The sequence below is a fragment of the Streptomyces caniscabiei genome (assembly GCF_014930365.1).
Classification (GTDB): Bacteria; Actinomycetota; Actinomycetes; order Streptomycetales; family Streptomycetaceae; genus Streptomyces; species Streptomyces caniscabiei.
In genome coordinates, this window is sequence record NZ_JABXWI010000003.1 from 1 (window position 1) to 57,671 (window position 57,671).

General features: G+C 71.2%; 41 protein-coding genes and 2 pseudogenes (1 of these 43 running past the window's edge). 21 read left to right on the plus strand and 22 right to left on the minus strand.

The window, feature by feature from the left end; translation table 11 throughout:
- On the minus strand, positions 1-960 hold a 960-nt coding region (locus HW837_RS08495), incomplete at its 3' end, for an ABC transporter substrate-binding protein (RefSeq protein ID WP_193380973.1).
- Positions 961-1,292: 332 nt separating this feature from the next.
- Between HW837_RS08495 and HW837_RS08500 the strand changes: the two genes are divergently transcribed.
- The 3 genes from HW837_RS08500 to HW837_RS08510 all read left to right on the plus strand — a co-directional run bounded on the left by HW837_RS08500 (position 1,293) and on the right by HW837_RS08510 (position 6,123).
- Positions 1,293-2,381: a LacI family DNA-binding transcriptional regulator gene (locus HW837_RS08500; protein ID WP_177262045.1), complete on the plus strand. Its 1,089-nt coding sequence runs from the start codon at positions 1,293-1,295 to the stop codon at positions 2,379-2,381.
- 281 nt (positions 2,382-2,662) lie between these two features.
- On the plus strand, positions 2,663-4,720 hold the full coding sequence (locus tag HW837_RS08505) for an RICIN domain-containing protein (RefSeq protein ID WP_193380974.1): 2,058 nt from the start codon (positions 2,663-2,665) through the stop codon (positions 4,718-4,720).
- 104 nt (positions 4,721-4,824) lie between these two features.
- Positions 4,825-6,123, plus strand: coding sequence for a sensor histidine kinase (locus tag HW837_RS08510; RefSeq protein WP_390623548.1), 1,299 nt, complete (start codon positions 4,825-4,827; stop codon positions 6,121-6,123).
- 187 nt (positions 6,124-6,310) lie between these two features.
- Here HW837_RS08510 and HW837_RS08515 read toward each other — a convergent pair whose 3' ends face one another.
- A complete protein-coding gene (locus HW837_RS08515; RefSeq protein WP_256255153.1) occupies positions 6,311-7,033 on the minus strand; it encodes an alpha/beta fold hydrolase in 723 nt (240 codons plus the stop codon).
- Positions 7,034-7,074: 41 nt separating this feature from the next.
- On the opposite strand from HW837_RS08515, the pseudogene HW837_RS50305 reads away from it, so the two are divergent.
- Positions 7,075-7,164, plus strand: a pseudogene (locus HW837_RS50305) (hypothetical protein); the annotation flags it as partial.
- A 219-nt stretch (positions 7,165-7,383) separates the two neighbouring features.
- On the opposite strand, the gene HW837_RS08520 reads toward HW837_RS50305, so the two are convergent.
- The 3 genes from HW837_RS08520 to HW837_RS08535 form a co-directional block, all read right to left on the minus strand.
- Entirely contained in the window at positions 7,384-9,897 is a 2,514-nt protein-coding gene (locus tag HW837_RS08520; RefSeq protein WP_193380975.1) for an ABC transporter permease, read from the minus strand.
- A gap of 102 nt (positions 9,898-9,999) precedes the next feature.
- Positions 10,000-10,773 (minus strand): ABC transporter ATP-binding protein, encoded by a 774-nt coding sequence (locus tag HW837_RS08525; RefSeq protein ID WP_045559908.1) that lies wholly within the window; start codon positions 10,771-10,773, stop codon positions 10,000-10,002.
- Between the two features lie 589 nt (positions 10,774-11,362).
- Positions 11,363-12,520, minus strand: a complete 1,158-nt coding sequence (locus HW837_RS08535) for an FAD-dependent monooxygenase (RefSeq protein ID WP_045559636.1) — start codon at positions 12,518-12,520, stop codon at positions 11,363-11,365.
- Between the two features lie 72 nt (positions 12,521-12,592).
- Between HW837_RS08535 and HW837_RS08540 the strand changes: the two genes are divergently transcribed.
- From HW837_RS08540 to HW837_RS08555, 5 genes and pseudogenes are all read left to right on the plus strand, one after another.
- A complete protein-coding gene (locus HW837_RS08540) occupies positions 12,593-13,159 on the plus strand; it encodes a TetR/AcrR family transcriptional regulator (protein WP_045559637.1) in 567 nt (188 codons plus the stop codon).
- Positions 13,160-14,320: 1,161 nt separating this feature from the next.
- A pseudogene (locus HW837_RS49945) lies at positions 14,321-14,419 on the plus strand (ABC transporter ATP-binding protein); the annotation flags it as partial.
- Positions 14,420-14,758: 339 nt separating this feature from the next.
- Positions 14,759-15,649, plus strand: coding sequence for a S1 family serine peptidase (locus HW837_RS08545; RefSeq protein WP_193380976.1), 891 nt, complete (start codon positions 14,759-14,761; stop codon positions 15,647-15,649).
- An 845-nt stretch (positions 15,650-16,494) separates the two neighbouring features.
- Positions 16,495-17,334, plus strand: a complete 840-nt coding sequence (locus HW837_RS08550) for a TIM barrel protein (protein ID WP_045559638.1) — start codon at positions 16,495-16,497, stop codon at positions 17,332-17,334.
- A 56-nt stretch (positions 17,335-17,390) separates the two neighbouring features.
- Entirely contained in the window at positions 17,391-18,281 is an 891-nt protein-coding gene (locus tag HW837_RS08555) for a 2-hydroxy-3-oxopropionate reductase (protein WP_193382336.1), read from the plus strand.
- A gap of 862 nt (positions 18,282-19,143) precedes the next feature.
- Here HW837_RS08555 and HW837_RS08560 read toward each other — a convergent pair.
- The 6 genes from HW837_RS08560 to HW837_RS08585 form a co-directional block, all read right to left on the minus strand.
- Complete coding sequence (locus HW837_RS08560) at positions 19,144-21,060, minus strand: anthranilate synthase family protein (RefSeq protein ID WP_045559640.1); 1,917 nt, start codon at positions 21,058-21,060, stop codon at positions 19,144-19,146.
- Positions 21,057-21,713 carry an isochorismatase family protein gene (locus HW837_RS08565; RefSeq protein ID WP_045559641.1) on the minus strand — a complete coding sequence of 219 codons (657 nt, stop codon included), beginning with the start codon at positions 21,711-21,713 and terminating at the stop codon, positions 21,057-21,059. Before HW837_RS08565 ends, HW837_RS08560 begins: the two co-directional genes overlap by 4 nt.
- Positions 21,714-21,790: 77 nt before the next feature.
- A complete protein-coding gene (locus HW837_RS08570) occupies positions 21,791-22,561 on the minus strand; it encodes a 2,3-dihydro-2,3-dihydroxybenzoate dehydrogenase (RefSeq protein WP_193380978.1) in 771 nt (256 codons plus the stop codon).
- A 51-nt stretch (positions 22,562-22,612) separates the two neighbouring features.
- Positions 22,613-23,872: a 3-deoxy-7-phosphoheptulonate synthase gene (locus tag HW837_RS08575; RefSeq protein WP_078853648.1), complete on the minus strand. Its 1,260-nt coding sequence runs from the start codon at positions 23,870-23,872 to the stop codon at positions 22,613-22,615.
- A gap of 35 nt (positions 23,873-23,907) precedes the next feature.
- Positions 23,908-25,518, minus strand: coding sequence for an FAD-dependent monooxygenase (locus HW837_RS08580; protein WP_193380979.1), 1,611 nt, complete (start codon positions 25,516-25,518; stop codon positions 23,908-23,910).
- Positions 25,519-25,614: 96 nt separating this feature from the next.
- Entirely contained in the window at positions 25,615-27,096 is a 1,482-nt protein-coding gene (locus HW837_RS08585; protein ID WP_052682957.1) for an MFS transporter, read from the minus strand.
- A 275-nt stretch (positions 27,097-27,371) separates the two neighbouring features.
- On the opposite strand from HW837_RS08585, the gene HW837_RS08590 reads away from it, so the two are divergent.
- Complete coding sequence (locus HW837_RS08590; RefSeq protein WP_045559643.1) at positions 27,372-27,854, plus strand: SRPBCC family protein; 483 nt, start codon at positions 27,372-27,374, stop codon at positions 27,852-27,854.
- Positions 27,855-27,935: 81 nt separating this feature from the next.
- Here the strand turns inward: HW837_RS08590 and HW837_RS08595 are convergent, their stop codons facing one another.
- A complete protein-coding gene (locus HW837_RS08595; protein ID WP_045559644.1) occupies positions 27,936-28,670 on the minus strand; it encodes an SDR family oxidoreductase in 735 nt (244 codons plus the stop codon).
- Between the two features lie 72 nt (positions 28,671-28,742).
- Positions 28,743-30,350, minus strand: coding sequence for an FAD-binding oxidoreductase (locus HW837_RS08600; RefSeq protein WP_045559912.1), 1,608 nt, complete (start codon positions 30,348-30,350; stop codon positions 28,743-28,745).
- 304 nt (positions 30,351-30,654) lie between these two features.
- On the opposite strand from HW837_RS08600, the gene HW837_RS08605 reads away from it, so the two are divergent.
- Positions 30,655-31,131 (plus strand): AtaL-like protein, encoded by a 477-nt coding sequence (locus HW837_RS08605; protein WP_052682959.1) that lies wholly within the window; start codon positions 30,655-30,657, stop codon positions 31,129-31,131.
- Between the two features lie 27 nt (positions 31,132-31,158).
- Here the strand turns inward: HW837_RS08605 and HW837_RS08610 are convergent, their stop codons facing one another.
- On the minus strand, positions 31,159-33,981 hold the full coding sequence (locus HW837_RS08610; RefSeq protein ID WP_193380980.1) for a helix-turn-helix transcriptional regulator: 2,823 nt from the start codon (positions 33,979-33,981) through the stop codon (positions 31,159-31,161).
- A 447-nt stretch (positions 33,982-34,428) separates the two neighbouring features.
- On the opposite strand from HW837_RS08610, the gene HW837_RS08615 reads away from it, so the two are divergent.
- Genes HW837_RS08615 through HW837_RS08635 form a run of 5 tightly spaced genes read left to right on the plus strand, consistent with a single transcriptional unit; the run spans position 34,429 to position 39,776 of the window.
- Positions 34,429-35,277: a 2-amino-3,7-dideoxy-D-threo-hept-6-ulosonate synthase gene (locus HW837_RS08615; RefSeq protein ID WP_193380981.1), complete on the plus strand. Its 849-nt coding sequence runs from the start codon at positions 34,429-34,431 to the stop codon at positions 35,275-35,277.
- A gap of 59 nt (positions 35,278-35,336) precedes the next feature.
- Positions 35,337-36,443: a 3-amino-4-hydroxybenzoic acid synthase gene (gene griH / locus HW837_RS08620; RefSeq protein WP_193380982.1), complete on the plus strand. Its 1,107-nt coding sequence runs from the start codon at positions 35,337-35,339 to the stop codon at positions 36,441-36,443.
- 8 nt (positions 36,444-36,451) lie between these two features.
- On the plus strand, positions 36,452-37,228 hold the full coding sequence (locus tag HW837_RS08625) for an amidohydrolase family protein (protein WP_193380983.1): 777 nt from the start codon (positions 36,452-36,454) through the stop codon (positions 37,226-37,228).
- Positions 37,229-37,233: 5 nt separating this feature from the next.
- Positions 37,234-38,538 (plus strand): phenylacetate--CoA ligase family protein, encoded by a 1,305-nt coding sequence (locus HW837_RS08630; protein WP_193380984.1) that lies wholly within the window; start codon positions 37,234-37,236, stop codon positions 38,536-38,538.
- 23 nt (positions 38,539-38,561) lie between these two features.
- Positions 38,562-39,776: an FAD-dependent monooxygenase gene (locus HW837_RS08635; protein WP_193380985.1), complete on the plus strand. Its 1,215-nt coding sequence runs from the start codon at positions 38,562-38,564 to the stop codon at positions 39,774-39,776.
- Positions 39,777-39,912: 136 nt separating this feature from the next.
- Here the strand turns inward: HW837_RS08635 and HW837_RS08640 are convergent, their stop codons facing one another.
- Positions 39,913-41,154 (minus strand): aspartate kinase, encoded by a 1,242-nt coding sequence (locus tag HW837_RS08640; RefSeq protein WP_313895510.1) that lies wholly within the window; start codon positions 41,152-41,154, stop codon positions 39,913-39,915.
- 148 nt (positions 41,155-41,302) lie between these two features.
- Positions 41,303-43,087 carry a glyoxylate carboligase gene (gene gcl, locus HW837_RS08645; protein WP_045559649.1) on the minus strand — a complete coding sequence of 595 codons (1,785 nt, stop codon included), beginning with the start codon at positions 43,085-43,087 and terminating at the stop codon, positions 41,303-41,305.
- 278 nt (positions 43,088-43,365) lie between these two features.
- Here gcl and HW837_RS08650 point away from each other — a divergent pair, with 278 nt between their 5' ends.
- On the plus strand, positions 43,366-44,070 hold the full coding sequence (locus tag HW837_RS08650; protein WP_193380986.1) for a hypothetical protein: 705 nt from the start codon (positions 43,366-43,368) through the stop codon (positions 44,068-44,070).
- 81 nt (positions 44,071-44,151) lie between these two features.
- Here HW837_RS08650 and HW837_RS08655 read toward each other — a convergent pair whose 3' ends face one another.
- Both HW837_RS08655 and HW837_RS08660 read right to left on the minus strand, forming a co-directional pair.
- On the minus strand, positions 44,152-45,735 hold the full coding sequence (locus HW837_RS08655) for an AMP-binding protein (RefSeq protein ID WP_093791201.1): 1,584 nt from the start codon (positions 45,733-45,735) through the stop codon (positions 44,152-44,154).
- Positions 45,732-47,411 (minus strand): AMP-binding protein, encoded by a 1,680-nt coding sequence (locus HW837_RS08660; RefSeq protein WP_045559652.1) that lies wholly within the window; start codon positions 47,409-47,411, stop codon positions 45,732-45,734. Before HW837_RS08660 ends, HW837_RS08655 begins: the two co-directional genes overlap by 4 nt.
- A 101-nt stretch (positions 47,412-47,512) precedes the next feature.
- On the opposite strand from HW837_RS08660, the gene HW837_RS08665 reads away from it, so the two are divergent.
- From HW837_RS08665 to HW837_RS08675, 3 genes are all read left to right on the plus strand, one after another.
- A complete protein-coding gene (locus tag HW837_RS08665; RefSeq protein ID WP_390623547.1) occupies positions 47,513-48,385 on the plus strand; it encodes a helix-turn-helix transcriptional regulator in 873 nt (290 codons plus the stop codon).
- A gap of 186 nt (positions 48,386-48,571) precedes the next feature.
- Entirely contained in the window at positions 48,572-51,424 is a 2,853-nt protein-coding gene (locus tag HW837_RS08670; RefSeq protein ID WP_193380987.1) for a helix-turn-helix transcriptional regulator, read from the plus strand.
- A 410-nt stretch (positions 51,425-51,834) separates the two neighbouring features.
- Positions 51,835-52,632 (plus strand): S1 family serine peptidase, encoded by a 798-nt coding sequence (locus HW837_RS08675; protein WP_045559654.1) that lies wholly within the window; start codon positions 51,835-51,837, stop codon positions 52,630-52,632.
- A 140-nt stretch (positions 52,633-52,772) separates the two neighbouring features.
- Here the strand turns inward: HW837_RS08675 and HW837_RS08680 are convergent, their stop codons facing one another.
- Positions 52,773-53,891, minus strand: coding sequence for a winged helix DNA-binding domain-containing protein (locus HW837_RS08680; RefSeq protein WP_193380988.1), 1,119 nt, complete (start codon positions 53,889-53,891; stop codon positions 52,773-52,775).
- Positions 53,892-54,289: 398 nt separating this feature from the next.
- Between HW837_RS08680 and HW837_RS08685 the strand changes: the two genes are divergently transcribed.
- The gene (locus HW837_RS08685; protein ID WP_193380989.1) at positions 54,290-55,474 is read left to right on the plus strand and encodes a magnesium and cobalt transport protein CorA; all 1,185 of its coding nucleotides are present in this window, start codon (positions 54,290-54,292) and stop codon (positions 55,472-55,474) included.
- Between the two features lie 12 nt (positions 55,475-55,486).
- Here the strand turns inward: HW837_RS08685 and HW837_RS08690 are convergent, their stop codons facing one another.
- The 3 genes in view from HW837_RS08690 to HW837_RS08700 are tightly spaced (at most 49 nt apart) and all read right to left on the minus strand, a layout consistent with a single transcriptional unit that may run on beyond the window.
- Positions 55,487-56,242: a class I SAM-dependent methyltransferase gene (locus HW837_RS08690; RefSeq protein ID WP_093791226.1), complete on the minus strand. Its 756-nt coding sequence runs from the start codon at positions 56,240-56,242 to the stop codon at positions 55,487-55,489.
- A gap of 49 nt (positions 56,243-56,291) precedes the next feature.
- Positions 56,292-57,491 (minus strand): aminotransferase class V-fold PLP-dependent enzyme, encoded by a 1,200-nt coding sequence (locus tag HW837_RS08695; RefSeq protein WP_196788996.1) that lies wholly within the window; start codon positions 57,489-57,491, stop codon positions 56,292-56,294.
- Between the two features lies 1 nt (position 57,492).
- Positions 57,493-57,671 carry the final stretch of a pyridoxal-phosphate dependent enzyme gene (locus HW837_RS08700; protein WP_193380991.1) on the minus strand. The gene runs 1,162 nt beyond the window's last position, so 179 of the gene's 1,341 nt are visible here — the last part of the coding sequence; the start codon falls outside the window, past its right edge; the stop codon is at positions 57,493-57,495.

Genomic DNA, 57,671 nt, shown 5'->3' on the forward strand with positions numbered 1-57,671 from the left:
GGTGGGGGCCTCGACGGTGTCCTGGCCGTACGCCGGGTCGATCTCCGGGAAGGCGAAGAAGTCGAGGTCGTCCAGGTCCGCCTTGTCGGTGAACTGCTGCGCCACGAAGGTGCCGAGGAGGTACATGCCCGCCTTCTTCGACACCAGCGACTGCGCCGCGTCCTGCCAGGTGCGGCCGACCGCGCCCTCCTGGTGGTAGGGCAGGATCTCGCTCCAGTGGTCGAAGACCTTGCGGACCTTGGCGTCGGTCCAGGACGCCTTGCCCGCCATCAGCTCGACGTGGAAGTCGTAGCCGTTGGTGCGGAAGTTGAGCTGGTCGAAGGTGCCGAGCGCCGGCCAGGCGTCCTTGTCGCCGAAGGCGATCGGGACCAGCCCGTCCTTCTTCATCCGCTTGCACAGCGCGACGAGTTCGTCCCAGGTGGTGGGCACCTCGTAGCCGTGCTTCCGGAAGACGCTCCTGCGGTAGAAGACCGCCCACGGATACGTGGTCAGCGGGACGAAGTAGTACTTGCCGTCCTCGCCCTTGCTGAGCTTGTGCATCGCCTCGGGGAAGTTGCCCCCGATGGTCTTCCACACGTCGTCGATCGGGGTGGCGAGGCCCTTGGCCGCGAAGAACTGCATGCGGTAGCCCGCGAACCAGTTGAACACGTCGTCAGGCGTGCCCTGCAGGTAGGTGTTGATCTGCTCCTGGAACGTGTTGTGGTCCTTGGTGTTGACGTCGACCGCGATCCCGGACTTCTTGGTGAAGGCTGCGTAGATCTCGGCGAACGCCTTCTTCGGCACCGCGTCGGACGCGTTCGAGCCGAGGGAGACGGCCTTCGCGTCACCCGGCGCCGAACTGTTCGCGCAGGCGCTCAGCAGGGGGATGGCACCACCCAGGACGGCGGCCCCGCCGATACCGCGGAGCACGGTACGACGGCCGGGGGCAGGCATGGATCGACCAGGGGAGAAACGGTGCATATCGGCTCCTGACAGGGCTGACGTCCCCAGCGTTGGCGCGCGGCCCCGGGGGATACAAGGAGAGACGGTCGGCAAAAAGCGACCAGGACTAAACACGATCGAACAGAGCCGATCGGCGACTGCGAGGAAGACTGAACGCTTCGGGGGGCGACTGTCAAGGCCCGCCGCCACGACGCCGATCGGCGGCTTCGCCCTGTAGGCCGGGGAAGGATTTCTTCCGCCCGACCTCTTGACGTGAGCCCCGGGACTGCATAGACATGACCGCGCGGTCTGACCGCGCGGTCATGCGGTTGACCTCACTCTATGCAGACACACGGCTTTCGGGAGACTTCATGGCGCCAGGTGTGGGACGGGACGCGGGTGTGCCTGCGCCACGCAGCGCGGATGTCGCTCTGCTGGCCGGCGTCTCGCGCAAGACGGTCTCCCGGGTCCTCAACGACGAGCCCTACGTCTCCGACGATGCCCGTCGTCGTGTCCGCGCGGCCGCCGAGGAACTCGGTTACCGGCTGAACCACGCGGCCAGGGCGCTCGCTTCCGGACGCACCCGCTCCATCGGAGTCGTCGCTCTGGGAACGGCCGGGTACGGCACCGCCTCCCTGCTCGTCCACATCGAGCAGGCCGTACGGGACGCGGGATACGCGCTCCGTGTGGTCAACACGCCGGACGGCGACCTGGAAGGCATCGCGGGCGCCGTGGAGTCGCTCCTCGAACAGGGCGTGGACGGTGTCGTCGTGTCCGAGCCCATCGTGGAGGGAGAGGTCTCCGTCCGTGTCGACGTGCCGGTCCTCTTCCTGGGGGCACCGCCGGCCTTCACCGCTACCCGCACGGTCACCGCGAGCGTGGGGTCGTACGCCCTGGCGCGGGCGGCCACCGAGCACCTGCTCGACCTGGGGCACGCGACCGTCCACCACCTCGCGGGACCGAGACAGTGGTACGCCACCAAGGACCGTATCGGGGGATGGCGGGCGGCGCTCGCGGCACGGGGCGCGCACGAACCGCCTCTGATCAACGGCGACTGGTCGCCCGAGTCCGGATATACGGCGGGTCGCGAGCTGGCCTCGGAGCGCTCCGTGACCGCGGTGTTCGCGGCGGGCGACGAGATGGCCGTCGGCCTCATCCACGCCCTACGGGAAGGAGGACGTCGTGTCCCGGAAGACGTCAGTGTCGTCGGGTTCGACGGCAATCCGGTCTTCGCCTACATCTCCCCGCCGCTGACCACCGTGCGTCAGCCCTTCGAGGCCGCGGCACGGGAGGGAGTCGGCCTGCTCGTCCACGCCATCGAGAAACCGGGAAGGAGACTACCGCCCGCGAGTGAGCCACCGGTCGAACTCGTCGTCCGCGGCTCGACCGCACCGCCACCGTCCCGCCGGGGCCAGGGCCTCTTCGCCCACCGCCTGACCAACTCTCCGAGCACCACCTGAAGCCCCATGAGACTCTTCTGAACACCCCCTGAGCCTCGGCCTACGCAGGACGCACGCCGCACGCACCGCGGCGGCCCGCGCACAACGGCCGTCATATCCCGCAGCCGTCCCACCCCAGGGCTACCGCGCAGCCGTCCCCGAACACGGATGCCGACCATGCCCTCAGCGCGAGGCCCGCTGTCCCCCGCCGGCCGACCCGCCCCTGAACCCCACCGCCCCCACTTGATCAGCCCGGGGCGGTGGGCCCGCAGAAAGACCTCATCCCGCCATCGGAGCCGCACATGTCCCCCGCTCGAACAGGCGCCAGACCCGGCGCCGCTCCGCGTTCCGCCCCCGCCACCCTTCTCTTCCTCCTGCTCTCGCTGGTCGTCGCCGCTGCCACACTGGTCCTGCCGGCCGCGGGCAGGGCGGACGCCCTCTCCCGCCCGGCGCAGACGCTCTACACCCCGCCGTCCGACGCGCTCTCCCCCGGCAGCTACTACCCGAGGGCGATGCGCCTGCAGCACAACGGCTCGGCCAACGGCACCCTGCTCGCCACATTCGAGCAGTACCGCGTCGACATGCCGGTCTTCCCGATCTACCGCTCCACCGACAACGGTGCGTCCTGGACCAAGATCTCCGAGGTCGCCGACACCCAGAACGGCTGGGGCATGCGCTGGCAGCCCGAGCTGTTCGAACTACCCAGGGCCATGGGTGACTTCCCGGCCGGCACCATCCTCGCCGCCGGTGACTCCGTGCCCTACGACCGGGGCGGCAGCAAGATCGACCTGTACGCCAGCACCGACCGCGGCCAGAGCTGGACCTTCGTCACCAACATCGCCACCGGCGGCAAGGCCACCGACACGAACGGCAACACGCCCGTGTGGGAGCCGTTCTTCCTGGTCTCCGGCGACAGGCTCATCGTCTACTACTCCGACCAGCGCGACCCCGACCACGGCCAGAAGATCGTCCACCAGGTCTCCACGGACATCCGCACCTGGGGCCCGGTCGTCGACGACGTGGCCATGCCCACCTACAGCCAGCGCCCCGGCATGCCGACCGTCGCGAAGATGCCCAACGGCAAATACATCATGACGTACGAGTACGGCGGCTCCGCCGCGGGCAACTTCGCCGTCCACTACAAGATCTCCGACGACCCGGAGGCCTTCGACTCCGTCACCGGCGTCCCGCTGCGCACCACCGACGGCCAGGTCCCCCAGGGCACGCCCTACATCACCTGGCTGCCCACCGGCGGCCCCAACGGAACCCTCGTCACCACCGCCCACAGCAGCGACGACCTGTTCGTCAACACCCAGAACGGCGCCGCGGACACCTGGACGCGGATGCCCTCCAACGTCGGCGGCGGCTACAGCCGCGGTCTGCTGCCCCTGGCCGACGGCCACAGCCTGATGGTGTTCAGCGCGGGCTTCGGCGGCGACAACAAGCGCAACCCGGTCACCTACAGCACGGTCGACTTCGGCGGCAGCATCTCCGACGGCGCCACCTACACCATGACCAACGCGAACAGCGCCCTGAACCTCACCATCGCGGGCGGCTCCACCACCAACGGCACCACCGCCACCCAGCAGAGCCCCACCACCTCCACCAACCAGCAGTGGCGCTTCGAGCAGCAGTCCTCCGGCTACTTCAAGATCTTCAACGTGGCCAGTGGCAAGGTCCTCGGCGTGCAGAACCAGTCGACCGCCAACGGCGCCGCCGTGCTGCAGTGGGACGACAACGGAACGCTCGACCACGAGTGGGCCGTCGCGCCCCACCCGTCCGGCGGATACAGCATCACCAACCGCATCAGCGGCAAGCTCCTCGAAATACCCAGCGCCTCCACCACCGTCGGCACCGGCGCCGTGCAATGGAGCGGCACCACCTGCGGCTGCCAGCGCTGGAACCTCGCCCAGACCGCCCTGCCGCCCCTGGGCACCGGCCAGTACGTCCTGGTGAACAAGAACAGCGGCAAGTACCTCGACATCCCGGCCGGCTCCACCACCGCCGGCACCGCCGTCGGCCAGTGGCAGAACACGTTCTGCGCCTGCCAGCTCTTCACCTTCCAATCCGCGGGCAGCGGTTCCTGGACCATCAAGAACGCCAAGAGCAACCTCAACCTCGACATCCAAGGCTCCTCCAGCGCCGCGGGCGCGGCCCTCGTCCAGAACACCGCCTCCGGCGCCGACTCACAGAAGTGGACCCTCACCGACGGGGGCGGCGGCTACTACAAACTCCGCAACGTGAACAGCACCCTCGTCGCCGGAGTCGCCCAGTCCTCCACCGCCAACGGGGCAGCCGTCGTCCAGTGGGGCACCGCCGGCCTCGACGACCAGCTCTGGAAGATCGTCCGCGTGAACTGACAGCTCCCACCGCGCCATGACCAGGTGCGGGAACCGCCGGCGAAGCGGTTCCCGCGCCTGACGTCTGTGCCGGCCGAAGCGTAGCCCCGACTCTCCTCTCTACAGTGGCCGACGTGAATCTCCTGCCTGCGACGGACGCCGTCCCCATGACGCGGACCCGTCGGCGGGGCTACCCGCGTGCGATGGGTGTCACCGTGCTGGTCCTACTGGCCGCCGCGGACGTGCTCATCGCCGTCGCCAACGGCAAGACCCCCTGGCCGGTGCTCCTGTTCCTGTCACTCGGCCTCGCGGCCGTCCTCTGGCCCTCCGCCCGGCGGCCCGCGTGGCTCACCCCCCAGTCGCGGGCCGCCGTATCAGCAGGCGCTTCCCTGGCCTTGACCGCCGTGGCCGCGACGGCCGAGCGCGTACGGACACTCGGCCCCGGTGAAGTGTCCGTGCTGCTCTGTCTGTTGTTGATCGCCGTCCGTACCTGCTCACCACGGTGGGCGCTGCTGTGCGCCGTCCTCACGAGCGGGGCAACCGTCGTGATGCCGCTGCGCTTCCACGATGTCATCGCCAAGGAAGACGCACTGCTGTTCGCGCTGCCGTTGGCGCTGCTGAGCGGCGTTTTCGCCGGCCTCGGCGGTTACCTGCGCACCCTGGACCACAAGCGCGGCGTCGCGGTCGCCGAGACCCGCCGCGCCGAACGCCTCGCCATGGCGGCCGACCTGCACGACTTCGTCGCCCACCATGTCACCGGCATCCTGGTCCAGACGCAGATGGCCCGCATGATGGCCGCCACCGAACCCGGCCGACTGGACCCGGTCCTGGCGGGAATCGAGCACGCCGCGACCCAAGCGCTCGACTCGATGCGCCTGACCGTCGGCATCCTGCGCGAGGACCCGGAGGAAACCGCACGGTTGCAGCCGGGCGAGAACCGCCCCGTGGGGGATCTGGCCGCCCTCGCGGAACTGGTCGACGGTTTCGGCGGCCCGACCGGCTCGAAGGCCGAACTGCGCCTGGACGCCTCAGTACCCCCGAATCCGCCCCACGAGGTGCAGGCTGCCGCCTACCGAGTCGTCCAGGAAGCCCTCACGAACGTACGGCGCCACGCCGCCGACGCCACCGAAGTCACCGTCACCCTCGCTCACGCCGACGACACCCTGCACGTGACGGTGCGCGACAACGGCCGCGGAAGCGCCCCGATGCCGCACGCCGCACGCGGCGGAGGCTACGGCATCGTCGGCCTCGCCGAACGGGTCACCGCGCTCGGCGGCACACTGCACACCGGCCCCCGCGAGGACCACGGCTGGGAGGTCGTGGCCCGCCTCCCCTCCGTGAGACGAGCGGACCTCGCCAGGGCCGGGCATCGCGAAGGGCACCACCGACTCCCGCAGTCCACCCACCCCCCTGCACCAGAGTGAGGTCCGACAGCCGGGGCGAGCAGGCGCTGCGTGCCGTCGGCGACCTCCTCGGCTCGCACGCCTCCCGCGATCGGGTACGGCCCGCTGATCACCGGCAGCGTCATGGCCGATCGAGCCCACCTCGGTGAACCGGGCACCATCGTCATCGAGGACCCCGGCGTCCGGGCCGTAGCGTGCTGTACCCCTCCTACCGGGTCCCTTGTCCAGCCGGCGCCCACTCCTCCCATAGACGCACTGTGCGCTCGACATGTTCCTCCTGCAGGTAATGCCCGGTGTCAGGCCAGTGTTCGACGCGGGAGCCAGGGGCATGCAGGGTGCGGCGTTCCCAGGTGGCTGCTTGCGCCGAGGTCCATACGGTGAGCGCGGCTGGGTGCGCAGACGCAGATACGCCCCCGCTGTGCGGGCGGACGCCGACCGCGCCGGAGTCGGTGTACATGCCCGCGTACGCCTGGGCGACGACGTCATCCGGGGTGCCGGGCATCGTGCGGACATGTGCCGTACGCAGTCCGGCCGGAGCGCCTGCCGGGAAGGCGCCGGCGATGAACTCGGCTGCGGCACGCGCCCCGCGTTCCCGGTACTCCGCGAGCCGGGCGGGAATCCTCTCCACTTCCGCCCCGTGCGCGCCGTGAGCCGGATCGAGGGCGATGACCGAGCGGACGAGCTCCGGATGCCGGACCGCGAGCAGGTTGACGACCTGGCCGCCCATGGAGTGGCCCACGGCGATCGCCGGCCCGGTACCCAGGTGCCGGAGCAGCGCGGCGAGGTCGTCGGCCATCTCCGTCGGCGTGTTGCCCTCGTCGGGGACGTCCGACCGGCCGTGCCCGCGCAGGTCGGGGACGATCACGCGGAACCGGTCGGCCGGCGCCTCGGCGTGCGCGGACCACTCCCGCCCGTCCCCCCAGCCGTGCACCAGGAGCAGCGGAACGCCGCGCCCTCCGGGCTGATGTTCCCGAGAGCGTCGAGCTGACGGCGGTGCCGTACTACGCCTGGGCCGACCGAGAGCCGGGCGCCATGCGGGTCTGGCTGCCGCTGACCGTCCGCGGGTGGGCGCCGGCGAGGTCGACTGCCGGTCGCCCACGGCATGGCCGGGCTGTCGTGGACGGCAAGTCGCGCGAGCCCACGTCGGCCCGCAGTCCGGCGCGCCCTACCGGAGCTGCCATGACCCGCGTCCGAACAGCGCCTGGCCGCTGCGTCCCTGCTCGCTGCACGAACGTACGGCCGTAGGCACAGTACCCACGGCCGTACGGTGTCCCGCTGGGACTACTCGGCCTTGATGGCGGTGAGCATGTTCAGCCTGGCCGCGCTGCGGGCCGGCCACATGGCGGCCAGCAGGCCGACCAGCGCCGCCAGCAACAGGAAGAGCCCGAACCGGTCCCATGGCAGCGCGAACGCGTATCCGGGGATCTCCGCCTTGGTGACCTCGCAGACCGCCCAGCCCAGGAAGGTTCCGACCGCGATGCCGACCGTCGCGCCGAAGAGGGAGATGACCACGGACTCCAGCTGGATCATCCGTGTCACGCCCCGCCGGTCGAGTCCGACGGCGCGCAGCATGCCGACCTCCCGCTGCCGCTCGAAGACCGACATCGCGAGGGTGTTCACCACCCCGAGCACCGCGATGACCAAGGAGATCGCCAGCAGTGCGTACAGCACGTTCAGCACGGTGTCGAAGGCTCCGCCGAACTCGTCGCGGATGGCCTGCCGGTCATCGATCTTGATCCCCGGGTACCGGGCGAGGGCGTCGGCGAGTGCCTTCTCGTTCGTGCTGCCATCCGCCTTGAGGTAGACCTTCGAGAGAGTCGTGGAGGCGGCGTTCGCATCGATCACGTCCGCGGAGACGACGACCGGCAGGACGACTTCGTTGGTCTCGAAGACGGCCCCGACGGTCAGCTTGCGGCTCCTGTCGGAGTCCCCGTACACCGCCGGCAGGGTGTCCCCCACCTTCCAGCCGTGGGCCCGCGCTTCGTCCTCGGCGACGGCGACCTGCCCCTTCGCGAGCGCGTCCTGCGAGCCTGAGACGACAGGCAGGCGGAGGGTCTTGTCGAAGTCCGCCGGGGTGACGGCGGAGACATCCTCCTGGATGCCGTCGAGCTGCATCCAGGACTGCTGTTCCTGCGACACCGTCGTGACGCCGGGGACCTTGCGCAGTGCGGCGGCAGCCGAGGTGTCCAGGCCCGCGCCGCTGTCCGTGACCATGTAGTCGGCCTTGACGATGTCCGTCGTCATCCTGTCCGTGGACTGGCCGACGGTGGTGGCGAGTACGGTCAGAGCGCTGACCAGTGTGAGGCCGATGGCCAGCGCGGAGGCGGTGGCGCCGGTACGGCGCGGGCTGCGTACGGCGTTCTGGCCGGCGAGCTTGCCGGAGACCCCGAAGCCGGCCCGCAGCAACGGCTGTACGACCGCGATCACGGGCCGGGACAGCAACGGGATCAGCACGAGGACACCCGTCACGGCGAGGAAGGCACCGAACCCGACGAGCGCCCTGCCCTCGGAACCGCCGGCCCCGGCACCGGCGACGACGGTCGCCGCGCCGAGCAGCGTGATGATGCCGCCGAGGAGGTTCCGTATCAGCAGGGACCTGGTGGTCGCGGGCAGGTGTGCGCTGCCGATCGCCGCGACGGGCGGGATCTTCGCGGCGCGGCGGGCCGGCAGCCAGGCGGCCACCATGGTGACCAGGACCCCGACGACGGCCGCGACCAGGACGGTCGTCGACGTGACGACCAGCGGCCCGTCCGGGTTCTTCGTGCCGAAGACCCCGACGGTGGAACGCGCCGCGGCGGCGATGGCGGCACCGAGTCCGAGCCCGGCGGCGGCGCCGACGGCGCCGACCACCATCGCTTCGATCAGGACGGACCGGGTGACCTGCCTGCGGGAGGCGCCGACCGCGCGCAGCAGAGCGAGTTCGCGGGTGCGCTGGGCGGCGAGCATGGTGAAGGTGTTGGCGATCAGGAAGACGCTGACGAAGAGCGCGACGGCGGCGAAGGCGAGCAGGATCGCGCTGAGCATCGACGCGTCACTCGCTCCTCCCTTGGCCCTTTCGTCGGCGAGTTGACGGCCCGTCCTGACGTCCGTGTCGTCCGGAAGCACCTTCCTCAGGGTGGCGGCGAGTTCGGTGCTGGACGTGCCCGGGGCGGCGGTGACGGTGGCGTACTCGTAGTAGCCGGGCTGGAGGAAGAGCCGCTGAGCGGTCGGCGTGTCGAACAGGGCGAGGCTGTCGCCCAGGGCCACCCAGGTGTCGTCGGTGGTGAAGATGCCGGAGAGTTCGTACGTCGTCGTCGGCCCCCTGAAGGCGACGCGCACCGTGTCGCCGACGTGGTAGCCGCCCTTCTCGGCGGTGTCCTTGTCGAGCGCGACCTGGCCGGGTTCGGTGGGCCCGCTGCCGTCGGTGAACACGTGGAGCGGGTCCTTTCCGTCCTTTCCGGGCGCGAAGTTGGCGCCCATGCCGGACGAGCCACCGCCGATGAGCGCGCCGTCCTTGTCGGTGACGCCGGCGATCCCGTCGACCCGTCCGGCGGCTCCGGCGACCCCGTCGAGCCGGGCGATCTCTTCCAGCGTCTTCCCGCTGAGGCCGGGGACCTTTTCGGATTGGCTGTAGGAGCGGACCTCGACGTCCATGTGGGCGTAGCTCTTGGCCGTCTGGTCTCGGTAGCCGCCGCTGAGGGTGTCGTTGAAGATCAGGGTGCCGGAGACGAACGCGACGCCGAGCATGACGGCGAGCACGGTCATCAGCAGTCTGGCCTTGTGTGCGAGGACATTGCGCAGGGCTGTGCGGAACATGGCGATGTCTGTCCTGGTGAGGTGAGGGGAGGACGGGGTCGATCAGGGGGTGCGTGTCGGTTCGTACGACTCGGTGCGGTCCCGCGGCTCGGCTTGAACGGCTCAGCTCGTACGGAACCTGGGGGTGTCGAAGGACTTCATGAGGTCGAGGACCCCGTCCGCGGTGGGCTCGTACATCTCGTCGACGATCCGCCCGTCGGCGAGGAAGACGACCCGGTCCGCGTAGGAGGCGGCAACCGGGTCATGGGTCACCATGACGACGGTCTGCCCCAACGTCCGTACGGAGTCACGCAGGAACCCAAGGACCTCGGCACCCGCACGCGAGTCCAGGTTTCCGGTCGGCTCGTCCCCGAAGACGATGTCCGGCTTGGACGCGAGCGCCCGGGCGACGGCGACACGCTGCTGCTGGCCGCCGGAGAGCTGGGCGGGGCGGTGGCTGAGCCGGCCCGAGAGGCCGACCATCTGGATGACCCTGTCCAGCCACTCCTTGTCCGGCGCCCGGCCGGCGATGTCCATCGGGAGCGTGATGTTCTCGAGCGCGGTGAGGGTCGGCAGCAGATTGAACGCCTGGAAGATGAAGCCGACCTTGTCCCGGCGGAGTCTGGTGAGCTGCCGGTCCGTCAGGGCTCCCAGTTCGATGTCCCCGACCCGGACGGAGCCGGAGGAGAAACTGTCCAGTCCTGCCACGCAGTGCATCAGCGTGGACTTGCCGGACCCGGAGGGCCCCATGATCGCGGTGAACCGGGACTGCCCGAAGTCGACACTGACCCGGTCGAGGGCGACCACCCGGGTGTCACCCTGTCCGTAGACCTTGGACAGGTCGGTGGCGCGGGCGGCGGCGGTGGGAGTGCGGGGAGTGGGTGGGGCGGTGGTCACGAGGTCGTGCTCCGATCGGGGGGCGCGGACAGCCCGGTGCGCGCGTACGGCCCGCACCGGGCTGAGGACTCCTTCATCGTCCGGTCCGCACCGTTCTCCGCGGATCAGCCGAAGTACCGACCACCTGAAGCTGATCGCGGAACGGGCCCGGTCATCCTCCGGTATGGCACTGCGTCAGCTCCGAGGATGACGTGCGGGAGAGACCACCCGAGAAAAGAGGGCTGAAAACCGCAAACCGCCAAGTGTCGGTCCCCGCGTCGTATCAGCCGTTCGGTCGATGCAGAGCCGGGCCGGAACGATTCGTCGGTCTGCGTGATCAGCGGCGTCGCCGTCTGGCGGCCGGCGCGGCAGCACATACATGGCGCCGACGAGGGCCGCTCGATCGGGTACCCGCATTCGTCCGGGGTGGCGGTGGCGACGCTCGGGCGGAGGTGGCGGCAGCGGGGCCACCCGCTGCCACAGGTCGTCAGGAAGAGGATCGGCACACGCCCCCGTACGACCTTGTCCAGTGGTCGCCGACAGTGAGCCCCGCAGCGCCGCTTGTCCCCGAAGGTATGTGGCGGTGAGCCGGTGCCGGGTGCACATCCGATCAGTTCAGGCGCGGTGGGATCCAGGCGTGGTGGCGAAGGATCATGCGCGTTGCCACGCGGGACGGTGTCAGCCGCATCGCCGTGTTCCGCAGGGCGACGGCCAGAGGGTTGGACAGCTGCTGCCCCATTTTCCCGGCCTGCCGCGCAGCGCGGGCGACGGCCTGGCTGCGCGGCCGACGCTCGGCGTCATAGCGGGCGAGCGCGGTCTCGACGGTGGACTCGGTGCTGAGCACGGCGGCCAGGGTGACAGCGTCCTCCAGCGCCTGGCAGGCGCCCTGTCCGAGGTTGGGGGTCATCGCGTGTGCCGCGTCACCGAGCAGCGCGATCCGACCGACCGTGTATGACAGGAGCGGTGCGCGGAGTTCGTTGACGTCGTGGTGCAGCACGGCGGCGGGCAGGGTCGCGTCGAGCAGCGCGGGAATCGGGTCGTGCCAGGAGTGGAAGCGTCGCCGCAGTTCGGCAAGGGGATCGGCGAACCGCGTCCCGGCAGGGAGATTGAGGACGGCGTGCCACTCGGCCCTCCCGTCCAAGAAGGCGATGTGACCGAACTCCGCGCCTGGACCCCAGGTCAGCTCGAAGTCGGTGCGCAGAGCGACCTCGCGCTCGGTGATGGCGCGCAGCACCGTCGAGCCGCTGTGGACCGGGCCGGGATGGTCCGGGAAGAGACGGCTGCGGACTTTGCTGCCCATGCCGTCGGCCGCCACCACCAGATCGGCGTCCAGAGCCGTGTCGCCGCAGCTGACTCGAACCGTCTCGGGGTCGATCTGCTCGACCGAGACCGCCTCCGAGCCCACCAGCAGTGATTCGGCGGGCAGGGAGTCGCGCAGCAGCCGGTGCAGGGTGGAGCGTGGGATGCCCGTGATCGGTGTGCCCACCGCCTTCTCCAGCGCCGAGCCGTCCATGCGGGCCAGCCAACTGCCCTGAGGCGTCCGGGTGCCGCCGCTGTACTGCCCTCGTGAGGCACCCCGTATCGCTTGGCCGACGCCGAGTTCGTCCAGTGCCCGAAGGCCGTTGGCGGCCAGCGATATGCCCGCCCCCGCGTCCTCAAGCGTGGACAGGCGCTCGACGACCGTCACGTCCCAGCCGATGTGGTGCAGGCCGATCGCGGCGGCCAGCCCACCGATGCCCCCACCGACCACCACTGCCCTGCCGCCCATGCCGACGCCCCGATCCTTCTACATCTGTAGAAGGAAAACCTATCGGAGGTTCTACAGGTGTAGAAAGGGGTCATGGCTTCGGATCGGCGCACCCTCCTCGCGGACGCGGCTCTCGACGTACTCGCCGACGAAGGGATCCGCGGCCTCACCCACCGCGCAGTCGACCGCAGAGCCGCCATGCCACCCGGCACCACCTCGGCCTACTTCCGCACCCGAACCGCGCTGCTCACCGCACTCGTCACCCGCCTGGTCCAACTCGACCAAGCGGAACTGCACACCACGGCCGAAGGGCTTTTGCCCCTGCGTACCGCCGAGGACCTGGTGAACGGTATGGCACTACTGATCCGGCAGCGGCTCACCGGCGAGGGCCGCCGCCGCTCGCTTGCCCGCTACGCCTGCGCCGTCGAGAGCGTGCGCGACCCGGAGTTGCGCGAGATCCTCGTGCCCCGCGAGAACGCCGGACACGAGGCCGTCCGACTGTTCCTAGGCGCACACGGCGTCACGGATGTCGAGAACCGTACGCACACTCTGCTGACCTGCGTCGACGGGCTGGTTTTCGACCGGCTGGTGAGCGGCGGCGAGGTACAGCGCGAAGCCCTCGAAGGCCTCGTCGCCGCCGCCCTGCGTGACGCCCCCTGAGCGGGACCGCCCTCCGCCGCCGGACCAGAAGGACGGCACCGATCGTCCCCCACAGTCCGCAACGGGTTGACGCCGCACCGCTCCTGGTACGGGGGGCAGCGTTCGGCGCCAGCGGCCCGAACCGTGGCCGCGCCCACATCGACGGTGTGCCATCGAAGACCACAGCGATCTCGATCCTCCTCTCGCCGTGTTCGCGTGCGGGGCCGTGCCCGCGGGATCCGACACGGCGGCGTTCAGCGACACGGGCGCCTTCAGCCAATCGACATGTGATGCCACGCGCAATCGCGCCCAGCTCACCCCACGGGCTTCATGCGAAAGGCAGGGCCGGGAACACTCTCGACGCCGTCCGCCTGCACGGCAGGGCCTTGTCCGCATGCGAAGCCGCGCCGCGAGAAGGTTGCGCGGACAGCCGAGAACGCGCTCGAAGTCACTGAAGCGGGACGAGCCGTACCAGACCTCGCGCAGGATGACGTCGACGGGGATGAGTACGCGCCGTCGCCCGGCTCGGCTGTGCATCGGCCGAAGGGCCGAGGCGATGGTGTGGTGCTAGTTGGTATGCGGCGCGTCTCGCCGCTGAGGACGGCAACACGCCCTAAAGTCCCGCACCCCAGGCGGTTTCCGAAAGGGCTCATCTCCGGAGCTGACGCAACTGCGCACCCGGGGCCGGCGGAACGGTCACTCGCCCCCAGGAGGTCGGGAACTCCAGCCTCCGGGGGGCAACTTGTCCGGGATGGCGCGCACAACGCCCTTCTCCCCCACCGCCGTCACGCACTGCGTGCGGTCGGCCCATACCGGCCGTTCCAGCCGTGCAGCGTACGAGTGGAGTCAGCGCAGCCGTGTACGCCAACTGTCGGCAGAAGCCGCTGGGGGCGAAACGTGGTGAACGAGCGACCTCGCCCGGACGGCGTCGATCCCGCCACAGCAGGGGCCGAACGGCTGCTGACGACAGGCGTCATCGGGACGCGTCGTCCTCGGGGCTGACGGAGCGGCATACCTGAGACGGATGAGACCAAGTGCGGGCATCAGCTTCAGGTAGTCGGCACTTCGGCTGATCCGCGGAGACCGCACCAGCCGGATGATGAGGAAGTCCCGCAAGCCATAGGCAAGTTCGAGCTCGGACGTGTGTGCCGTCCTCCCATGCCCTCGATCGGAGTAGATCTCGTGACCACCTCGCCGCCCGCTCCCGGCTCTCTTGCCGCGACCGCCCGCCCCGCCGATCTCTCCAAGGTCTACGGACAGGGCGACACCCGGGTGGTGGCGAGCCCACCGCGGACGGGGTCCGTACCGCGCACTTGTTGATGGACTCCGCTCATCCCCCGGCTGAACATGCTCACCACTGTCAGGACCGAGCAGAGCGGGTCGCCGACGACGGTCCCGCCCTGGCTCCGGCGACGACCGCCAGCTATCAGCTTTCCGCCCCACCGCGCGTGCGATGGGTCGCGGATGCGCCTTGCCCGCAGGCCGCTTCGCGGGCAGCCCCCAGGTGTCCTGCGCTCGGACCGAAGACAGCGACAGCAGAACTTCAGCTGGTTCGCAGTGAGTTGGATGGCGAGCGCGGGTCCACCGGGGTGGGTGATCTATTCGAAGACTGGAGATTCCATGCAACACAGCAACACCGTCGTCCACGGAACGGCGGCTCGGCGGAACGCCTCCGTCGCAGTCGCGGCCGGCACGGTACTCGGGCTCGTCGCCATGTCCGTCGGCACGGCCCATGCCGCGACCCCGACGGACCGCGGGCGCCCGGTCGTGCAGATCATCGGCGGAGACGAGAAGCCCGACGGCTCGCACCCGTTCACGGCGGCGCTGCTGATCAAGGGCAAGGGCAAGCCCCTCGACCGGCACTTCTGCGGCGGCAGCCTGCTCGATCCGGACGTCGTGATGACGGCCGCGCACTGCGTCGACGACGTGAAGCCCAAGCAGATAGAGACCGTCGTGGGCCGGACCGTGCTGTCGAACAGGAAGCAGGGCCATCTGCGCAACATCCGCTCGATCACCATCCACCCCCGCTACGACGGGGACTACGACGTCGCGTTCCTGGAACTGGACAAACCCGTCTACGGCATCGCCCCGGTCAACCTGCCGACCCAGGGCACGGACGCGCTCATCCGGCCGGGTGCCAAGGCCACGGTCGCCGGCTGGGGCAACACCGACACCGAGGTGCCGAACCATCCGGACCGGCTGCGCGCGGTGGACGTCCCGATCGTGTCGCACATCGAGTGCAAGGCGTCGTACTCGAACTACGACAAGAAGGTCCATGTGTGCGCGGGAGTGGAGGGGAAGGATTCCTGCCAGGGTGACAGCGGCGGGCCGCTCTTCCGCACGCTGAAGGGCCGCAAGGGCGTGTACCAGATAGGCGTCGTCTCGTACGGCGACGGCTGCGCGGCGCAGGGCGCTCCGGGCGTGTACACCTACACCGGCTCCGCCAAGCTGTGGGACACCCTGTGGAAGTCCGCCGAGGGCAAGCGGGTGAAGCGCCTGCTCAGCCGCTGATCCGGTGCCCGCGCGGAACGGCTGTTCCGCGCGGGTCCTGCGGCGCTCGCCCAACGCACCCGACTCCTGCCTGCAGCAGGTGCCCCTCCAGGCCGGGCGACCCTGTCCGCACCGCACGTTTTCTCAGTACTACGACGGTGCTTGTCCTGAGTGCTGGGCAGTTATCACGGGCTGTGTCGATGGCGATGCCTCGGTGGCCTCGCTGCGTGGCGAGGGCGCCGAGCCGGCGGGCGAGTGCGCGGTTGATCCAGCCGGTGGCGGAGACGGCGACGCGCGCGCCATGGGGTGGAACTCCCCGCCCGTCCGGTGGCGCCAGTGCACCACCGAGGCGCGGAAAGACCACATCGCCACCGACACGGCGAAGCCCGATGCGGGGAAACCCTGGCCGTGCGGGAACGGCCGGGTCGCTTCCCGGGCCGGGCGGCCTGCGGGTTGCTCGGGGGGCAGCGCGTCCCTGTCCTCGCCGTACAGGCGTTTGCGAGTGTGAGTTCCCCCCTCATCCGACGTGGGTTCTGCCCGTCGACAGCTCACGCGAGGACAGCACAGCAAGCCCCACAGGGCACATCCAGGGCACACATACCCGGAAAACGCTGCGAAGTGACGAGATCAGGTGAGGGGCGTTTCTGCAGGTCAGCACGGATCAGTGCGCATTCCCGCAGGTCAGAGCCGCGTCGCAGCACTCCACTCTCAATCGCACGGGCACAACCTAACGCCCGGCGCCGTTTTCCACCGAGCCCTCTTGACAAGCTCCGACCCCGGCGGCAGTCTTCCATTAAGCAGAAACCAAATTCCACTATACGGAAATAATATCCGGAGAGTGCACGGAAGGGAGCGTCCGAGGCCCCATGGGATTCGCGGAGCAGCGCTACACCGTCAACCTGTCGATCCTCTTCACGGAACTCCCGCTCCTGGAGCGCCCCGCGGCCGCCGCCGCGGCCGGCTTCACCGCGGTCGAGCTGTGGTGGCCCTGGGTCGACTCCCCCACTCCCCCTCGGTCCGAACTCGACGCCCTGCGGGCCTCGTTGGAGGACGCGGGAGTACGGCTGACCGGGCTGAACTTCTACTCGGGGGTGCTGCCGGGACCGGACCGGGGCGCGCTGTCGATCCCCGGTGAGGAGTCGGAGCGCTTCCGCGCCAACGTCGACGTGGTCGCCGAGTTCGCCGAGTCCGTCGGCTGCACGGCCCTCAACGCCCTGTACGGCAACCGCGTCGCCGGCGTGGACCCGGCCGAGCAGGACGCCCTGGCCCTGCACAACCTGGTCCTGGCCGCGCGGGCCGCCGACCGCATCGGCGCGGTCCTGCTGATCGAGGCCCTGAACAAGGTGGAGTCACCGGCCTACCCCCTGGTGTCGGCCCCGGCCGCCGTCGGCGTCGTCGACAAGGTCAACGAGGCCTCGGGCCTCGGCAACGCGCGCTTCCTGATGGACCTGTACCACCTGTCCATGAACGGCGAGGACCTGTCGCGGGTGGTCGCCGACCACACCGGCGGCACCGGGCACGTACAGATCGCCGACGACCCCGGCCGCGGGGCGCCCGGCACCGGGACCCTCCCGCTGGAGGACCTCCTCGACCAGTTGGGCAAGGCCGGCTACGAGGGCCTGGTCGGGCTGGAGTACAAGCCGGGCGACCGGCCGAGCGCCGAGGCCTTCGACTGGCTCCCCCGTCCGGCCCGCGCGGCCCGCTGAGGCCGCCGAGGCCCACCCCACCGCCGTAGCAGAGCAGTCAGAGAGGCACCCTCACCATGAGCAATCTCCCCAAGGTCGCGTGGATAGGCCTCGGCATCATGGGCTCCCCCATGTCCGAGAACCTGATCAAGGCGGGTTACGACGTCACCGGCCACACCCTGGAGCAGGACAAGCTCGACCGGCTGACCGCCGCCGGCGGGACCGCGGCGGCCTCTGTCGCCGAGGCCGTGCGCGACGCCGACGTCGTCATCACGATGGTGCCCGCCTCCCCGCAGGTCGAGGCCGTCGCGTACGGCCCCGACGGCATCCTGGCCCACGCCCGGCCCGGCACCCTGCTGATCGACATGTCGTCCATCACCCCGCAGACCTCCGTCGACCTGGCGAGGGCCGCGAAGGAGAAGGGCATCCGGGTGCTCGACGCCCCGGTCTCCGGGGGCGAGGCGGGCGCCGTCGAGGCCGTGCTGTCCATCATGGTCGGCGGGGAGGAGGCCGACTTCGACGAGGCCGAGCCGCTCTTCGAGGCGCTCGGCAGGACGATCGTGCTGTGCGGTCCGCACGGCGCGGGACAGACCGTGAAGGCCGCGAACCAGCTGATCGTCGCCGTGAACATCCAGGCGTGCGCCGAGGCCGTGGTCTTCCTGGAGAAGTCGGGCGTCGATCTGAAGGCGGCGCTCGACGTGCTGAACGGCGGGCTCGCCGGGTCGACCGTGCTGAGCCGCAAGAAGGGCAACTTCCTGAACCGGGACTTCCAGCCGGGCTTCCGCATCGACCTGCACCACAAGGACATGGGCATCGTCACCGACGCCGCCCGCACCGTGGGCGCCGCCCTGCCGGTCGGCACCGTGGTGGCCCAGCTGGTCGCCTCGCTGCGTGCCCAGGGCGACGGCGGCCTCGACCACTCGGCCCTGCTGCGGGGCGTGGAACGCCTCTCCGGCGCCCGGGTCTGAGGCGCCGGCTCACCGAACTTCCGGTCCGCGGTGGCGCCGACATCTGTCCTGTCGCGCCCAGGCGCCGCCGCGGGCCGGAACCGCCTTCGCGACCACCGCCGGGATCACCGTCCCGGGTACGCCGACTTCCTCAGGGACGTCGGCGGGCCCCTCTCGATGTTCGTACGACTCTCGACGGGGGGTGAAGCTCGGGCCGTCGCCGACGGGTGTGCCGTCCTCTCCACCCCGGCGATCGACTTCTTCCATCCTCTTCCATCCCCAATCGGCGTCCGGTCCCTGATGGTCACCCACCAGCCACCGGACGCACCGCCCGCGACCGTTTCCGACCGACCCGGATGAGGGGTGCGTCGGCGACCCGCGGGCAGGGCACGGACCGCGGCGGCCATGCGCGCCAGTGCGGTGGTGAAGGCCCCGGCCCGCGTCTCGACGTGAGGGACACGGAACCGGTGCCGCCGCGGCCGCCGCGGTCCGACCCGTCGACCCCGGTGATCACCCGGCCGCGCCCACGCCGGGACCCTGCCTACGCAAGGGTGCGTAGTCCGTCTACGGAACCCTCAAATCAACCTCTGAACCACTGCCCCGGGGCTTCAACTCCCCCTGTGCGCGGGAACATTCTCATCACCAGAGGCCCGCCGGCACGGGGGCGGCGGGCCTCTACGGGGGAAGCGTCCCCTACGAGGGAATCGGGCCTCCACCGGGGGAATCGGGGGAACGGGAGGCCACGAACGGCAGTGCGGCGAAGCGATTCCCGGTCCGTACGGGGTCGCGCTGCCGGGGGGGTGGGCCCAGCGCCCGCGGACGTCGGGGGTCGTCCGCGGGCGCTGGGCTTTTTCGCGCACGAACGGTCGTGCGGTGTCCCGGATCAGTCCGGCCGACCGGGGGCGCGGTCGTGCAGGAGGCGGGCCGTGGCCTCGCGCAGGATCCGTGGACCGTCCTGGGTGAGCAGGGACTCGGCGTGGAACTGCAAGGAGGAGAAGTGCGGTCCGCGCAGGGCGTGGATCTCTCCGGTCTCCGGTGAGCGACTGATCTCCAGCACACCGATCCCCGGGCAGTCGGCCTTGTCCTCGTCGCTCCGGGCGGCGAAGGCGTTGTAGAAGCCGACGCGTTCGCGGCTCCCGAAGAGGTCGATCTCCTTCTGCACACCCTGGTTGGGCACGTCGCGTCGCCGCAGCGGGAAGCCCAGCCGGGTCGCGAGGACCTGATGGCTGAGGCAGACGGACAGGAACGGCTGCCGGCTCTCCAGCAGCCGATCGGTCGCGGCGGCCAGGTGGGCGATCTTGGGGTGGTCCGTGTCGCGCGGATCGCCCGGCCCCGGTCCCATGACGACGAGGTCGTGGGCGTCGAGGCGGTACGGCTCGTCGTAGCGGCGGACGGTCACCTCCAGCCCCAGCGCCCGCAGTTGCTGGTCGAGCATGAAGGTGAAGGTGTCCTCGGCGTCGATGATCAACGCCCTGCGGCCGACGAGCGCGGAGTCCGGACGTTCGCGCTCGGTGGCATCGGCGAGCCAGAACCCCGCGATCGTGTCGTTGCGCCGGGCGAGCGCCGCGCTGATGTGGGGATGGGCGCCGAAGCCCGGCGAGCGGTCGCTCTCCAGGGCGGTGAGCAGCCCGGCGGCCTTGGCGCGGGTCTCCTCGACCTCGGACCGCGGGTCCGAGTGCCGTACCAGCGTGGCCCCCACGCCGATGCGCAACCGGCCGTCGCCGTCGATGTCGGCGGTACGGATGAGGATCGAGGAGTCGAGGGTGCGCTCGCCGGCGTCGTCGTGTCCGATCACGGCGACCGCTCCGCTGTAGTAGCCCCGTCCCCGCGGCTCATGACGGCTGATCACCCGGCAGGCGCTCTCCAGCGGACTGCCGGTGACGGTCGGCGCGAACATGGTCTCGCGGAGGATCTCGCGCACATCGCGCGAGGTGCGCCCCTCGACGAAGTACTCGGTGTGCGCCACCCGGGCCATTTCCTTCAGATACGGTCCGGTGACGCGGCAGCCGTCCGGGCAGATCCGGGCCATCATCTTCAGTTCCTCGTCGACGACCATGTACAGCTCGTCGGTCTCCTTGGGGTCGGCGAGGAACTCCATCACGTCCGGCAGCGTGGGGCCGCTCGCGGGATAGCGGTAGGTGCCGCTGATCGGGTTCATCACCGCGACACCGTCGTGCAGGCTGATGTGCCGTTCCGGGCTGGCACCGACCAGGGTCCGTTCCCCGGTGTGCACCAGGTACGTCCAGTAGGCGCCCTGCTCGCACTCCAGCAGCCGGCGGAAGAAGCACAGGGCGTGCGCGAGGGTGTAGTCCGTGATGTCCGCGACCAGCGAGCGGTGGATGACGAAGTTGGCGCCCTCGCCTTCGCCGATCTCGTCCCTGATCACGTCACGCACGATCTGGGCGTACGTGTCGTCGTCCACGTCGAAGTGCTTGCCGGTCACCTCGATCGGCACCTCCGCGATGCGGCGTACCGCATCGGCGACCGTCATCACGGCCTGGTCGGTGACCGTCATGGCCAGCAGGGGCTCCCCGTCGTCGGCGCAGGCGAAGCCGCGCTCCGCGATCTGCCGGTAGGGGAGCAGCGCCAGGACCTCGTGCGCCGCCCGCCCCGGACGCGCCGGCTGTGTGCGGAGGGGGAGTTCGGCCAGCGAGTCCAGCGTCGAGACCTCTCCGATCACCACCTCCAGCAGCCCCGGTCCCACTGTCTCGGGCCGGTGCAGCAGGGCGAAGGGAGGGGGCTGCGGAACCAGCACCCGGTCCAGCGGATCCTGCGGCGCGGTGCCTCGTGGCGATGTCACTGGGCCGTCACCACCGCGTCGAGCGAGGTGACGAGCGCCTCGGTGGTGAGGACCACCGCGCACCGCTCGGCCGCGTACTCCAGGGCGATCCGGTGGTGCCTCTCGGAGAAGTCGGCGACCGCGTCGGCGACCAGGAACGTCTCGATGTCGTGGCTGAACGCCTCGACGGCCGTCGCCAGCACTCCGACGTGCGCGTACACCCCGCACAGGATGAGCTGGTCACGCCCCGACTCCCGCATCCAGTCGAGCAGCCCGGAGCGGAAGAAGGCGCTGTATCTCCACTTGGTGAACATCCGGTCCGTCTCGGCCGGCGCCAGCTCGTCGACGATCTGACGGTCCTCGGGGGCCGGGCGCATCCCGGGGCCCCAGAAGTCCTTCAGCAGCCCTCGTTCCCGCTCGTCCATGCCTCCCGGTTGTGCCGTGTACGCCACCGGGACGCCGACGGCGGCACACCGCTCGCGCAGTCGTACGGCGTGGCCGACCAGCTCGTCGCGGAGCGCCCCGGCCGCGGGGAGGGGCTTGAGGAAGTAGCGCTGCATGTCGTGCACGAGGAGGACCGCACGGCCGGCGTCCGGCACCCAGGGCGCCGTGTTGCCGGGCAGGTCGCTCGCGGTGGGCAGGGGGTAGGAGTGGACAGGGGGTATGCCGGACATCAACGTCTCCCGTGTGATCGGGGTGTCCGGCCGCCCGGACTTGCCGGCACGGCCGGACAGAGCTGTGCGTGCGATGGTCAGACGCCGAGCGCCGCGCCTCCGTCGACGGTGAGGGCGTGCAGCGTGACGTGGGACGCCTGGTCCGAGAGGAGGAAGACGACCGCGTCCGCCACGGCGGACGGCTGGGCGATCCGCCCAAGCGGGATGCCCACGCGGAACGCCTCGGGGCGGCCCTCGACGGTGTGCCGGGGGCCGGACTCGTCCTGCCACATGGAGGTGAGCATCGGGGTGTCCGTGGAGCCCGGCGCGACCACGTTGCAGCGGATGCCGTGGCGGGCGACCTCCAGGCCCAGGCACTTGGTGAACATCGTCGCGGCGGCCTTGGACGCGCAGTAGGCGGCCATGTCCGTGCGGGGCGTGCCCGCCGCGTTGGAGGCGACGGTGACGATCGCTCCCCGGGTGCGATCGACCATCCGGTTGACCACCGCCCGGGACATGTGGAACACGCCCGTGGCGTTCACGGCGAAGGTGCTGAGCCAGTCCTCCTCGGTCAGCTTCCTGGCCTCGCCGAGCCGTAGCACTCCCGCCGCGTTGACGAGATAGTCCACCGGTCCCATCCGGTGCTCCACCGCCTCCACCAGTGCTTCGGCCGCCGCGGCGGAGGTCACGTCGGTGGGGAACCCCTCCACCGTGCATCCTTCCGCGGTCAGTCGCCCCACCGTCGCGTCGAGGGCGTCGGTGTCCCTGTCGACCGCCGCGATCCTGACGCCCCGCTCGCCCAGAGTCCGGACGACCGCTTCACCGATCCCACCTGCCGCACCGGTGACTATCGCTGTCCTGCCTTCCATCCCTACGAACCTCCCCGTTGACTGCCTCGTTCGCGGAACTCGACCCCTCGCTCATCCCCGCCACTCGGCGGCCACCGCGATGGCCTGCCGGGGGTTCAGCCTCGGGTCGCACAGACTCGTGTACTTGACGCCGACCTGGTCGAGCCGCGTGTGGTCGGACACGCACTCGGTGACCTCGTCGGGCGTGGTCTCCAGATGCATGCCGCCCAGGACGCCCCCGGCCGCGCGCACCGCCGACTGGAACTCCCTGACCTCGTGCAGGATCGACTCCATGAACCTGGTCTTGAGGCCGTCCGGCCCGTTGACGGTGTTGCCGTGCATCGGGTCGGTCAGCCAGATGACCGGGTGCCCCGCCCCGCGGACCGCCTCGACCAGCTGCGACAGTTTCGCTGTCACCGCCTCGGCGCCCATGCGCGCGATGAGCGTCAGGCGGCCCGGCTCGCGTGCCGGATCGAGGCGCTCGCACAGGGCCACCACCTCGTCGCGGGTCATCGTCGGCCCCACCTTGCAGGCGACGGGGTTCACCACGTCGGCCAGGAGCGCGACATGCGCGCCGTCCAGTTGGCGGGTCCGCTCGCCGATCCAGGGCCAGTGCGTGGAACCGAGCAGCAGCCGTCCGTCGTCCGTGCGCCGGAGCAGGGGGACCTCGTAGTCCAGTACGAGCGCCTCGTGGCTCGTCCACACCTGCGGCTCGACGGGCGGCTCGGGCGTCGGCCGGGAGCCGGGCGGCCGAGGTGCCTCGTCGCCGGCCCAGCCGAGGAACATCATCGCGTCACTGGCGGCCTGATAACACGTCAGCATCCGGGCGGGGTCGTGCCGCCTGGCGTGCGGGGCGGGCTGCGGGTCGTTCACCATGTGGCCGCGGTAGACCGGGAGTTCCATATCGCTCACCAGTTCGGTCGCACGGGAGCGCGGTTTGGCGAACTGCCCGGCGATCCTCCCCACGCGCAGCACCGGCTTGGACGAGACGGTCTTCATCACCCCCGCCAGCGCGTCGAGCACGCCCGCCTTGCGGGCCACGGACCCGGCCGTGCACTCCATCGGCACCTCGGCGCAGTCTCCGGCCTGGATCACATGGAGTTCTCCGGCCGCGACGCGCGCGAGCAGGCGACGGAACATGTCGGTGTCCTCGACCCGGACCAGCGCGGGTGAGGCGGCGAGTCGGCGTCTCACCCGTACGAGCAGCTCCCGATCCGCCCAGGCGGGCTGCTGCCGCGCCCGAGGCGGATCCGTGTCCCCGTGGGCGCCCTCGGCCGCGCGGACGTCCGTCCAGGCGGCCAGCGTGGCGGACCCGTCGGCGATCCCTGACATTCAACTTCCCCCGTTGATTGAGTCGTCCTTGTCGTTCAGCTGCCGGTGACCTGGTTCAGCAGCTCCTCCCACTTCCGGGCCGCCGGTGCCTCGTCACCGCGCCAGGCCACATGGTGGTCGGGCCGGACGAGCACCAGGTCGCGCTCCCACACGGCCCGTACGGCGGCGCTGTCCACGGTGAGCAGGTCGACCGGGAAGCCCCCGCGCCGTGCCTGCTCCGCCAGGTCCTTGCCCCGGTTCTCGCCGGACAGGTCGACCAGGGTGAACCCGGTACCGAGCCGGTCGAACAGTGGTGTGCCGTCCGTCAGCCGCACGTTCGGCGCGCGGCCACCGGGCCAGGTGGTCGGGACGATCGCCTGCCACTGCCAGTCGGGCTCCGGTCCGTCCTCGTGCCGCACGACCGGGGAGCCGGTGTAGCGGTAGCCGAAGTGGATGCCCATGTTGTCGATCTGGAAGCTCTCCTTGTCGAGGTACGCCGCCAGCTGCGGGCGTGTCGCCCCGGCGGCCGCCAGTTGCGGGAACCGCATCCACACGGCGAGCAGGTTGGCGCACATCTCGCGGTTGAACAGGGCGACGGGCCGGCGCTCGGCCTCGTAGGAGTCGAGGAGGCCAGGGCCGGCCCAGCCGTTCACCGTGGCGGCGAGCTTCCATCCGAGGTCGCAGGCGTCGCCGAGGCCGGTGTTCGCCCCGTGCCCGCCGGTCGGATAGAACTGGTGCGCGGAGTCCCCGGCGAGGAAGACCCTGCCGCTGCGGTAGGAGTCGGCGACGGCCAGCCGCCCGTACCAGTGGGCCACATTGAGCACCTCGTCGACCGCGAAGTCGAATCCCAGCCGCTCCTTGACGACCGCGAGCGGCTCCGCCGGCTCGGGTGTGCCCTCGGGGAGGACGAACGTCCCGGTCCAGGTACGCCCGCCGTCCCGGTTCACCAGGGTCGCCCCGCCGGCCGTGATCGTCAGGAAGGACGGTCCGTGGCGGAACAGGGCGGGGTCCTCGCTGCGGAAGTACACATCGCAGTGGCGGGTGCTCGGGCCGCTCTGCCCGGTCTCGATGCCCGCGCACCGCCGCACCGTGCTGCCGCCCCCGTCGCACCCCACGAGGTGATCGGCGCGGACGGTGTGCTCGGTGCCGTGGACCTCGTCGGACAGGTGTGCCGACACCCCGTCCCCGTCGTCCGTCAGACCCAGCAGGGCCCAGCCCTCACGCAGGTCGATCAGCGGATGCTCGCGCACCTGCCGGCGCAGGACGTCCTCCAGCAGCGAGCCCTGGAGCCGCTGGTACGGCTCCAGCGGGGCGGAGCCGTCGGTGACCTCGGCGAACCGCTCGCGCAGCCCCGCAACCGACGGGTACCTCCATACCGAGACGGGCGGCTGTCCGTGGTCGGTGATCCAGAGGAAGTCGAACGGTTCGTCGGCGGCGACACCGCGGCGGCGAATCTCCTCGGTCACGCCGAGTCGCCGCAGCAGCTCCATGCTGCGGCCGTTGATGAAGTCCATCTTGGGGTGCGCCGAGACGGTCGTGGAACGCTCGACGACGGTGCTGCGCACGCCGTGGTGGGCCAGCTCCAGCGCGAGGGTCGCGCCGACCGGTCCGGCGCCGACGATCAGGACGGGTGTGCTGTCGGGGAGGGCGGAAACGTGGTCGGGCACGGATACTCCTGTGAGATCGGCACGCGAGAAGGCAGCGGGGTGGCGGGATCGGGGCACCGCGTCGTCGGTCACGGTCCGGGCCCCGGTCCCCGGTCGCTACGAGGGCTGGGCCCCGGTGTGCGGCTCGGCGTCGAAGCGGATGAAGCGGGTGAGCAGGGCGGCGACCAGGGCCACGGCCACGGAGCACCACAGGGCGAACTGGTAGCCGGACACGAGGGCCTCCAGCGGTTCCCGGGAGTCCGCCACCGCGTGGGTCCGCGCGTCCGCGATCGCGACGAGTCCGGCCAGGCCGATCGCCCCGCCCGCCTGGTACGTCGTGGTCGCCAGACCCGAGCCCGCACCGGCGATCGGGCCGGTGAGCCCCATCGTGCACACCACGAAGGACGAGACGATGGACACCCCGAGGCCGAAGGACCACAGCACGGCGGGCAGCAGGAAACCGGTGACGTAACCGGCGTCGACGTCGATCACCGTCGCCCACGCGGCGAGCGCCAGGGCCTGGACGAGGACACCGCCCATGAGGACGTTCTGCGGACCGTACCGCAGCACTCGCGGGGCCACCTGCGTGCCGGCCAGCATGGCCAGCGGGATCGGCACGTAGGACAGGCCCGCCTTCGCCGGCTCGTAACCGCGCACCTGCTGCAGATAGATCGTGATGACGAAGAACGTGGAGATCAGCAGGGTGCCGACCAGGGCGAAGGCCACGTTGCCGATGACCAGGGGACGCATGCGCAACAGCACGGACGGCAGGACCGGGTCGGCCGCGGTGCGCTGGCGGACGACGAACCCGACGAGCAGCGCCGCGGCGCCGGCGAACCCGGCCAGTGTCGCGGCCGAGCCCCATCCCTCGGCACCGCCGCGGGCGATGGCGAAGATGAGCAGCAGCAGACCGCCGGTGGCGGTGACCGCGCCGATCACGTCGAGCCGGGCGTCGGTCTGGGGGCCGGTGGCCGGCAGCAGCCGCAGGGCGGCCAGGAGGATGCCGATGCCGATGGGGACGTTGATGATGAAGATCCACTCCCAGCCGGCCGTGGTGAGCAGCCCGCCGAGCACCAGACCGACCGGCGCGGCGACGCCGCCCATGCCCATGAAGAGGCCGAGCGCCTTGTTGCGGTCCGGCCCCTCCGGGAAGATGTCCGTGATCAACGCGAGGGCCGCCGGGGTGACCAGCGCCGCGCCCAGTCCCTGCAGCAGCCTGGCGACGACCAACTGCCAGTCGTCGGCGGCGAGTCCGCAGCCCAGCGAGGCGAGCGTGAAGAGGGCCACGCCCGCGGTGAAGAGCCGCCGCCGGCCGACGACGTCGGCGGCGCGGCCCGCGAGCAGCAGGAAGCCGGCGAAGCCGAGCAGATAGGCGTCGACGACCCAGGCCAGGCCGGTGGTCGAGAAGCCGAGGTCGTCCCTGATGGCTGGCAGCGCGATGTTCACCACCGAGGCGTCCATCACCGACATGAACTCGATCAGCGCCAGCACCGAGAACATCGCCCAGGGACCGCGGCCGCCGGCCTTCGCGGCCGTCCCCGACGCCGGGGAGCCGGCGTCGACGGCCCCGCTCCGGCTCGGCGTGATGTCGTTGGTCATGAAGGTGTCCCATTCGTCGTGTCGTCGGGGTGGGTGCCGGCTGCGGCCCGCTGCGACATGAGCAGCGGCGCGGTCACACTGATCAATCGTCGACAGACGCGGGGCCCCGGGCATCACGTCTTCACGCCATCCTTCGTGACGCGCGGGGCACTTGGGCGGTCGGGAGGCGGGCGCGGCAGATCGCGTGAAACTGTGATGTCCGGACCCGGGCCCGGGCGCCATGCTGCGGCGAAAGGCAAGCCCCTTTGCCGTCGGAACGCGCGAAAGGCCGACCCGTGATCATCTTCAAGTACACGCTGCCCGTCAACGACCCGGGCCTTCCGGAGCACCCGGAGATCGACCGTGACCAGCTCTGGGAGAGCCTGGTGCACAAGGCGGCCAACCCGGTCTCGTACGTGCCGTCGATCAGTTTCGCGGAGGTGCTGGAGGAGTTCGAGGGCGGCTTCGTGCGGCGTATCGCGCTGCGCGGCGACCATTCGGTGCTGCTGCGGGAGCGGGTGACTCTGGAGCCCGGGCAGCGCATCGTCTTCACCCAGCTGGACAACCCGCTGCTGACCGAGATCACCAACGAGATCGGCGTGGACGCGGAGGGCTCTCTCACCTTCACTTTCACCGCCACGCTGTCCGCCGCGGGCGTGGAGCGGAGTCGGCGGGAGGCCGGTTTCATCGCGGAGAACGACCTGTTGTTCTACGACACGGCGGCCGCCACGGTGAACACGGTGCGGCTGACGGCGGCCCGTGCGGTGACCGCGGCCTGAGACGCGGGCATGCGGGAATGCCGCGGTGCCGGGCCTGTGAGGGGCCCGGGACCGCGGCATTCCCGCGTACGGTCGCGGTGGTTACGCGAAGCCGCCGTTGGCGTGGATGGTCTGGCCGGTGAGCCAGCGCCCGTCCTCACCGGCGAGGAAGGCGACGACGTCGGCGATGTCGCCCGGCTGCCCGAGCTTGCGCAGCGGGGTCTGGGCGATCAGGGTGTCGAGGTTGGCCCGCGCCTCGGGGGCGAGCATGTCGGTGTCGGTCGGGCCCGGGGCCACGGCGTTGACGGTGATACCGCGCTCGCCCAGGGCGTGGGCGAGGGAGCGGGTGAGGACCTCGACGCCCACCTTGGTGGCACCGTAGGCGCCGAGGAAGGCGATGGCCCCCGACGGCAGCCCGGCGGAGAGGTTGACGACCCGGCCGCCGTCCCTCAGGTGCTTGGTGGCCTGCTGGTGGGAGAGGAAGACGCTCTTGAGGTTGGTCGCGACCAGCCGGTCGAAGTCCTCCTCGCTGATGTACTCCACCGGTGCGGCGGCCACGGTCGCGGCGTTGTTGACGACGATGTCGACGCCACCGAACTCCTTGACGGCGGTGTCGTACAGAGCGGCAACGTCGGCGGCGACCGACACGTCGGCCTGCACGGCGACGGCCTTGCCGCCGGCTCCGGTGATGGCCTTCACCGTCTCCTCGGCGGCCTCGGCGTTGTTCTGGTAGTTGACGACGACGGCGGCACCCTCGCGGCCGAGACGTTCGGCCGTCGCACGGCCGATGCCCCGCGACGCGCCGGTGACGATGGCGACCTTGCCGTTGAGACTCATCTCTGTTGACTCCTTGCCAGTTGGTCAGAGCGGATGACAGGTGGTGACGGTGCTTCCGCGCACGCGTTCGGTTCAGCCCGGCAGTGGTACGGACTGGGCGTGCCGGAAGACGTTCTTGGGGTCCCACTTGGCCTTGGCCTGCTGCAGCCGTGGGAAGTTGACGCCGTAGTACAGGTCGTGCCAGGGCACGCCCGACGTGTTCCACGCCGGGTCGGAGAGGTCTCCGTCGGCGTAGTTGACGAAGCAGCCGTCGGTGACGGCGTTCGACACGGGCACACCGCCGGTGCCCGCGTACACGTCCCGGTAGAACTCGCGGATCCACGCCTCGTGCCAGGAGTCCTGCTCGGCGTCCCGCCAGAAGTTGACGTACATCAGCTTCATGACGGAGTCCCGCTGGGACACCGCGGTCGCGGTCGGGGGGACGGAGTTGACCCGGCCGCCGTACGAACTGATCAGCACCAGGGCACCCGGGTACGGGTAGTCGGGGCGCGTCAGATGCTTGTGGAACGCGGCGACATGGGCGTCCGTGAAGGTCTTGCGCATGTAGGCGGACTTGCCCTTGAAGCGGTTGGTGGGGTCGCCGCCGCCGGTGAAGCCGGGCCACTCGACGCCGTGCAGCCAGGGCAGGGTCCGGCGTTCGTCGACCCGGAAGGAGACTCCCGTGCCCCGGTTCACGGCCGCGAGGAAGTCGTCGAGCAGTCGGTCGGCACCGGACGCGGTCGCGTCGATCTCCGTCGTCATGGAGAAGGATCCCGCGGCCTTGGGGGCGGGCTTCAGCTGGCTGAACAGTCCGGCGTAGGCGGAGGACGCGGAGCTGTTCTGCTCGCACCAGGTGCCGTAGTTCTTCAGGATCCGGCCGAACGAGTCCTCCGTCAGATCGGCCCAGGACCAGGAGACGGAGTTGACCAGCAGCGAGGCCGGCGGCTTGGGCAGCAGGCTCTCGGGCGCGGAGCCGGTGGCGTTCGGGGACCGGAACAGATAGCGGGTGACCACACCGAAGTTGCCACCGCCACCGCCGGTGTGCGCCCACCACAGGTCCCGGTTGGGGTCCGAGGCCTCCCTGGTGGCCGTGACGAGCCGGGCCTTGCCGCCGGCGTCCACCACGACCACCTCGACCGCGTACAGGTGGTCGACGATGAGTCCGTGCCGCCGGGAGAGCGCTCCGTAACCGCCGCCCGCCACGTGTCCGCCGGCCCCGACCGAGGGGCAGGTGCCGCCGGGCAGGACGATCCCCCAGCCCTTGTAGAGGGCCTTGTACATCTGCACCATCGTGGCGCCCGCCTCCACCGCGAACGCCTGCCGGGAGGAGTCGAAGTACACCTGGTTCATCTGGGACATGTCGATGACGACCTTGATGCCGTCGCTGACCCAGGGCTCGTAGCAGTGCCCGCCACTGCGTACGGCGATCCTCTTGCCGGCGCCGACGGCCTCCTGGACGGCGGTCAGCACCTGAGTGGCCGAGCTGACGATCCGGACGGAGTCGGGCTTGCCGACCCACCGCTGGTTGAAACCGCGGACCAGGTCCCCGTACTGCTGGTCCGCCGGTGTGACGTGGAACGGACCGTAGGCGGCCGCCTCGCGCGCCTCCGCCGTGGCCGCGACAGCCGGCGTGGCACCGCCGACGACGGTCCCCGCCGCCGCCGAGGTCACCAGGAATCTTCGACGCGATATCCCACTCATCTTCTCCCCCATCGAATATCGGTCCCGCCTGCCATGGACGGCCCGGGACCCGTGCTGCGACCGGTCCCTGCGGCGGGATCACCAGCCTGTCAACCACGCCTCGTCCGCCACATCGCGTCATCACGTGATCCTGGGGCGCTCCGGCAGGAGTACGGGGGCCACGACGCCGGGAAAAGCTCACGAGAACCGGGGATGCCCCCGCGCGACGTGCGGGAGATGCTGCCTCTCGGCGGATACGGCCGAGACGCGCGGCGTACGGCGAATCGCGTCCGCCGCACCGCCGGACCACAGGAGGCGAACACCCATGTCCGTGCTGAGCTGGACCCTTCCGGTCGTCGGAGAGGACGAGGAGGGAAAACGGCAACTGGATCCCGAGGAGGTCTGGCAGGGCCTGCTGCTCAAGGCGGAGAATCCCGTTCCGTTCATCGCCGGCATCACCGCGTGCCAGGTGCTGGAGCGTCACAAGGACGGGCTGCTGCGGGAGATCACGGTGGCGGACCGGGCCAAGGCCCGTGAGCGGGTCGTCTTCCACGACCGCCGGCTCATGGTCTTCCACCAGGTCGACGACCCGTACCTCGCCGAGATCCACAACGAGATCGGGCGGGACGAGCAGGGGACGACCACGCTCACGATCAGGGTGCTGCTCTCGGCGGAGGGGAAGGCCAAGGGCGAGAGCGACGACTCCTTCGTGGAGTCGACCGCACGCTACTTCGGCGGGATCGTGCAGCCCATCGTCGACACCATCGTCCGTCTGCGGGGCGGGCCGGGGCCGGGGGCGTGACCGCCGGGGGGCGGTCACGCCCGGCGGTCAGGCGGTGGTCCGTTCGCCGCCCGCGTCGTGCAGCATCGCCTGCCGTGCCAGCTCCACCCGGCTGGAGACACCCAGCTTGGCGAAGGCATGCCGCAGATGCGTGTCCACCGTGTGCGGCGACAGGAACAGCCGTTCGGCTGCGGCCCGGTTGGTCAGCCCTTCCGCGACCAGACGCACCACGCGCAGCTCGGCGCCGGTGAGGCTGTCCCAGCCCGTCTGCGCCCGCTGCACGGACTGCCACTTCTTGCGGCGTACGCCCAGGCCGCGCAGGGCCCGCTGGACCCGTGCGACGGACCGGGTGGCGCCGCAGTCGGTGAACCGGCCGAGGGCCTCCTCCAGCAGGGCCACCGCGCGGCCCCGGCGCCCCGCCCGGGTCTCGGCGTGCGCGGCGTCCTCCAGGGCGATGGCCCGCGCCAGATGGCGGGGGCTCGCGCGGTACGCGTCCAGCGCCGCGTGCAGCATCGCCACGTCATCGGTGAGGAGCCCTTCGGCGTGGTGGGCGGCGGCCGCGAGCGAGAGGGTCCTCGGGGTGCCGTCGGCCAGCTTCCGGGCGACGGCCGCCGCGTGCCGGGCCTCCTCCGACGCCCCCGCGTCGAGCGCGAAGCGCACCAGGGCGGGCGCCGCCCACGCGACCTGGGTCAGCAGCAGGGGGCGCTCGTCGAGTCGTTCGTACACCCCCGACAGAGCCGTCACCGCGGCCTGGGGGTCGCCCTCCGCGTACGCCAACTGGGCCTGCAGCCAGGCGATGTCCTCCGGCACGACCCCGTAGCCGGACTCGGCCATACGGTGGGCCTCCGTGAACAGCCCGCGGGCGCGCACCAGTTCGTCCCGGTGGATCGCCACCTGGCCCAGAATGGTGAGGAGGGACGGAACGATGGCCAGCGCGCTGAGCTGTTCGGCCACCGCCTTCCCGGCCACGGCCTCGGCCTGCGCGTCGCTCAACTGGCCCGCCATGAGCCGCAGTTCGGCCCGGCCGTAGTGCCACAGGGGCAGTGACCAGGCGGAGCCCAGCGCCCGGGTGTCGTTCTCCCCCAGCTCCAGGACGGCGTCGGCCTCGCCGAAGCGGTCGGCGGCGACCAGCGCCCGGCCCAGCCACAGCCGGGGATGCCGGTGCCGTGCGTCGCCGCCTGTGTCGTCGGCCAGCTGTACGGCCTCCGAGGCGAGGGAGACCGCCTCGTCGACCCGGCCCAGGATGCGCGCGGCGACGCTGCGAGCCGCGCCCGCGTACACCACGGTGTCCGGCTCACCGACCGCCATCGCCTCGATCGCGGAGGCCTCCGCGCCTCGCACGTCGTCGCCGTTGAGCAGGGCGTGCGACTGGACCGCGAGGAGCCGGCCCCGGACCGGATCCGTGATCCCCTGCTGGGTCAGGGCGCGGCGGGTGTACTCGACCGCCATCGCGTCCTGGCCGGCGTGCTTCAGCGCCTCGGCCAGCCCGACGTACACCGAGGCCTCCTGCGCGCGGCTGATGTTGCGGTGCAACGCCTCCGCGCCGAGGTCACGGGCCTCGGTGATGCGGCCGGACGAAGCCAGCAGACTCACCGCCCGCGCGATCAGACCGGACGCCTCGGGGTCGTCGGCGGGCAGCAGGCCGAGCGCCTCCAGGATCAGGTCGGCGGCCGTGCTGGGCGAGGTGGAGGCCACCTCGTCCGCCGCCGCGCAGAGCACGTCGACGGTGTGCGGGTTGTCGCGGGAGGCGCCGCGGATCAGATGCAGCGCGGTCTCGGCCCGGGGGCTGCCCGCGGCCTCCAGCACGGTGGCGGCCTCCTGGTGCAGGATCCGCCGGACCGAGCCGGTGAGGGAGTCGTAGACCGCTTCCCGGATGAGGTCGTGCCGGAAGGCGAGCGCCGTGCCGTCGTCGACCAGCACGTGCGCCTCCACCGCCTCCTCGACCTGCGGCAGCAGGGCGACGCCGCGCTCGCCCAGCAGACCGGCCGCCTCGCTCGGCAGGAACGGGCGGCCGAAGACCGACCCGGCCTCCAGGAGCCGCCGGGTCGGTGCGGACAGGTGGCGCAGCTGGTAGTCCACGGCGCTCAGGAAGTCGTCGGGCAGGACGTCGTCCCCGACGACCTCGACCATGTCGGCCACCCGCAGCAGCCGGTCGTCGTCCCCCAGCGCCTTGAGCAACTGCTCCAGCAGGAAGGGGTTGCCGTCGCTGCGCGCGGCGAGCGCCGCCAGGGTAGGGCTCGGTTCCGCACCGAGCACGTGCGAGCAGAGCTGCACGACGGCGTCGGGGCCGAGCCGTCCGAGGACGACGTGTTCGGCGCCGTCCTGGAGGAGCCGGCCGACCACGTCGTAGCGCGACGACTGGACCGACGGCGAGCGCCGCGCCAGCAGCCACTGCACCGGGCAGGCGCGCAGCCTGGGCACCAGGATCTGCAGGGTGAACGCCGTGAGTTCGTCCATGGACTGGGCGTCGTCCAGGGCTATGACGAGCGGGCGGGTGCGGGCGTGCTCCTCGATGAGGTCGCCCAGCCGGCTGACCAGCCAGAAGCGGTCGGCCTCCTGGCTGCCGAGGCCGCGGAGCGCCGCCATGTCCGCCCGGTCCACGACCGGCGGCCCGCTGTCCCGCAGCGCGGACAGCAGCACCGCGAGCGGCGCCACCCGGTCGAGTTCGGTGGCGCGGCCCAGCGCGAAGGTCATCCCCAGCCGCTCCGCCTCCCGGGCCGCTTCCTGCAGCAGTCGGCTCTTTCCGATGCCGGGTGGTCCCTCCACCACGAGACACCGGCCACCGCCCGACGCCGTCGCCCGCAACGCGTCGCGCAGTAAGCCCAGTTCGGTGTCCCGACCGACGGCTGGACCCGCGTTCTTCACAACCATGCTCTGTCTCGTCCCCCCGTGGCGATCGGCCGACGACGGCCCGTGGTCTCCCGGCTCGGCCCGTCATCGGCACATGCTTTCGATGCCCACCGTAACGGCTGCGGAACGTTCCGCGAGCTGGCATTTCTCCTGCGACCCCGCTCGATCATGGCTGAAATTCTCGACCCCGGTGGCACATACATGCGTCATGCATGTAGCACCCCTGGATCCCCCCATGTGACCGAACGGGCCGCGCACACACGGGACTTCTCGGGACACTCGGTCCGCATGCGTCGCTCTGCCCGAATGTCGCGTGGCGCGCCGCGCCTGGATCACGTGAACGAGCGATGTCACACCACGGCCGGTCGGCGAAAGATTCTCGTCATAAGGGACACGGCAAACCCGAGTGACGCGGACCCAGGAACTACGGGGGTTCCCTGCTCGACATCCGCAGGGAGGGGATGTGTGATGTTCACGAATCTTTCATTCGGCCGCAGACTCCGGCTGAGGCGTCTGTACGGCGGCGACGGCGACAGGCTGCTCGTCGTGCCGCTGGACCACCCCATCAGCGACGGGCCGATCATCACGCGTGACGGCGGTCTCGACACGCTGGTCGGTCAACTCGCCGACAACGGCGCCGACGCGGTGGTCCTGCACAAGGGCGGACTGCGTCATGTGGATCCGGCCCGGTTCTCGCGGACGTCGCTGATCGTCCATCTGAGCGCGAGCACGATGCACGCCCGGGACCCGGACGCCAAGTACCTCGTGAGCGGTGTCGACGAGGCGCTGCGGTACGGCGCCGACGGGGTCAGCGTCCACGTCAACCTCGGTTCGGCCGAGGAGCAGCAGCAGATCGCGGACCTCGGCCGGGTGTCGGACCTCTGCGACCGGTTGAACGTTCCGCTGCTGGCGATGATCTACCCCAGAGGGCCGAAGGTCACCGATCCGCGGCAGCCCGCCCTCGTGAAGCACGCCATCACCGTGGCCGCCGAGCTGGGCGCCGACATCGTCAAGACGCCGTACGTGGGGTCGCCCGACGCGATGGCGGACGTGGTCAAGGACGCCGCCATTCCGGTCATCGTGGCGGGCGGACCGCGCAAGACCACCGTGCCCGACGTGCTGGCCTATGTGGACGAGGCGCTGCGCGGCGGCGTCAGCGGCTTCGCGATGGGCCGCAACATCTTCCAGTCCGCCGATCCGGGCGCCATGACACGGGAGATCGCGCAGCGCCTGCACAAGGTCCCCGACCGCCCTTTCGGCGACCGACTCTCCACCCAGGGCGCGCACCCGGGGCAGCTGCAGACCGTCGCCGGCTGAGCCACCGCCCCGACATCTCTCGCCCCTCCACCACCCCTACCTCTACGGGAGTACGGAACATGAAGATCAGCTGGCTGGACGTCCGGGGCCTCGGCGAGGCCAAGGAGGCGATCCTTCAGGAAGCTCTCCACTACCGCGTCGAGGGCATCGTCGCGGACGAAGTCAAGGATCTGGCGGATCTGCCCCCCACGGTCACCAAGATCCTCTTCCCGCAGGGCAAGGACCTGCCGGACGACTTCGGCGACGCGACGGTGGTCGTCGTGGACCCCGCCCGCCATGGTGTGACCCCGGCCGAACTGGCCCTCAAGCACCCCGGTGTGGAGTTCGGCCGGTTCGTGGAGATCATCGACGCGCCGACCCTGGAGGACGCCTGCGAGTCGGCGCGTACCGAGCGGTGGAGCCTGCTGCTCTTCCGGGACCCGACCAAGATCCCGCTGGAGATCGTCATCGCCGCGGCCGCCCGCGCGACCGGCAGCCTGGTCACCGTCGCCCAGGACGTCGAGGAGGCGGAGATCATCTTCGGTGTGCTGGAGCACGGCTCGGACGGCGTGATGATGGCGCCGAAGGCGGTCGGAGAGGCGGCCAAACTGAAGGCCGCGGCGCAGGCCGACGTCCCCGACCTCGGTCTGACGGAGCTCGAGGTGGTGGAGACCGCGCACATCGGCATGGGTGAGCGTGCCTGCGTGGACACCTGCACCTACTTCCGCGAGGACGAGGGCATCCTGGTCGGCTCGCACTCCAAGGGCATGATCCTGTGCGTCAGCGAGACCCATCCGCTGCCCTACATGCCGACCCGTCCGTTCCGCGTCAACGCGGGCGCCATCCACTCCTACACCCTGTCCAAGGACGAGCGCACCAGCTACCTCAGCGAACTCAAGGCGGGCAGCAAGGTGATGGCCGTCGACATCAAGGGCCGTACCCGGATGGTGACGGTCGGCCGGGTCAAGATCGAGTCCCGCCCCCTCATCTCCATCGACGCGGTCGCGCCGAACGGCCGCCGGGTGAACCTCATCCTCCAGGACGACTGGCACGTGCGGGTGCTCGGCCCCGGTGGCGTCGTCCTCAACAGCACCGAACTCAAGCCCGGTGACAAGGTGCTGGGCTACCTGCCGACCGAGGACCGGCACGTCGGTTACCCCATCGACGAGTTCTGCCTCGAGAAGTGAGTCCTGCCATGGCGGTGGCGACGGACGGACGAGAGGTGCTGGACTTCCACGTCCGGCTCGCGCCGGTGCCCGGGGCACCGGACCGTCTGCTCGCCACCATGGACGAGTGCGGCATCGGCCGTGCGGTGGTCTGTGCGGGCGGCACCATGCCGCTCGCACAGCTCTCCCGATTCCTGGTGGAGGGCGGGCACATCGAGTCGGACGCGGACAACGAGGCGGTGCTGCGGGCCTGCGCCGCGTCCGACGGCCGGCTGATCCCGTTCTACTTCGCCAACCCGCACCGGGCACCGGAGCGCTACCGCCGCGCGGCGGCGGACTTCCGCGGTGTGGAGATCTCCCCGGCGGTGCACGGAGTCGCGCTGGACGACCCGCGCACCGCCGGGCTCGTCGAGGTCGCCCGGGACGTCGGGCACAGCGTCTACACCGTGTGCCTGGAACGTCCCGGCAGCAGGGTCGCCGACCTGGTGACGCTCGCCGCGCGCCACCCCGAGGTCACCTTCGTCCTCGGGCATGCGGGCATCGGGAACATCGACCTGTACGCGGTCGAGTCGATCGCCCCGCTGCCGAACGTGCTGCTGGAGACATCGGGCGGCTACACCTGCGTGGCCCGCGCCGCGGTGGAGCAACTGGGCGCGGACCGGGTGCTCTTCGGCTCCGAGGCCCCGCTGCAGCACCCGGAGGTGGAGCTGACCAAGCTCCGCCGCCTGGGGATCGGTGACGACGACTGGCAGAAGATCGCGTGGCGCAACGCAAGCCGTCTTCTCGGACTGGAGGGAACGGAGTGACGACGATGGACAAGCTGCCCCGTATCGGGGACTGGGCCACCTACGACGAACTCGCGGCGCGACAGCGGGCGGTGCTGCCCCAGGTCCTGGCACGGGCCGCAAAGTCGCCCTTCTACCAGGCCCGCCTGGGGCCGGACGGAACACCGGACGATCCCGCCGGCTTCCACCGGCTGCCCACCACCACCAAGACCGACCTGCGCGACAACTACCCGTTCGGCATGCTCGGCGTCGCGAAGAGCGAACTGGCGACGTACCACGAGTCCAGTGGTTCCACCGGCCGGCCGACGCCGTCCTACTACACGGAGGACGACTGGGTCGACCTCGCCGAGCGCTTCGCCCGCAAGCGGGTCGGCATCGGCGCGTCGGACACCCTGCTGGTGCGCACCCCCTACGCCATGCTGCTCACCGGGCATCTGGCGCACGCGGCGGGGCGGTCGCACGGTGCGACGGTGGTCCCGGGCGACAACCGCTCACTGGCCATGCCGTACTCACGGGTCGTCAGGGCGCTGCACGACCTCGACGTCACGCTGACCTGGTCGATGCCCACGGAGTGCCTGCTGTGGGCCGCCGCGGCCCGGGCCGCGGGGCTCCGGCCCGACGAGGACTTCCCGGCGCTGCGCGCGCTCTTCGTCGGCGGCGAGCCGCTCAGCCCGGCCCGGCGGGCCCGGATCAGCCGGGTGTGGGGCGTGCCGGTGGTGGAGGAGTACGGCTCCACCGAGACCGGGAGCCTGGCCGGCGAGTGCTCCGAGGGCCGGCTGCATCTATGGGCGGACCGCGTCCTGTGCGAGGTACGGGACCCCGAGACCGGGGAGATCGGCACGGAGGGCACCGGGCAGCTCGTCGTGACGCCGCTCCACCGGGAGGCCATGCCGCTGCTGCGCTACAACCTGGAGGACGCGGTCGAGGTGTCCTACGACCCGTGCCCGTGCGGCTGGGTGCTGCCCACCGTCACCGTCCTCGGACGGGATGTCTACGGACACCGGATCGGCGACACCCTGGTCACCCAGCACCGGCTGGAGGACCTCGTGTACCGGCTGCCGGACACCTACGGCGTGCTGTTCTGGCGGGCGCAGACCGCGTCCGGCCACCTGCGTGTCGAGGTCGAGGTCGAGGCCGCGCACGAGGCCGCGGCCTGCGGCGAACTCGCGGCGGCGGTACGGCGGGAGCTGGGCGTGGAGTGCCGGGTCGAAGGGGTCGCACCGGGCGGCCTGGTGCCGCTGGACGTGCTCACGGGCATGCCCGATGTCGTCAAGCCGCGAAGCCTGTTCGGTCCCGACGAGGACTGGAACAAGGCCGTCCTCTACTACTGAGACGCTCGTCGAGAGTTGTGATCATGAATCTGAGTCGCAGAGCCCCCTCGTGGGGCCACGGCGAGTGCCGCATCGCCATCGTGGGTGCCGGCATCGCCGGCCTCACCGTGGCCCTGGCCCTGGGGCGGGCCGGCATCCGCAGCGAGGTCTTCGAGCAGACGAAGAACCTGCGCGAGGTGGGCGCCGGGGTGCAGGTCGCGCCCAACGCCACCCGTCTGCTGCACCGTCTCGGTCTCGAACGACGGCTGAACACGGTGGCGGTGCGCCCGTCCGCGGTGGAGATGCGCCGCTGGGACGACGGCCGACTGCTCGGCCGCACCGACCTCGGAGACGCCTGCGAGGATCTGTACGGGGCGCCGTACCACACCGTGCACCGCGCCGACCTGCACCAGGCGCTGCTGTACGGCATCGACGACAACAACCTGCACATCGGCCGCCGTTGCGTGGGCGTCGAGGAACTGCCGGACGCGGTACTGCTCCGGTTCGAGGACGGCTCGGTGCACGAGGCGGACGTGGTGATCGGTGCCGACGGCATCCACTCGGTGGTGCGTGACGCCCTCGCCATGGACGAGCCCAGGTTCTCCGGGCAGTCCATCTACCGGGGGCTGGTGCCGGGCCGTCACCTGCCGTTCCTCGTGGAGGACCCGAAGGTGCGGCTGTGGCTGGGGCCGGACCAGCACTGCGTGTGCTATCCGGTGAGCGCCGGCGAATGGATCAGTGTCGGGGCCACGGCCCCCGCCGGCGACTGGTCGGTCGAGTCGTGGACCGCCGAGGGCCGTGTCGAGGACCTCGTCGAGACGTACCAGGGCTGGGACGAGGAGGTGCTCACCGTCCTCAAGGCGCTCGACCGGGTGGGACGCTGGGCCCTGCACGACCGCGACCCGCTTCGGCACTGGTCCACCGGCAGGATCGCGGTGGTGGGGGACGCGGCGCACCCCATGCTTCCCTTCCAGGCCCAGGGGGCCAACCAGTCGATCGAGGACGCGATCGTGCTCGCCGCCTGCCTGCGGGAGGCCACGCGGGACGGCATCCCGCAGGCGCTGAAGCGCTACGAGCAGGTGCGCCGACCGCGCACGGACCGGCTTCAGCAGATGTCCCGGGTGAACGCCCGTACCTTCCATCTCTCCGACGGACAGGGACAGCGCGAACGCGACCAGTCCCTGGCCGGCGCCCAGAACCTGCGCGAACAGGAGTGGTTGTACGGCTACGACGCCGAGTCGGCGCTCCTGGCGGAGTAGCGCGCCGGACGGACGACGGCGCCGCGGCCCGGGAGCCGCGGCGCCGTCGTCCGTCCGGCGGACGTCTGTTCGCCCCACGTCGGCGGTCGCCCGCCGGTGTCACCCGCCGGTGTACCCACCGGCTCACCCGTCGCTGTCACCCGTCGCTGTCGGTGTCGGCGAGGCCGAACTCCGTGTGCAGGAGCCTCAGGGTCTCCACGTGATGGTGGCGGGGGACGATCACCGAGACGCGTAGCTGCGAACTGGAGACCCAGCTGGTGGCGATCCCCACCCCGGAGAGCACCATGGTGAGACGGGCCAGATACTCCGGGCGGTTCAGCAGGCCCATCCCGACCAGGGACACCTTGGCGACGTCCGTGTCCACCCGGATGCCGCCGCCCAGCGGGGCCACGGCCCTCTCCAGCGGCTCCCTGATCCGCTCGACATCGCTGTGCCGGATGGTGAAGCCCATCCGGAACTCCTCCTCCTGCGGACCGGAGCGGGCGACGAGGTCGACCGGGACCGCGTTTCCGGCCAGGATGCCCAGGATCGTGGAGACCGGGTCGCCCTTGCCCTTGCAGTGCACGAGGACGCGCGCCACGTCCGTGTCCGACGTGATGGCGCTGACCGCGCTCCCGGTCTCCAGCAGCCCCGCGTCCCTCTGGCTCACCACGGTCCCCTCCCTGTCCACCAAAGAGCTTCTGACATGCAGATCGACTCCCTTGGCCGCGGCCAGCTCCGCCGACCTGGAGTGCAGCACCTTCGCGCCCGAGAACGCCATCTCCACCATGACGTCCGCGGACACGTACGGGAGCTTGCGGGCCGCCTCCACCAGACGGGGATCGGCCGTGTACACGCCGTCCACGTCCGTGTAGATCTCACAGCTGCCGGCGTCGAGGGCGGCCGCGAGCGCCACGGCCGTGGTGTCCGAGCCACCGCGGCCCAGGGTGACCACGTCACCGACGTGGTTGATCCCCTGGAAGCCCCCGACGACGACCACGCGTTCCTCGTCCAGGCAGCTCCGCACCCGCCCGGTGTCGATCGTGTCGATCATGCCCTCACCGTGGCGGCCCACCGCCCGGATGCCGGCCTGCGGCCCGGTGAGGGAGACGGCCGGCACACCCAGCCGCTCCAGCGCCAGGGCCAGCAACGCGGCCGAGGCGTACTCGCCCGTCGCCAGCAACTGGTCGGTCTCCCGCGGCGCCCGCCGTGCCGCGTCCCGCCCCCCGATCTCGTCGACCAGGGCCAGGAGTTCGTCGGTGGTGTCTCCGCGGGCAGAGACGACGACCACGGTGCGCCGGCCGGCACGGCGGGTCGACGCCACCCGCTCGGAGATCCTGCGAAGTCGCTCCGCCCCGGCAAGCGAACTCCCCCCGTACTTCTGCACCAAGATGCCCACGGCTGGTCCCTCCCCCGTCCCCGATCCGGCCGCGCGGTCTGGTTCGGTGCTGCGGCCCTCTCGGAGCCTGCCTTGCCGGGCGGGCCGGGACATCACCCGTTCGCGGGATGCCGAGGGGTGGGAGCGGGATTCCCGGCCCGCCCCGGTCTCACCCCCGCAGCGCCCTGATCGACGTGGGCGCGTGCCCCGGCTCCGTCGCGAGTTCCTCGAACTCGACCACGTTGCCGATGTCGTTCGTCGTGGACATCGAGATGTTGGTGACGCGTTCCAGGATGGCCTCGACGACGACGGGCACCCGGTGCTCCGCCGCGAGCTTCCTGGCCTGTTCGAAGGCGTCGGCCAGGTCGGCCGGGTCGGTCACCCGGATCGCCTTGCAGCCGAGGCCCTCGGCGACCTTGACGTGGTCGACGCCGTAGACGCCCAGCTCGGGCGAGTTGACGTTCTCGAACTCCAGGTTGACCTGGAAGTCGATGTCGAAGGCGCGCTGGGCCTGGCGGATGAGGCCCAGATAGGCGTTGTTGACCAGGACGTGGACGTACGGGATGCGGTGCTGCGCCCCGACGGCCAGCTCCTCGATCATGAACTGGAGGTCGTAGTCACCGGAGAGGGCCACGACGGACGCCTCCGGGTCGGCCTTGGCGACGCCGAGCGCGGCCGGCACGGTCCAGCCCAGGGGGCCCGCCTGACCGCAGTTGATCCAGTGGCGCGGGCGCTGGACGTGGAGCATCTGGGCGCCGGCGATCTGGGAGAGGCCGATGGTGGAGACGTACCGGGTCTCGGGCCCGAAGGCCTTGTTCATCTCCTCGTAGACGCGCTGCGGCTTGATCGGGATGTCGTCGAAGTGCGTACGGCGCTGGAGGCGGGCCCTGCGGTCCTGCACCTCCGCCGCCCAGGCCGAGCGGTCCGGCAGCCGGCCCTCGGCCTTCAGCTCCCGTGCCACGGCGACGAACAGCTCCAGCGCGGCCCTGGCGTCGGAGGCGATGCCGTAGTCGGGGGCGAAGATCCTGCCGATCTGGGTGGGCTCGACGTCGACGTGGACGAAGGTGCGTCCGGCGGTGTAGACGTCCAGTTTCCCGGTGTGCCGGTTGGCCCAGCGGTTGCCGATGCCGAGGACGAAGTCGGACTCCAGGAAGGTGGCGTTGCCGTAGCGGTGGGAGGTCTGGAGGCCGACCATGCCGGCGTTCAGCTCGTGGTCGTCGGGCAGGGCGCCCCAGCCCATGAGGGTGGGGACCACCGGAACGCCGATCAACTCGGCGAATTCGACGAGGAGTTCGCAGGCGTCGGCGTTGATGATCCCGCCGCCGGCGACGATCAGCGGCCGCTCCGACGCGTTCAGCATCCCGATCGCCTTCTCGATCTGGGCGCGGGTGGCGGCGGGCTTGTAGACCGGGAGCGGCTCGTAGGTGTCGGGGTCGAACTCGATCTCGGTGAGCTGGACGTCGATGGGCAGGTCGATGAGGACGGGCCCGGGACGGCCGGAGCGCATCAGGTGGAAGGCCTGCTGGAAGACGCCGGGGACCTGCGCGGCCTCCAGGACGGTGACGGCCATCTTCGTGACCGGCCTGGCGATGGCGGCGATGTCGACGGCCTGGAAGTCCTCCTTGTGGATCACGGTCGTCGGCGCCTGGCCCGTGACGCAGAGGATCGGGATCGAGTCACCGATGGCCGAGTAGAGCCCGGTGATCATGTCGGTGCCGGCGGGCCCGGAGGTGCCGACGCAGACGCCGATGTTCCCGGCCCGGGTGCGGGTGTACCCCTCGGCCATGTGCGAGGCGCCCTCGACGTGCCGGGCGAGGGTGTGCTGGATGCCGCCCGCGGCTTTCAGGGCCGCGTAGAAGGGGTTGATCGCGGCGCCGGGGACCCCGAACGCGTCTTTGACGCCTTCGCGCTTGAGGATCTCGACTGCCGCGCGGGCAGCGGTCATACGAGCCATTGCGTACTCCTGCTTCAGCTGCCGGACTCGCGCTCCCGTCGCGCCCCGCGGTGAGCACTTCCGTGATCTCGTCAGTGGGTGGTGAACCTGCACAGTTTCCATATTACGGAAAACTTTTTCTGCTATCTGGAAGCAATGTAGGGGGCGGGTCGAGAAGCGTCAAGGGCGGGGTCCGGGGAATCCACCGGGGCCTCTCGGGGTGTTTCCCTGCCGGGGCGGCCCCGCCTGGAGGACGATGAGGAGGCGGTTTCGACGGGCCCGGCGGTGGGGTGGGGAGCATGAGCGAGAGCATGGCGGTGCGGTGCCCGGACTGCGGGCGGGAGCACCGGTACACCGCTCCGGCCTACCCCTGCGCGTGCGGCGCCCCGGTCGCCCCGGCCCTGAACCACCGCGCCGCCGCCATCGCGGTCACCCACCACACCTGGGACGAGGACTGGGTCACCGTCCACTGCGGGACGTGCGGTCGCGCCGACCAGTGGCCACAGCCGGAGCTGGGCTGCTCCTGCGGGACCGTGCTGCGCGTCCCCGTGGCCGGCTCGCTACGGCCGCTGGGCCCGGGCGGCACCGGGGGCCCGGCCGGGGCGAGCGCCGGCCCCCGGGCGGCCTTCCGGCCCGTCACCATCCGTACGGCCCGCGACGCGGTCACCGCCGTCGCCCTCTATCTGCGCTGGCTGGGCTACGAGGACATCCGCCGCGCCGACCAGCGCCAGCCCTCGGGGATCGGGCTGGCCGCGCGGGGGGTCCTGGTCCAGGTGGACCCGTCGGTGCGCCCGGCCTCGCTGCGCGACGTCGAGTGCCTGTGGCTGACCGCCATGACGGAGTCCACCGACTGCGTCCACTTCTCCCTCGCCGGGTACGCGAACGACGCCCGCGACCGCGCCGACGGCCTGGGCGTCTCCTTGTTCGTCCTGGACCTCACCGGCACCCCGCAGCCGGTGAACCGCGCTGCGACGGACCTGGTCGCCACCGGCGCGAGGGTCTGACCGCCGATCCACGCGGCTCACCGGCGCCGGGCACCGCAGCTGCCCGGCTGCCCGACCGCCGGGGGCTGTCCGGCTGCCGGGCTACCCGGCCGCGTAACGCTCCCGCAGTTCCACCTTCCGCACCTTCCCCGACACCGTCATCGGGAAGGTGTCCAGGATGCGCAGCGCGCTGGGGATCTTGTAGTGCGCCAACCGCCCGTCGCAGTAGGCCCGCAGCTCCTCCAGCGTGGGCGGCTCCGCGCTCTCGCGCGGGATGACGCAGGCGAGCACCTCCTCGCCGTACCGCTCGTGCGGCACACCCACCACCTGGACGTCGGCGATCTTCGGGTGGCCGTACAGGAACTCCTCGATCTCGCGCGGGTAGATGTTCTCGCCACCTCGGATGATCATGTCCTTGATCCGGCCGACGATCTCGACGTAGCCGTCCTCGCGCATCGTCGCCAGGTCCCCGGTGTGCATCCACCGCCCCGCGTCGACGGCCTCGGCGGTCTTCTCCGGCTCCTCCCAGTAGCCGAGCATCACGCTGTAGCCGCGCGTGCACAACTCCCCCGCGACGCCGCGCGGTTGTGTCACCCCGGTCGCCGGGTCGACGATCTTCACCTCGATGTGCGGCAGGACGCGTCCGACGGTGCCGGTGCGGTGGGCCAGGTCGTCGTCGCGCCGGGTCTGCGTGGAGACGGGCGAGGTCTCGGTCATGCCGTAACAGATCGAGACCTCCGTCATGTGCATCTCGGCGACCACCCGCTTCATCACCTCCACCGGGCAGGGCGAGCCCGCCATGATGCCGGTGCGCAGGGAGGAGAGGTCGAACGCGGCGAAGTCGGGGAGGTTCAACTCCGCGATGAACATGGTCGGTACGCCGTACAGGGAGGTGCAGCGCTCCTGCTGGACGGCCTCCAGGGTGGCCTTCGGGTCGAAGGAGGGGGCCGGGATGACGACGCACGCGCCGTGCGAGGTGGCCGCGAGGTTGCCCATCACCATGCCGAAGCAGTGGTAGAAGGGCACGGGCACACAGATCCGGTCCTGCTCGTCGTAACCGAGCAACTCGCCCACGGAATAACCGTTGTTCAGGATGTTGTGGTGGGAGAGGGTCGCCCCCTTGGGGAAGCCGGTGGTGCCCGAGGTGTACTGGATGTTGATCGGGTCGTCGCAGGACAGGTCCTCGTACGGCACCGGCGTCCCGCGCGCGAGCAGCGCGTCCCAGCTCGGGTCACCGAAGTAGACGGTCTCCCTCAACCGCGGGCAGTTGGAGCGCACTTGCTCGACCATCGCCCGGTAGTCGCTCGTCTTGTGTCGCAGCGACGCGAACAGGAACGAGATCCCGGCCTGCTGGAGGACGTACTCGACCTCATGGGTGCGGTAGGCCGGGTTGATGTTCACCATGATCGCGCCGATGCGGGCGGTGGCGTACTGCACGAGCACCCACTCGGGGCAGTTGACCGCCCAGATGCCCACCCGGTCGCCCTTGGCTACGCCGCTCGCGAGCAGCGCGTACGCCAACGCGTCGACGTCCGCGGCGAATCGGGCGTACGTCCAGCGCCGCCCGGACGGCACGTCGACCAGCGCCTCACGGTCGGGCCAGGCGGCGACGGCCCGGTCGAGGTTGGCGCCGATGGTGTCGCCGAGCAGCGCGGTCCCGCTCGTCCCGTGCGTGTACGAGTTCACCGGAAGTCCTCCTCGCGGTACTCCGCGTCCGAGCCCGCGGCCGTGGCCTCGCGCAGCTCGATGCGGCGGATCTTGCCGGAGACCGTCTTCGGGAGGTCTCCGAACTCCAGGCGGCGCAGGCGCTTGTAGGGGGCGAGGACGGTCCGGGAGTGCTCGAAGAGCACCTTCGCGGTGTCCGGTCCCGGCTCCCAGCCGGCCGCCAGCACGATGTACGCCTTCGGCACGGCGAGCCGCACCTCGTCCGGCGCGGGGACCACGGCCGCCTCGGCGACCGCCTCGTGCTCCAGCAGGGCGCTCTCCAGCTCGAACGGGCTGATCTTGTAGTCGCTGGCCTTGAACACGTCGTCCGCGCGGCCGACGTAGGTGAGGTAGCCGTCCGCGTCCCGGGAGCCGATGTCGCCGGTGCGGTAGTAGCCGCCGGCCATGGCCTCCGCCGTACGGTCCGGGTCGCCGTGGTAGCCGGTCATGAGGCCGACGGGGCGGCCCGAGAGGTCGAGGGCGATCTCGCCCTCGTCGGCGTCGGGGGCGCCCGAGACCGGATCGAGGAGGACGACCCGGTAGCCGGGGGCGGGCCGGCCCATGGAGCCGGTCTTCAGCTTCTGGCCGGGGCTGTTGGAGACCTGCACGGCGGTCTCTGTCTGGCCGAAGCCGTCCCGGACGGTGACGCCCCAGGCGCGGCGGACCTGCTCGATGACCTCGGGGTTCAGTGGCTCCCCGGCGGCGACGACCTCGCGGGGCGGGGTCCCCAGCCGGGTCAGGTCGGCCTGGACGAGCATGCGCCACACGGTGGGCGGGGCGCAGAAGGTGGTGACACGCGCGCGGTCCATCTCCGCGAGCAGCCGGCCGGCGTCGAAGCGGGCGTAGTTGTGGAGGAAGACGGTCGCCTCCGCGTTCCACGGCGCGAAGAGGTTGGACCATGCGTGCTTGGCCCAGCCGGGCGAGGAGATGTTGAGATGGACGTCGCCGGGGCGCAGACCGATCCAGTACATGGTGGCCAAGTGGCCGATGGGGTACGACACATGGGTGTGCTCGACCAGTTTGGGCCGGGCGGTGGTGCCCGAGGTGAAGTACAGCATCAGCGGGTCGGTGGCGTTGGTCGCGCCGTTCGGCTCGAAACGGGCGGGGGTGGCGTAGGCCTGCTCGTAGGGCCGCCAGCCCTCGACCGTGCCGCCGACCGCGGTGCGGGTGTAACGGCCGGGCACGTCGGCGAACTTGGGCGTCTCCTCGGCCCGCGTGATCACGTGCCGGACCCGGCCGCGCTCGACCCGGTCCCGCAGATCGGCGGGGCCGAGCAGCGGGGTCGCGGGGATGACGACGGCGCGCAGCTTCATCGCGGCGAGCGCGGTCTCCCACAGCTCCGCCTGGTTGCCCAGCATCACGAGGATGCGGTCGTCGGCGCGCACGCCCCGGTCCCGCAGCCAGTTGGCCACGCGCGAGGAGCGTTCGGACATCTCGGCGAAGGAGAGCCGGGTCTCGGTGCCGTCCTCCTCCACGATGTGCAGGGCCGTGCGGTCGTTCCCACGTGCGATCACGTCGAACCAGTCGAGCGCCCAGTTGAAGTACTCGGGGCGCGGCCAGTGGAAACCCTCGTAGGCCGTGGCGTAGTCCTCGCGATGGGCCAGCAAGAAGTCCCGGGCCGCCCGGAACTCGTCCGTGGCGCTCGTCCTCGCCGACATGTGTCCTCCTCATTGCCGGACCGTTGCCTGGCATCGTGTAATGCGTGATACACGTCTCGCCACCCCCGAACGGGGGTGCGCCGCGAGGAAGGGGCGAGTTCGTGGCACCGGATCCCTCGGATTCCGTCGGTACGGCCCTGTCGGGCCCGGCGGACATGCGCGGCGCGCTGCACCGGCTGCGACAGGCCACCGGCCTGCCGCTCGCCTTCGCGGGGCTGGTCGAGCCCGGCTCCGGGCACCTGCGCATCAGCGAACTCCAGGGCACCCGGACGGTCTCGCTCCAAGGTCTCGCCGTGCACTCCGGGAACGGCCTCGGCGGCAAGGCGGTGGCCCTCGCCCGCCCGTGCGGGGTGACCGACTACTCGGTGTCGCGCCGGATCAGCCACGAGTACGACGCCGCGGTCGCCGCCGAGGGCATCCGCTCCGTCCTCGCGGTCCCCGTCGTCGTACGGCGCCAGGTGCGCGGGGTGCTGTACGGCGCCCTGCGCACGGCCCAGCCGCTGGGCGAGCGCACGGTCGGGGCGGCGCTGGAGGCGGCACGGGACCTGGAGCAGGCGCTGGTGGTGCGTGACGAGGTGCGGACCCTGCTGGCGGCGACCACGCCGCCCGAGAAGGATTCGGCCAAGGCGTGGGAGGAGGTCCGGGGGGCGCACGGGGCGCTGCGCGCGCTCGCTCCGCGCGTCGACGATCCGGAGCTGCGGGAGGAGCTGCTGCGGGTGTGCGGGCGGCTGGCCGGGGCGACCGGCGGGGAGGGCACCGCGCCGGAGCGTGTACCCCGGGTCACCCTCACGCCGCGTGAGACGGATGTGCTGGCCTCGATCGCGACGGGGGCGAGCAACCGGGTCACCGCGGACCGGCTGGGGCTGCGCCCCGAGACCGTGAAGGCGTATTTGCGTTCGATCATGCGCAAGCTCGGGGCGCACGGCCGGTGGGAGGCGGTGGTGGCGGCTCGGCGGGCGGGGCTGTTGCCGTAGCGGGTCACGTCCCGGGGCCCAGCCCGACCCGGTCGTCACCTGCCGGTGGACATTCATGTAACGCGCATGTGAAATTCCCTATGCCGTACCCTTCCTGTTATTTCCCACACCGGGCCGCGTTCCGAAATTCAAAGACTGGACGCCTAATATTGGCCCGGACACGACACTCGAGGGGAGCGGTGGCCCGTGCGACGGGAGTTCAAGGAGCCTGGGAGACCCCGCCCCGACCTGGTCATAGGCAGGGAGGAGCTGTTCGCGGGGGCACGCGAACAGCTGTCGCGGGGCGGCAGCGTGCTCGTGCACGGTTCCGCCGGCATCGGGAAATCGACCGTTCTGCGCGCCCTGGCCGCCGAATACGACGAATCGGCACGCACGGTGTTGCGCTGCTCGGCCACCGAGTCCGAGTCGCATCTGCCGTTCCTCGCCCTGACCGACCTGCTCGGCCTCGTCATGGACGAGGTGTCCGACCAGTTGCCGGCGCCGCAGCGCACCGCCCTGGAGTCCGCGCTCACCGGCCGTGGCGAGTCCACGCTCCAGCGGGACGGGTTGGCCCTGCGGCTGGCCGTGCTGTCGACGCTGCGCGCGCTGGCCGCCAGGGGCCCGGTGCTGATCGTCGCCGACGATCTGCAGTGGCTGGATCCGGCCAGCGTGGAGCTGCTCGGGTTCGCCGCGCGACGGCTCGGCGAGATGCCGGTGCGCATGCTGTGCGCCGTACGCACCTCGACGGACCCCCATGGTCACGAGCAGGACAGGTATCTACGCGCGTCCCCGCCGGACACCCTCGCCCTCCGGGTCGCCCCGCTGTCCCGCGCGCACGTCGCCGAGCTGCTGGAGAACCGCGGCTACACCGGTCTGCCCCGCTCGACCGTGCGGGACATCCACCGCACCAGCGGCGGCAACCCGCTGTTCGCGCTGGAGCTGGGCCGCGCCCTCTCCGACAGCTCGACCCCGCCGCGGCCGGGCGAGCCGCTGCCCGTGCCGACCTCGCTGCGGACCCTGGTCCTGAACCGGCTGGACATGCTCTCCGCCGAGGCCCGCCGCACCCTGCTGGTCGCCAGCGCCGGTGCCCGGCCCACGGTGGCACTGCTGCGCGCCGCCGGGCGGGAGAACGCCGAGGCGGAGACCGCGCAGGCCGTCGAGCTGGGCCTGCTCGCGCCGGAGCGGGAGGGGCCCGGCGTGCGGTTCGCCCACCCCCTGGTCTCGGCCGCGCTGTACGCCGAGGCCACCGCACAGGAACGGCGGGCTGCCCACGCCGCGCTGTCCACCGCCGCCGTCGACCCCATCGAGCGGGCCCGGCACCTGGCGCTGGCCACCCAGGGCACCGATCCGCAGGTCGCCGCACGGCTCGGCGAGGCCGCCGCTGTGGCCCGGGACCGGGGCGCGCCCTCGGTCGCCGCCGAGCTGGGACTGCTCTCGGCCCGGCACACCCCGGCGGACGCGACGCCCGGCCCGGACGAGCGGCGGTTGCAGGCGGCCGAGGACGCGATCACCGCCGGCGAGAACGACCTCGGCCGGGACATCGCGCGTGAGGTGCTGAGCCGGGCCACCGAGCCCGCCGAGCGGGTCCGGGCCTGGATGGTGGTGATCGACGCGGCCGGGCAGTCCCTCGCCGAGGTCGATGCCGTCTATCCGCAGGTGCTCGCCGACGCGGGCGACGACCCGCGGCTGCTCGGGCTGGTCCGCTACCAGCTGGCCTGGCGGGCGCTGGTCCTGGAGGGCGACTTCGCGCAGAGCCGGGAGGAGGCCGCGCGCGCGGCGGAACTGGCCGGACGCGCCGAGGACCGGCGCACCGAGCTGCTCGCGCTCTCCTTCCAGGCGCAGACCGAGATGCTGATGGGCCACCCGGACGCGCCCATGACGATCAAACGGGCCCTGAAGGAGCCGCAGGACCCGCTGCTCGCCTGCCACCACAACGGGGCGGGCGCGACCCGCTTCCGCTGGCTGATGATGAGCGACCAGCTCGGCGAGGCCCGCGCCACGATCACCTCGCTGCTGCGGGAGGTGCGCCGGCGGGGCATGGTCGAGAGCGAGGTGCACTACGTGCGCTTCCTCGCCGAGACCGAACTGCGCTCCGGGCACTGCGGCCGGGCCCTCGACCTCGCCCGCGAGGGCTATGTCCTGGCCCGGGACTCCGGCATCGGCGAGGGCGCGTCCGCCATGCTCACCTCCCTCGCGGAGGCCGCCGGCGGTGACGTCGAACGGGCCCGGGCGCTCGCCCGCGAGGCCGCCGACCGCGCGGAGCAGGACGGCGACCTGATGTACCTCTCCCGCGCCCTGGGCGCCCTCGGGCACGCCCAGCTGGTGGCCGGGGACGCGTCGGGGACGGTCCAGTCCCTGCGTCGCGTACGGGAGTTGGAGGACGGGCTCGGGATCTACGACCCGGCGCGCGGCCGGTGGCACGGCGACCTCGCCGAAGCCCTGGTGCGGGTGGGTGAGTTGGCGGAGGCGCAGGACGTCGTCGACGTCACCCGGCAGCAGGCGCTGCGGCTGGGCCGGGAGAGCGTACTCGCCGTCCTCGACCGCACCGAGGCCCTGGTGCGAGCGGCTCGGGGTGAACAGGAGGCCGCCGTACGGCAGTTGACGTCGGCTCAGGACCGGCTCGCCAAGCTGGGCTACGGTCTGGAGGAGGCGCGGGCCGCGTACGCCCTGGCGGGGCTGCGTGCCGTCCCGCAGGGCCTCGGTCCCGCCCGGCCAGGGGGGACGCCCACGCCGGGCGCGTACGACGAGGCGTCCCGGCTGTTCCGCCGGTGCCGCGCCCTGCCGTGGCTGCGCCAGGTGGAGGAGGTCTCCGTCGCCCCGGCGCCCCCGCCGCAGCCCGCGATCGCCCCGTCGGCGCTGGACGCCCTCGCCGTGCTCGCGGCGACGGAACGCCAGGTCGCGGAGCTGGTCATGGAGGGCGCGACCAACCGGGAGATCGCCGGTCGGCTGTACATCAGCGTGAAGACGGTCGAGGCGACGCTCACGCGCGTCTACCGGAAGCTGGGTATCCGGTCGCGTGTGGACATCGTGCGTCTGGCGGCGGGACACCGTACGAACTGACCTCCCCGGGACCGGCTGACGAGCCCCTCCCGGGGGCTGGGCCCTGTTGTCGCGTTCCCGTCTGCTTCTCGTCTGCCGCGTCCGCTTCTCGTCTGCCTCGGACGCATCTCGCCTGCCGCGCTTCGGAGACATGCGTGGCATCCGTGGGGGCGGCGACCTTGCGGCTCCAGCCTAGGCTCAAACCCCGGCCCGGGTCATCGAGGGTTTTCCCTCCCCAACTCCCTTAGGGGGATCCCCCCTTGGGAGGGGATCACTCCGGCTCATAGTTTTTGTGACGTGCCCACGCCAGGGCACACAGTCCGGCCCGCCGTCCCGCTCGGCTCCCCCGAGCGGGACGGCACCGCCGGACCTGTGCACCGCTCCCCCCACCCGCGCGTCCCCCACCCCGGCAACCCCCCATGAGGAGAACCATGTTCGGGTTCAACCGCGCCAAGAAGACGCTCGTCGCCGCCGCCGCGACCGCCGCCGCCTCCGCGGCCGCGCTTCTGGCAGCCCCCGGCGCCGTCGCCGCTCCCCAGCCCATCGTGGGTGGCACCACCACCACCGCGAGCGCGTACCCGTACGTCATGCAGATCACGAACGCCTCGCAGAGCCAGTTCTGTGGTGGCACCCTCGTCTCGCCCACCAAGGTGATCACCGCCGCTCACTGCATGGTCGGCAGAACGACCTCCAACACCCGCGTCGTCGGTGGCCGCACCTACCGCAACGGCACGAACGGCACCGTCAGCACCCTCAGCAAGATCTGGATCCACCCGAGCTACAACAGCTCGACCATGACCAGCGACGTGGCCGTGCTGACGCTCGCCGTCGCTCAGCCCTACACCACGGCGTCCTACGTCAGCGCCTCCCAGACGGGCGTCTACGCGGCCGGCACCACCGCCCGCATCATCGGCTGGGGCACCACCTCCTCGGGCGGTACCTCCTCCAACCAGCTGCGCACGGCGACCGTGCCGGTCGTGGCCGACTCGGTCTGCGGCAGCTCCAGCTCCTACGGCTCCGAGTTCGTCGCGAGCTCCATGGTCTGCGCCGGTTACTCCGCCGGCGGCGTCGACACCTGCCAGGGCGACAGCGGCGGTCCCCTGATGATCGGGGGCGTCCTGGCAGGCATAGTTTCCTGGGGTTACGGCTGCGCCGACGCGCAGTACCCCGGCATCTACACCCGGCTGACCACCTTCTCCAACACGGTGGCCGCGCAGGTCAACTCCTGACCTGACGGGGAGAAGCCGGCCCACGGACTCCTGAGGCGCACCCTCAGGTGATACCAGGGGGCGCCGCGAACCTGCCACGAGCGGTTCGGGGCGCCCCCTCTCCACTGTGCGGACGGCGGCGCGGCGCGGGGGCACGACGGTCACCGGCCGCCGGCCGCCACCGTGCCCAAGCGGATGTCGTACGACTCGCCGCCGTGCAGGGTGCCGAGCAGACGGCCCGCTTCCTCCACCAGTTCCGTCCGCTGCCGAGCGGTGAGGGACCCGAAGGGTTCGAGGGTCACGACATCGGCGTCGAGCTTCCAGATGCCGGCCAGGAAACCGTCGACGAGGAACGTGCGGTGCGCCTGGTTCCCCTGCCAGGAACGGCCCTTGAGGTCGGGCGGGATCACCCGGGAACGGTCGGCGTGGGAGAGCAGCAGATTGTCGAACTCGGGGAGCAGCCGGGGCGGCGCCGGGGTCTCGGGGTCGGGGCGGGGCGCGTCCGGGAGGTCGAAGAGTTCGGTGCCGCGCTCGTCCCGGAAGGTGACCAGCTCCGGGCGCAGCCGCTCGAACGCGTCGCGCAGGCGGGTCAGTCCGGCCCAGGTCTGCATGTCCTTCACGGAGGCGGGCCCGAAGGCGGCGAGATAGCGCCGGACCACGGTCTCGGGTGCCGGGGCCTCTTCGGCGGGCCGGCCGAGCCAGTGCTCGGCGGTGGTCAGGGCGACCGGCCCACTCCTCCCCCACAGGCCGCGTGGTGTGACCTGGACCAACGGCAGTCGGCAGCGCGCGGCGAGACCGAGGGCGAACGGGTCGGCGTCGGGCCACTCCACGGCCAGCGCCTCACGCAACTGCTTCAGCGTGCGGGGCTCGGCCTCCACGAGTTCACGGGAGAGGGCCTCCAGGCGGTCGAGATCGACACCGACCAGCCCCTTGCGGAACAGGTTCAGCTCCCGCTCCCGGGCCGGCTGCACCAACGGCCGCAGGGTGAGGCAGTCCTCGGCGGTGTGCGTGTGGATCGTGGACCGCATGCTGACGATGCGCACGGCCCGGCGATCGGCCATCAGCACGGACAGCTGCTCGGGCGCGAACGCCTCCAGCCGTGCCGCGAGCGCGTAGTAGGGCGGCCGCACGTTCTGCGCCTGGAGGCCGAGGAGGTGCTCGACGGCGTCGTGGGCGGACATCTCCACCCGGTTCAGGAGGAGTTGACGGGCCAGGGTCGCACGATTGAGAGCGAGGGTGCCGAGCCGGGGAGCGGCGGTCTGGGACGCCTTGTTCGTCATGCGTGCACGCTAGCGGGCATTGCGGACAACTGCTGTCCTCGATGGTGGGCCGGCGGGATTCGGTGTTGGGGGGATCGAATGCGGGCCGTCGAATGCGGGCGTCGAACGCGGGGATCGGTCTCGGGCGGCGCCAGTTGCGCGGGCGTCGGCTTCGGGGGCGCCGGTTTCGCGGGTGCCGAGGTCGCTGGAGTCGAGGTCACGAGAGTCGAGGTCACGGGCGCCGAGGTCACGGGTGCCGAGGTCGCGTGAGTCGGCCTCTTCGGCCCTGTCGCACTTCGCTGTCGCCGCCGCGTCGTTTGCCCCGTATATCCTGCCGCGTGGGCGAGGGAACCCTGCCCCGTATCCTGCTCGGTGATCAGACAGTCGTACGAGTCCGCGCACCTCGGGAGGCATCCGCGATGGCCGATCGACGCGCCCGCCCACCCGCGAAGAACACCGGCCCCGCCGCCAAGGGCGGCCGGAAGTCCGTCTGGCGCCGTGCGCTGCCCCCTTCGCCCCCACCGCCCGCCGGGCCGGCGAGCCCGCACCAGGACCCGGGGCCGTCGACCTCGGCCGAGCGCGTGGCCAGTGTGGTGGAGGCGGCCGTGTACCAGGACGGGGTGCGCGTCTCCTCCCCGGCCACGCTCGCGGACACGTTCCGTGAACTCCGCGAGGCCCCGGCGGGCATGGCGTGGATCGGGCTGGCCCGCCCGACGGAGGCCGAACTCCTTTCCCTGGCGGCTGAGTTCGACCTGCATCCGCTGGCGGTCGAGGACGCGATGGAGGCGCATCAACGCCCCAAGCTGGAGCGTTACGGCGACACCCTGTTCGTCGTCCTGCGCGCCGCGCGCTACCTCGACGCACAGGAGGAGGTCGACTTCGGGGAGCTGCACGTCTTCGTGGGGCCGGACTTCGTGATCACGGTCAGGCACGGGGCGGCGCCCGACCTCTCGGCGGTGCGGCGGCGGATGGAGGAGTCGCCGGAACTGCTGAAGCTGGGCCCCGAGGCGGTCCTGTACGCCATCCTCGACGCGGTGGTCGACGGGTACGCGCCCGTCGTCGCCGGTGTGCAGAACGACGTCGACGAGATCGAGACGGAGGTCTTCCGGGGCGACCCGAAGGTCTCCCGCCGCATCTATGAACTCTCGCGCGAGATGGTCGAGTTCCAGCGCGCCACGCGCCCCCTCGTCGGAATGCTCCACGGCCTGATGGCCGGCTTCACCAAGTACGAGACGGACGAGGAACTCCAGCGCTACCTCCGTGACGTGGCCGACCACGTCACCCACACCAGCGAACGCGTCGACGGCTTCCGCCAGGCCCTCACGGAGATCCTCACGGTCAACGCCACCCTCGTCACCCAGCAACAGAACGCGGAGATGCGCGCCCTGGCGGAGGCGGGCTTCGAACAGAACGAGGAGATCAAGAAGATCTCCTCGTGGGCGGCGATTCTCTTTGCTCCCACGCTGGTGGGAACGATCTATGGCATGAACTTCGAGAACATGCCGGAGCTGGGCTGGACCTTCGGATACCCCTTCGCGATCGGCCTGATGGGGGTCGTCTGTGGCAGTCTGTACGTCATTTTCAAGCGGCGGGACTGGCTCTGAGTTCTCTCGCGGTCAGCGCAGGGCCGCCAGGACGTGGCTGGGGCCCACCTGCCAGACCGGGCCTACGTGTTCGAATCCCGCGTCGCGCAGCAGGGTGACGTGGCCGGAGAGGGTCAGGTCGTTGCCTTCGCAGTGGGGGCGTCCGGTGTCCGCGCGGTGTGCGAGGAGGCGGGCGAGTTCCGGGTCGGCGGCGGCGCCGGCCCACCAGGAGTCCCAGTCCTCGACGAGGGGCACGGCGGTGCGTTCGCTGCGGCGGCGGCCGATGTCGAGGGCCAGCTCGGAGACCTTCGTGGAGTCCGGGCTGATGTGGTCGCCGTTGATCAGGATGCCGCCGGGCCGCAGCAGCCCGGCGAGTTCCCGGTAGACGCGCCGCAGGGTCTCCGTGCCGAGGTAGTGCAGGGCGGTGGTCGACACCACCGCGTCCACCGGGCGCTCCAGGGCGAGTGCGTCGAGCCAGCCGGGTTCGCCGATCACCGTTCTGACGTACCGCAGGGCGGGGCCGTAGTGCGCGATGCCCAGTTCCAGGAGGAGCGGGTCCGCGTCGACCGCGAGCACGTCGGCGGTCGGCAGGCGGGCGGCGAGCCGGGCGGCCAGGCACCCCGGGCCGCTGCCCAGATCGAGGACGAGCGGTACGGCGCGGTCGCGTGTCACATGCTCGACCAGATCCGCGATGACCTCGAACCGTTCCTCGCGGTCGACCGCGTACAACTGCTGCTGGCGTTCCCAGCGCTCCACCCAGCGCGCCGCCGTCGTCGTACTCAGACCCATGCCTGTCGCACTGCCCCCGTCTCCGGAACCCGCATCCTGTTAATGGAAATCATTGCAGACTGGCGAGGGTGGTGAGCAGTCCTTCGATCTCCTCAGGGGTGTTGTGCACATGCAGGCTCACCCGTACCGAGCCGTCCTCCGGGTCGCGGCCCGCCTGGCAGTGGCCGTCGGAACGCACCATGAACCCCCGGCTGAAGAGGATGAACCCGAGGTCCTGCGATCCGATCTCGCGGTGCCGGAAGGTGACCAGGCTGCGGCGCCGCTGCACCTCGGTGTCGGCCCGGAGGCTCGTGCGGCAGCCGAGCACCTCGTAGGCGTCCATCCGGGCGAGTCCGTCGGTCAGCAGGGAGGTCAGCGCCACGGTCCAGCGTTCGATCCGGTCCGGCCCGGCGGCGCTCAGCCAGTCGAGCGCCGCCGCCAGCCCCGCGACCCCGACCGTGTTGGGGGTGCCGCTCCAGCCGCCGGGCCGGAGTGCCGGTCCGCGCCGGCCGCGCGCCCAGACCGCGCCGGAGCCGGGCAGGGCCAGCGTCTTGTGGCCGGAGAACACCAGGAAGTCGACGTCGAGTTCGGCCACCGAGACCGGCAGGTGCCCGACGCTCTGGGCGGCGTCCAGACAGATCGGCACGTGCGGCCCGACGACCTGCCGGACCCGGTGCACGTTCATGTCGACGCCGTGGACGTGGTGGACGTGCGTGGCGGCCACGAAGCGGGTGCGGGGGCCGACCAGCGCGGCGAGCGCGCGCGGATCGTAGTCGCCGGAGGAGGCCTGGTAGGGCAGTTGCCGGACATGGACGCGTACGCCCTGCCGGGCCAGCAGCTCGGCGGCCTCCAGCCACGGCGACAGGTTCGCCTGGTGGTCGGCGTGCGGGACGACGATCTCGTCCCCGTCGGCGAGGAAGGCGGGCAGCCAGTCCAGCGCGATCATCCGCAGCCCGGCCGTGGTCCCGCTGGTGAAGTGGACCGCCGAACTCTCCGGGTCGGGGTCCCCCAGGAACCGTTTGACCTGCTCCCTGGTGTTCTCCACCAGCGCCGTGGTGGTGTTGGCCCACGGGTAGGAACCTCGGCCCGCGTTGGCGTTGGTCGTGGTCAGATACGTCTGTACGGCTTCCAGGACGGGCCCCGGTTTCTGGCTGGTGGCCGCGCTGTCCAGGTAGGCCAGGTCCGGGTGCGCGGCGATGATCGGGAACTGGGCGCGCAACGGCCCCTGCCACGCCGCCAGTTCCGCCAGCTCCTCGGCGGGGTCGCTCATCTCAGTCACGCACCAGGGGGGCGCCCGCGTCCCGCCAGGCGATGACGCCGCCGGACAGGCTGCGCACATCGGGGTGGCCCATCCGGGTGAGCAGGGCCGCGTACCGGGCCGACTTCTCGCCGACCGGGCAGGCGAGCAGCACGGGCTGGCGCCTGCCGAACGGCAGCCCGCCCCGGACCA

Excerpts from the sequence above, each read along its gene's own strand:
- HW837_RS08500 (WP_177262045.1), top strand. The coding sequence starts at position 1,293 with ATGGCGCCAGGTGTGGGACGGGACGCGGGTGTGCCTGCGCCACGCAGC.
- HW837_RS08505 (WP_193380974.1), top strand. The coding sequence starts at position 2,663 with ATGTCCCCCGCTCGAACAGGCGCCAGACCCGGCGCCGCTCCGCGTTCC.
- HW837_RS08520 (WP_193380975.1), bottom strand. The coding sequence starts at position 9,897 with ATGTTCCGCACAGCCCTGCGCAATGTCCTCGCACACAAGGCCAGACTG.
- HW837_RS08535 (WP_045559636.1), bottom strand. The coding sequence starts at position 12,520 with ATGGGCGGCAGGGCAGTGGTGGTCGGTGGGGGCATCGGTGGGCTGGCC.
- HW837_RS08540 (WP_045559637.1), top strand. The coding sequence starts at position 12,593 with ATGGCTTCGGATCGGCGCACCCTCCTCGCGGACGCGGCTCTCGACGTA.
- HW837_RS08545 (WP_193380976.1), top strand. The coding sequence starts at position 14,759 with ATGCAACACAGCAACACCGTCGTCCACGGAACGGCGGCTCGGCGGAAC.
- HW837_RS08550 (WP_045559638.1), top strand. The coding sequence starts at position 16,495 with ATGGGATTCGCGGAGCAGCGCTACACCGTCAACCTGTCGATCCTCTTC.
- HW837_RS08555 (WP_193382336.1), top strand. The coding sequence starts at position 17,391 with ATGAGCAATCTCCCCAAGGTCGCGTGGATAGGCCTCGGCATCATGGGC.
- HW837_RS08565 (WP_045559641.1), bottom strand. The coding sequence starts at position 21,713 with ATGTCCGGCATACCCCCTGTCCACTCCTACCCCCTGCCCACCGCGAGC.
- HW837_RS08570 (WP_193380978.1), bottom strand. The coding sequence starts at position 22,561 with ATGGAAGGCAGGACAGCGATAGTCACCGGTGCGGCAGGTGGGATCGGT.
- HW837_RS08575 (WP_078853648.1), bottom strand. The coding sequence starts at position 23,872 with ATGTCAGGGATCGCCGACGGGTCCGCCACGCTGGCCGCCTGGACGGAC.
- HW837_RS08585 (WP_052682957.1), bottom strand. The coding sequence starts at position 27,096 with ATGACCAACGACATCACGCCGAGCCGGAGCGGGGCCGTCGACGCCGGC.
- HW837_RS08595 (WP_045559644.1), bottom strand. The coding sequence starts at position 28,670 with ATGAGTCTCAACGGCAAGGTCGCCATCGTCACCGGCGCGTCGCGGGGC.
- HW837_RS08600 (WP_045559912.1), bottom strand. The coding sequence starts at position 30,350 with ATGAGTGGGATATCGCGTCGAAGATTCCTGGTGACCTCGGCGGCGGCG.
- HW837_RS08605 (WP_052682959.1), top strand. The coding sequence starts at position 30,655 with ATGTCCGTGCTGAGCTGGACCCTTCCGGTCGTCGGAGAGGACGAGGAG.
- HW837_RS08610 (WP_193380980.1), bottom strand. The coding sequence starts at position 33,981 with ATGGTTGTGAAGAACGCGGGTCCAGCCGTCGGTCGGGACACCGAACTG.
- HW837_RS08615 (WP_193380981.1), top strand. The coding sequence starts at position 34,429 with ATGTTCACGAATCTTTCATTCGGCCGCAGACTCCGGCTGAGGCGTCTG.
- griH (WP_193380982.1), top strand. The coding sequence starts at position 35,337 with ATGAAGATCAGCTGGCTGGACGTCCGGGGCCTCGGCGAGGCCAAGGAG.
- HW837_RS08625 (WP_193380983.1), top strand. The coding sequence starts at position 36,452 with ATGGCGGTGGCGACGGACGGACGAGAGGTGCTGGACTTCCACGTCCGG.
- HW837_RS08630 (WP_193380984.1), top strand. The coding sequence starts at position 37,234 with ATGGACAAGCTGCCCCGTATCGGGGACTGGGCCACCTACGACGAACTC.
- HW837_RS08635 (WP_193380985.1), top strand. The coding sequence starts at position 38,562 with ATGAATCTGAGTCGCAGAGCCCCCTCGTGGGGCCACGGCGAGTGCCGC.
- gcl (WP_045559649.1), bottom strand. The coding sequence starts at position 43,087 with ATGGCTCGTATGACCGCTGCCCGCGCGGCAGTCGAGATCCTCAAGCGC.
- HW837_RS08650 (WP_193380986.1), top strand. The coding sequence starts at position 43,366 with ATGAGCGAGAGCATGGCGGTGCGGTGCCCGGACTGCGGGCGGGAGCAC.
- HW837_RS08660 (WP_045559652.1), bottom strand. The coding sequence starts at position 47,411 with ATGTCGGCGAGGACGAGCGCCACGGACGAGTTCCGGGCGGCCCGGGAC.
- HW837_RS08675 (WP_045559654.1), top strand. The coding sequence starts at position 51,835 with ATGTTCGGGTTCAACCGCGCCAAGAAGACGCTCGTCGCCGCCGCCGCG.
- HW837_RS08680 (WP_193380988.1), bottom strand. The coding sequence starts at position 53,891 with ATGACGAACAAGGCGTCCCAGACCGCCGCTCCCCGGCTCGGCACCCTC.
- HW837_RS08685 (WP_193380989.1), top strand. The coding sequence starts at position 54,290 with ATGGCCGATCGACGCGCCCGCCCACCCGCGAAGAACACCGGCCCCGCC.
- HW837_RS08690 (WP_093791226.1), bottom strand. The coding sequence starts at position 56,242 with ATGGGTCTGAGTACGACGACGGCGGCGCGCTGGGTGGAGCGCTGGGAA.
- HW837_RS08695 (WP_196788996.1), bottom strand. The coding sequence starts at position 57,491 with ATGAGCGACCCCGCCGAGGAGCTGGCGGAACTGGCGGCGTGGCAGGGG.